The organism is Fulvivirga imtechensis AK7, from assembly GCF_000331535.1.
Lineage (GTDB): Bacteria > Bacteroidota > Bacteroidia > Cytophagales > Cyclobacteriaceae > Fulvivirga > Fulvivirga imtechensis.
In genome coordinates this window covers 1-57,671 of record NZ_AMZN01000087.1, presented here as the reverse complement: position 1 = coordinate 57,671, position 57,671 = coordinate 1, and the positions used below count along the sequence as shown (strand labels likewise).

The 57,671-nt window shown below is 41.5% G+C and carries 49 protein-coding genes (1 of these 49 running past the window's edge); 20 read left to right on the top strand and 29 right to left on the bottom strand.

What is annotated here, in order from left to right; all coding sequences use genetic code 11:
* Positions 1 to 4,766 carry the 5' portion of a putative type IX secretion system sortase PorU2 gene (gene porU2, locus C900_RS23250; protein WP_009582740.1) on the bottom strand. It extends 265 nt beyond the left edge of the window, so only the first 4,766 of its 5,031 coding nucleotides appear in the window; its start codon is at positions 4,764 to 4,766; its stop codon lies off the left edge, out of view.
* A complete protein-coding gene (locus C900_RS23245) occupies positions 4,763 to 5,839 on the bottom strand; it encodes a putative type IX sorting system protein PorV2 (protein WP_051052977.1) in 1,077 nt (358 codons plus the stop codon). The genes porU2 and C900_RS23245 overlap by 4 nt, the downstream gene beginning before the upstream one ends.
* A 356-nt stretch (positions 5,840 to 6,195) precedes the next feature.
* On the opposite strand from C900_RS23245, the gene C900_RS23240 reads away from it, so the two are divergent.
* From C900_RS23240 to C900_RS23215, 6 genes are all read left to right on the top strand, one after another.
* Positions 6,196 to 6,537 (top strand): PadR family transcriptional regulator, encoded by a 342-nt coding sequence (locus tag C900_RS23240; protein ID WP_009582738.1) that lies wholly within the window; start codon positions 6,196 to 6,198, stop codon positions 6,535 to 6,537.
* Positions 6,538 to 6,591: 54 nt separating this feature from the next.
* Positions 6,592 to 9,030 (top strand): PspC domain-containing protein, encoded by a 2,439-nt coding sequence (locus C900_RS23235; RefSeq protein WP_009582737.1) that lies wholly within the window; start codon positions 6,592 to 6,594, stop codon positions 9,028 to 9,030.
* A 411-nt stretch (positions 9,031 to 9,441) separates the two neighbouring features.
* Positions 9,442 to 9,885: a carboxypeptidase-like regulatory domain-containing protein gene (locus tag C900_RS23230; RefSeq protein WP_009582736.1), complete on the top strand. Its 444-nt coding sequence runs from the start codon at positions 9,442 to 9,444 to the stop codon at positions 9,883 to 9,885.
* 8 nt (positions 9,886 to 9,893) lie between these two features.
* Positions 9,894 to 10,331 (top strand): DUF3995 domain-containing protein, encoded by a 438-nt coding sequence (locus C900_RS23225; protein ID WP_009582735.1) that lies wholly within the window; start codon positions 9,894 to 9,896, stop codon positions 10,329 to 10,331.
* A 66-nt stretch (positions 10,332 to 10,397) separates the two neighbouring features.
* Positions 10,398 to 11,798, top strand: a complete 1,401-nt coding sequence (locus C900_RS23220) for a S41 family peptidase (RefSeq protein WP_009582734.1) — start codon at positions 10,398 to 10,400, stop codon at positions 11,796 to 11,798.
* Positions 11,799 to 11,924: 126 nt separating this feature from the next.
* A complete protein-coding gene (locus tag C900_RS23215; RefSeq protein ID WP_009582733.1) occupies positions 11,925 to 12,770 on the top strand; it encodes a sigma-70 family RNA polymerase sigma factor in 846 nt (281 codons plus the stop codon).
* Between the two features lie 183 nt (positions 12,771 to 12,953).
* On the opposite strand, the gene C900_RS30075 is transcribed toward C900_RS23215, so the two are convergent.
* A complete protein-coding gene (locus C900_RS30075; protein ID WP_157494155.1) occupies positions 12,954 to 13,097 on the bottom strand; it encodes a hypothetical protein in 144 nt (47 codons plus the stop codon).
* A gap of 85 nt (positions 13,098 to 13,182) precedes the next feature.
* On the opposite strand from C900_RS30075, the gene C900_RS23210 reads away from it, so the two are divergent.
* Positions 13,183 to 13,644, top strand: coding sequence for a carboxymuconolactone decarboxylase family protein (locus C900_RS23210; RefSeq protein ID WP_009582732.1), 462 nt, complete (start codon positions 13,183 to 13,185; stop codon positions 13,642 to 13,644).
* 261 nt (positions 13,645 to 13,905) lie between these two features.
* On the opposite strand, the gene C900_RS23205 is transcribed toward C900_RS23210, so the two are convergent.
* The 3 genes from C900_RS23205 to C900_RS23195 all read right to left on the bottom strand — a co-directional run bounded on the left by C900_RS23205 (position 13,906) and on the right by C900_RS23195 (position 16,895).
* Positions 13,906 to 14,271: a DUF7009 family protein gene (locus tag C900_RS23205; protein WP_009582731.1), complete on the bottom strand. Its 366-nt coding sequence runs from the start codon at positions 14,269 to 14,271 to the stop codon at positions 13,906 to 13,908.
* A 9-nt stretch (positions 14,272 to 14,280) separates the two neighbouring features.
* A complete protein-coding gene (gene fdhD, locus C900_RS23200; RefSeq protein ID WP_009582730.1) occupies positions 14,281 to 15,123 on the bottom strand; it encodes a formate dehydrogenase accessory sulfurtransferase FdhD in 843 nt (280 codons plus the stop codon).
* Between the two features lie 74 nt (positions 15,124 to 15,197).
* A complete protein-coding gene (locus C900_RS23195; RefSeq protein WP_009582729.1) occupies positions 15,198 to 16,895 on the bottom strand; it encodes a formate--tetrahydrofolate ligase in 1,698 nt (565 codons plus the stop codon).
* A gap of 131 nt (positions 16,896 to 17,026) precedes the next feature.
* On the opposite strand from C900_RS23195, the gene C900_RS23190 reads away from it, so the two are divergent.
* The 7 genes from C900_RS23190 to C900_RS23160 all read left to right on the top strand — a co-directional run bounded on the left by C900_RS23190 (position 17,027) and on the right by C900_RS23160 (position 23,933).
* Entirely contained in the window at positions 17,027 to 17,746 is a 720-nt protein-coding gene (locus tag C900_RS23190; RefSeq protein ID WP_009582728.1) for a tRNA1(Val) (adenine(37)-N6)-methyltransferase, read from the top strand.
* 7 nt (positions 17,747 to 17,753) lie between these two features.
* On the top strand, positions 17,754 to 18,038 hold the full coding sequence (locus C900_RS23185) for a GNAT family N-acetyltransferase (protein WP_009582727.1): 285 nt from the start codon (positions 17,754 to 17,756) through the stop codon (positions 18,036 to 18,038).
* A gap of 143 nt (positions 18,039 to 18,181) precedes the next feature.
* Entirely contained in the window at positions 18,182 to 18,436 is a 255-nt protein-coding gene (locus tag C900_RS23180; protein ID WP_009582726.1) for an RNA recognition motif domain-containing protein, read from the top strand.
* Between the two features lie 539 nt (positions 18,437 to 18,975).
* Positions 18,976 to 21,498, top strand: coding sequence for a T9SS type A sorting domain-containing protein (locus tag C900_RS23175; protein ID WP_009582725.1), 2,523 nt, complete (start codon positions 18,976 to 18,978; stop codon positions 21,496 to 21,498).
* A 323-nt stretch (positions 21,499 to 21,821) separates the two neighbouring features.
* On the top strand, positions 21,822 to 22,400 hold the full coding sequence (locus tag C900_RS23170) for a YceI family protein (RefSeq protein ID WP_009582724.1): 579 nt from the start codon (positions 21,822 to 21,824) through the stop codon (positions 22,398 to 22,400).
* A gap of 40 nt (positions 22,401 to 22,440) precedes the next feature.
* Entirely contained in the window at positions 22,441 to 22,908 is a 468-nt protein-coding gene (locus C900_RS23165) for a MarR family winged helix-turn-helix transcriptional regulator (RefSeq protein ID WP_009582723.1), read from the top strand.
* A gap of 62 nt (positions 22,909 to 22,970) precedes the next feature.
* Positions 22,971 to 23,933 carry a c-type cytochrome gene (locus tag C900_RS23160; RefSeq protein WP_040497385.1) on the top strand — a complete coding sequence of 321 codons (963 nt, stop codon included), beginning with the start codon at positions 22,971 to 22,973 and terminating at the stop codon, positions 23,931 to 23,933.
* A gap of 1 nt (position 23,934) precedes the next feature.
* Here the strand turns inward: C900_RS23160 and C900_RS28860 are convergent, their stop codons facing one another.
* The 5 genes from C900_RS28860 to C900_RS23135 form a co-directional block, all read right to left on the bottom strand.
* Positions 23,935 to 25,878, bottom strand: a complete 1,944-nt coding sequence (locus C900_RS28860; protein ID WP_009582721.1) for a sensor histidine kinase — start codon at positions 25,876 to 25,878, stop codon at positions 23,935 to 23,937.
* Positions 25,879 to 25,880: 2 nt separating this feature from the next.
* On the bottom strand, positions 25,881 to 26,225 hold the full coding sequence (locus C900_RS23150) for a hypothetical protein (protein ID WP_009582720.1): 345 nt from the start codon (positions 26,223 to 26,225) through the stop codon (positions 25,881 to 25,883).
* Between the two features lie 347 nt (positions 26,226 to 26,572).
* Positions 26,573 to 28,297, bottom strand: a complete 1,725-nt coding sequence (locus C900_RS23145; RefSeq protein WP_009582719.1) for a M3 family oligoendopeptidase — start codon at positions 28,295 to 28,297, stop codon at positions 26,573 to 26,575.
* Positions 28,298 to 28,334: 37 nt separating this feature from the next.
* Complete coding sequence (locus tag C900_RS23140) at positions 28,335 to 29,468, bottom strand: ferredoxin--NADP reductase (protein ID WP_009582718.1); 1,134 nt, start codon at positions 29,466 to 29,468, stop codon at positions 28,335 to 28,337.
* 4 nt (positions 29,469 to 29,472) lie between these two features.
* A complete protein-coding gene (locus C900_RS23135; protein WP_157494154.1) occupies positions 29,473 to 31,704 on the bottom strand; it encodes a DUF5916 domain-containing protein in 2,232 nt (743 codons plus the stop codon).
* A 121-nt stretch (positions 31,705 to 31,825) separates the two neighbouring features.
* On the opposite strand from C900_RS23135, the gene purB reads away from it, so the two are divergent.
* On the top strand, positions 31,826 to 33,169 hold the full coding sequence (gene purB, locus C900_RS23130; protein ID WP_009582716.1) for an adenylosuccinate lyase: 1,344 nt from the start codon (positions 31,826 to 31,828) through the stop codon (positions 33,167 to 33,169).
* 271 nt (positions 33,170 to 33,440) lie between these two features.
* On the opposite strand, the gene C900_RS23125 is transcribed toward purB, so the two are convergent.
* From C900_RS23125 to C900_RS23110, 4 genes are read right to left on the bottom strand one after another with little or no spacing between them, the layout of a single operon-like run.
* Positions 33,441 to 33,845 carry a hypothetical protein gene (locus C900_RS23125; RefSeq protein ID WP_157494152.1) on the bottom strand — a complete coding sequence of 135 codons (405 nt, stop codon included), beginning with the start codon at positions 33,843 to 33,845 and terminating at the stop codon, positions 33,441 to 33,443.
* Between the two features lie 33 nt (positions 33,846 to 33,878).
* Entirely contained in the window at positions 33,879 to 35,318 is a 1,440-nt protein-coding gene (locus C900_RS23120; RefSeq protein WP_245558478.1) for a TolC family protein, read from the bottom strand.
* Positions 35,319 to 35,322: 4 nt separating this feature from the next.
* A complete protein-coding gene (locus C900_RS23115) occupies positions 35,323 to 36,657 on the bottom strand; it encodes an ABC transporter permease (protein ID WP_009582713.1) in 1,335 nt (444 codons plus the stop codon).
* Positions 36,658 to 36,660: 3 nt separating this feature from the next.
* Complete coding sequence (locus C900_RS23110) at positions 36,661 to 37,935, bottom strand: efflux RND transporter periplasmic adaptor subunit (RefSeq protein WP_009582712.1); 1,275 nt, start codon at positions 37,933 to 37,935, stop codon at positions 36,661 to 36,663.
* A 191-nt stretch (positions 37,936 to 38,126) separates the two neighbouring features.
* Between C900_RS23110 and C900_RS23105 the strand changes: the two genes are divergently transcribed.
* Positions 38,127 to 38,912 (top strand): class I SAM-dependent methyltransferase, encoded by a 786-nt coding sequence (locus C900_RS23105; RefSeq protein ID WP_009582711.1) that lies wholly within the window; start codon positions 38,127 to 38,129, stop codon positions 38,910 to 38,912.
* A 35-nt stretch (positions 38,913 to 38,947) separates the two neighbouring features.
* Here the strand turns inward: C900_RS23105 and C900_RS23100 are convergent, their stop codons facing one another.
* The 6 genes from C900_RS23100 to C900_RS23075 all read right to left on the bottom strand — a co-directional run bounded on the left by C900_RS23100 (position 38,948) and on the right by C900_RS23075 (position 45,839).
* Positions 38,948 to 39,940, bottom strand: coding sequence for a glycosyltransferase (locus tag C900_RS23100; RefSeq protein WP_009582710.1), 993 nt, complete (start codon positions 39,938 to 39,940; stop codon positions 38,948 to 38,950).
* A gap of 147 nt (positions 39,941 to 40,087) precedes the next feature.
* Positions 40,088 to 41,074: a glycosyltransferase family 2 protein gene (locus C900_RS23095; protein WP_009582709.1), complete on the bottom strand. Its 987-nt coding sequence runs from the start codon at positions 41,072 to 41,074 to the stop codon at positions 40,088 to 40,090.
* 2 nt (positions 41,075 to 41,076) lie between these two features.
* On the bottom strand, positions 41,077 to 41,628 hold the full coding sequence (locus C900_RS23090; RefSeq protein WP_009582708.1) for a DUF4199 domain-containing protein: 552 nt from the start codon (positions 41,626 to 41,628) through the stop codon (positions 41,077 to 41,079).
* A gap of 143 nt (positions 41,629 to 41,771) precedes the next feature.
* Positions 41,772 to 42,326, bottom strand: a complete 555-nt coding sequence (locus tag C900_RS23085) for a DUF4199 domain-containing protein (RefSeq protein WP_040497383.1) — start codon at positions 42,324 to 42,326, stop codon at positions 41,772 to 41,774.
* Positions 42,327 to 42,513: 187 nt separating this feature from the next.
* Entirely contained in the window at positions 42,514 to 43,788 is a 1,275-nt protein-coding gene (locus tag C900_RS23080) for a dihydroorotase (RefSeq protein ID WP_009582706.1), read from the bottom strand.
* Positions 43,789 to 43,835: 47 nt separating this feature from the next.
* Positions 43,836 to 45,839, bottom strand: coding sequence for a BatA domain-containing protein (locus C900_RS23075; protein WP_009582705.1), 2,004 nt, complete (start codon positions 45,837 to 45,839; stop codon positions 43,836 to 43,838).
* Positions 45,840 to 45,929: 90 nt separating this feature from the next.
* On the opposite strand from C900_RS23075, the gene C900_RS23070 reads away from it, so the two are divergent.
* The gene (locus C900_RS23070; RefSeq protein ID WP_009582704.1) at positions 45,930 to 46,478 is read left to right on the top strand and encodes an ExbD/TolR family protein; all 549 of its coding nucleotides are present in this window, start codon (positions 45,930 to 45,932) and stop codon (positions 46,476 to 46,478) included.
* A 302-nt stretch (positions 46,479 to 46,780) separates the two neighbouring features.
* Here the strand turns inward: C900_RS23070 and C900_RS23065 are convergent, their stop codons facing one another.
* The gene (locus tag C900_RS23065) at positions 46,781 to 47,203 is read right to left on the bottom strand and encodes an endonuclease domain-containing protein (RefSeq protein ID WP_009582703.1); all 423 of its coding nucleotides are present in this window, start codon (positions 47,201 to 47,203) and stop codon (positions 46,781 to 46,783) included.
* Between the two features lie 336 nt (positions 47,204 to 47,539).
* Complete coding sequence (locus C900_RS23060; RefSeq protein ID WP_009582701.1) at positions 47,540 to 47,878, bottom strand: single-stranded DNA-binding protein; 339 nt, start codon at positions 47,876 to 47,878, stop codon at positions 47,540 to 47,542.
* 235 nt (positions 47,879 to 48,113) lie between these two features.
* On the opposite strand from C900_RS23060, the gene C900_RS23055 reads away from it, so the two are divergent.
* Entirely contained in the window at positions 48,114 to 48,425 is a 312-nt protein-coding gene (locus tag C900_RS23055) for a hypothetical protein (RefSeq protein ID WP_245558477.1), read from the top strand.
* Positions 48,426 to 48,432: 7 nt separating this feature from the next.
* On the opposite strand, the gene C900_RS23050 is transcribed toward C900_RS23055, so the two are convergent.
* Entirely contained in the window at positions 48,433 to 49,314 is an 882-nt protein-coding gene (locus tag C900_RS23050; RefSeq protein WP_040497381.1) for an AraC family transcriptional regulator, read from the bottom strand.
* Positions 49,315 to 49,379: 65 nt separating this feature from the next.
* Here C900_RS23050 and C900_RS23045 point away from each other — a divergent pair, with 65 nt between their 5' ends.
* A complete protein-coding gene (locus C900_RS23045; protein ID WP_009582692.1) occupies positions 49,380 to 50,315 on the top strand; it encodes a ketopantoate reductase family protein in 936 nt (311 codons plus the stop codon).
* Positions 50,316 to 50,325: 10 nt separating this feature from the next.
* Here the strand turns inward: C900_RS23045 and C900_RS23040 are convergent, their stop codons facing one another.
* From C900_RS23040 to C900_RS23020, 5 genes are all read right to left on the bottom strand, one after another.
* Positions 50,326 to 52,359, bottom strand: coding sequence for a leucine-rich repeat domain-containing protein (locus C900_RS23040; RefSeq protein ID WP_083867565.1), 2,034 nt, complete (start codon positions 52,357 to 52,359; stop codon positions 50,326 to 50,328).
* A 5-nt stretch (positions 52,360 to 52,364) separates the two neighbouring features.
* Positions 52,365 to 53,252, bottom strand: coding sequence for a hypothetical protein (locus C900_RS23035; protein WP_009582689.1), 888 nt, complete (start codon positions 53,250 to 53,252; stop codon positions 52,365 to 52,367).
* On the bottom strand, positions 53,249 to 53,797 hold the full coding sequence (locus C900_RS23030; protein ID WP_009582688.1) for a hypothetical protein: 549 nt from the start codon (positions 53,795 to 53,797) through the stop codon (positions 53,249 to 53,251). Before C900_RS23030 ends, C900_RS23035 begins: the two co-directional genes overlap by 4 nt.
* 70 nt (positions 53,798 to 53,867) lie before the next feature.
* Positions 53,868 to 54,320 carry a hypothetical protein gene (locus C900_RS23025; RefSeq protein WP_157494151.1) on the bottom strand — a complete coding sequence of 151 codons (453 nt, stop codon included), beginning with the start codon at positions 54,318 to 54,320 and terminating at the stop codon, positions 53,868 to 53,870.
* 458 nt (positions 54,321 to 54,778) lie between these two features.
* On the bottom strand, positions 54,779 to 56,557 hold the full coding sequence (locus C900_RS23020) for an OmpA family protein (protein ID WP_009582686.1): 1,779 nt from the start codon (positions 56,555 to 56,557) through the stop codon (positions 54,779 to 54,781).
* A 186-nt stretch (positions 56,558 to 56,743) separates the two neighbouring features.
* Between C900_RS23020 and C900_RS28855 the strand changes: the two genes are divergently transcribed.
* On the top strand, positions 56,744 to 57,496 hold the full coding sequence (locus C900_RS28855) for a carboxypeptidase-like regulatory domain-containing protein (protein ID WP_009582684.1): 753 nt from the start codon (positions 56,744 to 56,746) through the stop codon (positions 57,494 to 57,496).
* The last annotated feature ends 175 nt before the right edge of the window (positions 57,497 to 57,671 follow it).

Here is a 57,671-nt window from a genome sequence, read left to right as displayed (position 1 = left end):
GGTATCTCACTACCGGTCAGCGTAAAAATAAATCTTGTACTGGACGAGAATGGATTCGGGTATGGGTAAAAATTTGTAATGGTTGACTCATTCACCACTTCAAAATTTATTGCATATGGTTTTGCCCCGGAAGCATTTCCACTGGCATCTTTGGCATCAATCCGAAGCGTATATTTTCCATCTTCCAGCATTTCCGGTTTATACTCTATTCGAAAATCCTTTTCATTATTAGCCGGAAACCACTGCATGTGCCGGGAAGAAAAAGACACGCGTGTAAACTCGCAAGTTTCACATGGGTGCTTCAAAAAGATATTAATGTTAGTTGTATCCTGCTTGAAAATATATTGATTTTCATCCTTTAAACGTATTGAAATAAGAGGACTGGGAGACACTATATCGCCATCCATAATGTACACCCCATCAAATGCCACATCAATTAAAGGGTTGATATTATCTTCATGCACGGTAAGATAACTTTTCTCGTCAAAAACATTATTCTCAAAATATTGCTCCGGCACCTCTCCGGGATTTACGTAAACATTGTAATCGTTAACCCCACCTTTACCTACCGTTTGCAGGTTGATATTAAAATTAGTAGTATCTCCGGGAAATGGTGATTTGATCTTTATTGTCTTAGCATTTGAAGTTCGGCTGCTTTGGTTAAATAAGGTATAACGTACGGAAACCGAATCCGGGAAATTATGTTTTGATATATTTTTAAACCCAAAAGAAGTCTCTACAGATCCTCCCTCAGAAGTTTCTTTATGCTGTTTGGTATCTTCATCTACCAGCAAAACACCTTCCGGGACGCCAGAATAGATCACCTGCCATTTTTTCAACTGAGCAGGAGTAAGATTGACATTATCCTCTATATTATATTTCAATCGTAAATAAGGATACTGAGTAGCATCAATCGTGCTTATATCAACAAGTTTCGCTGTTTCATTCGTGTGCAGTTGCACTTCATCTCCACTGCTATTGATCCCAAAAATATCTATCCCAAACACATCTGTCTGGGGTGTCTCTGATATAGCTACATTACTGATCAAAAGCTGCCATTGTGATGCCGGCCCGATCAGGGTGGAACTCATACTGCCGGATGAAAAGATACCTGTAAGTGTTTCATCTAGCTCTATTTGTTGTTCGTCTGCCGGCACTGTTGTCGCCTTTATCTCAGTAGCGGTACCGGGAGCCGCTCCTTTTCTTCCCAGCAAAATATAGGGTTCACCATTTTGCAAAGCCGCCAAATCAGCCGCAGAAGCTCCAATTTCTTCTAATTTGGCTCGTACAGTAGCAGACCAGCCAACGAAATTGGGATCACCTATGCTAAACAGGACTACAGAATCGGCCGTACCGATATTATCTATCACCTGAAGAAAATCATCACCGCCTGCTTCCAACTGATTAAATTGAAAACTGTTGATCACCTGGGGAAGGCGGCCACATGTCCTTGTGTCTAAGATATCAAATTGAATAGGTGCGTATGGTGCGGTAGTAGATTTATCAAATGCGATAAGGTTAATGGTGTTATTCCTGCATGGTCGCCCGTTATTGATAATGTATGCAGAACCATTCAATTCTACGGCTACATCAAGGTTGGTAGCTCCATGGTTGGCGCCATAAGTTTTTATGTATACATCAATTTCACTCTCAAGGAATTTCAATTTTTTGCCTGCCTCATCACGATCCAACCCTAATAAGGTATTGTTATCAAACTGAGCAAACTTACTTTGCGACCAGCCCTCAGGTCCGTCTTTGATATAAATAAACGAGCCGGAAGACCACTCATCGCTCTCTCCTTCTGAAGATTGTGCGAATTTAGAGCGCCAGAAATATACCACACTGTCGTTGGCAGCAATGTCGGGCAACAGATCTACCTGCCAGCTAGCCAGCAGCCTGGCGCTAATAGTATTTTGTTTCTTAAAAGGGCTGTTAAATGTTTTGACCGTATCGATCTCAATAACAAAATTACGGGTACCTGAGAGAATATCAGTGGCCTGAACCAAAAGTTCGACCGGCTGAGAAGATACTATGGAATAATTTATCGGATAGAGGTTCTTTGTACCAAAAAGCGGTATAAACGCATTTAACAGAGCCGTATTGTTACCTTCATTTAATTCGTCAATTTCATTGCCATAATCAATCTCTACGAGGAACTGGTTATTCCCAAATCCTGTAACATTTTCATTTTTGATGATCATAGTAAGTGTATCCTGGAAATATACCGATGAGAACAGGGAATCGTAAACCATGGTACTGTTGTCGCTCATTGTTCTTGTCACCCGCATGGTCATATTTCCCGAATGTGTCCGGCCAAAATTCCTGACAATAGCCTTAATGGCAAAGGAATCCAACTGTGCCGAAACCGGCTCTTCTGTAAAAGACTCGAGGAATATATTATCTTCATGTATTTCATAATCAGGTTGCTCCGCACCAAATAACATTATTGCCGGATCTCCTAACAATACCATTTGCTGAACCTGGGAAATGTTTGCTGCTGTAGTACTTGAAGACGCCATATAACGTATAGCCACTTCCTTCTGAATATCACCTATCGGCTTACTCATGTAAACAGAATCACCATACCCGGTTCCGTAAAATATATTGGAATATTTCCTCAGGTTGGAAGCAAAACCAAACGAACTGTGAGCCACGAACCCGATAGCGCCTTTGTTCTCAGCCAGTATCCAATCTTCGCCAAAAAGAATATTGCCACTGAAGAACTGACCCGCGTTACATCCATTTACCAGGAAGGTCGGATATTTGCCGGGATTATTATATCCTAATAAGGGATCGCTCACAAAGCCTATGTCAATATCCGTTACCGAAGGAGCGGAATGCCCGAAAAATGTTACAAGGTTGAGACCGCTGTTCACTTCATCTTCCACGTTGATCAGCTCGACCGTGCTGTTAGTCTCTTTAGTAATGGTCTTTACCTTTCCCCCGAGGTATTTGTCTTCAGCAATATCACCAAAACCATTAGTATAGCTTCTAAACAGGCTCAATTCTGCTGTGGATATCCCTCCGCTAAGATGGAGTATCCTTTTTCTCCATAGGTCTTCAAATGGCTGCGCTTCCATCTCCTTCACCTTGTTGAGGTAGGCCAGCACCTGAGCTGCAGTCAAGGCCGGGATCCTACCCACAGGCACAGCAGGCTCGTAAGTGGTGCCATCGAGTCCGGCTGTAAAAATGATGTCTGAGCCGGGATTCCCTGCCGAGGGCACCAGTTCCCTGACATAATGGGTAACCCCAAAACGGGTGACAGGTATGTAATCCGGTGCTCTCCGGTGAATATTAACACTGGGGTCCAGTCCCTTTCCTATGAGAAACAGGTATTTCGGGTCTCCATTGTCAACCATAAATTTCATAAAACGGTAAATAGCCAGGGGGCCCACCTCACCATAGTTGAACTGGTTGTAGAGCATTTCAATATCAGCAACAAGCACGCTGTAACCACCTCCCGCTGCAGAGGCCCGATAGTCGGCATAAGCCTGTACAGGATCAGCGACTGAGCCTACAGACTTCATAAGCAGAGGGTGGCTTATGATAATGTAGCTATAGCTGGCGGGGTTAATGTTCTGAAAATCTACGCGGTGCAAAACGGGAGTAATATAATCAGTGCCATTTACCCAGAGCGTTCGACTGGTGGCTGTATTATTTACTATTGCACTAATGGTTGAACCTGAGGTATTATGTCCTATCCTTATAACATTGGCAGGATCGGTAACATCGTAAATTTGCGGTGTTGCCGGTGCATTCTGCACTTCAACATACGATTTATTACCTGCTTTTGTCTTCAATACGAATTTACCACTATTGGTACCGACCATATCAAAAGCTCTGGGATAAACAAGACGCACATACGAGACACTAAGTCTGTCATTACTACCACTTATACCTTGCGCACTTACCCTTACCAGCAGATCTCCCGTTCCACTAATATCAGTCCAGTTAATATCAGCCTCAAATAAATAACTTTCGTACTGATCAAATTGAACGGTTCCCAACGAACGCAGAGATCCTGAACTTGCACCCACAAATACCTCTGCCTGATGAGCAACATCATCGCGGCCGGTCAGCAGCAATTGCAAACGTGGATCACCACCAGACTGCACCGCTGAAGTAACTCCCGAAAGGGTGTAATCTATAGACTGCCCTTCCTGTATCTGCTTGCCTGTCCAACCTTCTCCGTAGTCAAACCAACTGTATTTGGTAACGTCACCCGTATTGAAGCTTCTGCCCCCGGAGTACTGGTCGGTATTGATCTGCAAAACAGACTGATCATGTGCGCCTTCCGCAGCCAATCCATTTATATTATTCTCTGAAAAGGCGGTCATCCTTTTGCCTACCGTGGGCACAAGGTTGTAAGTTAAGAAGTAAGCGGTAGTGTCGCTGTATATATTGTAATACTGGTGTGGTTGCGCATCTGCCGGTTGGTACAGATCACTATCAGAAGTACCATCATTTTTCCGCCCATAAAATTCAATGAAATCTGATGTATTGAATACTGCATCACCCTGACCCTGAACGTGGATAGCCTGCTCCTGCCCCCGGTGGAATATTTGCAGTCTTCGGGGATCAACAGAATTGACAGGAAAACCGGCGCTTACCAGATCTGCATAGGATATCCTGTAAAAGCCATCTTGTGCTACAGGTATTTTATAGTATTGCTTATTATTATCTACCCATTCATTGCCATAGTTTTGTGCATGCCCGGCAATGGCTATTAAAAGAAAAAATAAAGAATAACGTATTCTTCTCATCATTTTTTGTTAAAACCTGCTTTCAATGAAAAAACATGTGAATACAAAGACTCCGACTGGTCCCCTATATCCGTTAGAGCATAATCCACGGTAAGATTTTTAACCTGCACACCCAATCCAAAGTTAGCCTGAAATATCCGGTAGGTAGATCCATCAAAATCCTTTACCTCCTGTACATTACCAACCCCGGCTCTTAAAAACACCAGTTTCTTATAGTCAATTTCCATCCCGAAGGAAGGTTCAATAGAAGCAAAATCAGATTTAACAACAGTATTTCTCTTACCATCAAATGAAGTCAGCAGGTCTAGAGATGCCAGCACACCAAAGTTTGACTTAACAACAAAATGCTTCCCAACACCCAAGATCGCCTTTGGTAGTGTCACTTCAACAGAGTTTTCGGGGATAACATTCCCTGTTTGCGTATATACATCTATCACCAGTTCTGTGTTATGTGTCCAGGCATTAAAGGTACCCGTTACATCTCTGAGCATTAAACCTACATTCCAGCTATTGCGCCTGAGCTGAGCTCCGGCATCGAGACCAAAACCCCACGCATTGGCAAAATTTCCAGCTACACGATGCACAACTTTGAAGTTGGCGCCTACCTGAAGTCCCTTAACAAACTTCATTTTCCGGGCATAGCTAAGTAAAAAGGCATAGTCAGCAGCAGAAAAGAAGCGGATATTATCATAATTGATAGCCCCGTTGGCATCATACAAAAACCTGGTATCAGGTATATCATCTATAGCAAAGCGAATGATCGAAACCCCCAGATGACTCATTGAATCAACCGGTGTGGCAAAGGCAGCGTAATCATACTTAGCTATGCCTGCAAAATACTCCGCGTGCATCAACGCCAGTTGATATTTATCAGAGATATTCAGTAAGCCGGCAGGATTCCAGTATCCCGCAGTAACGTCAGCTACATGTGCTACCTGGCTGTTTGACATGGCTAAACCACGGGCTCCAACACCTATTGAAAGAAATTCATTACTGTATTTAGGAGTATTGGTTTGTCCTGCCACAGGAAGACAAAAAAATACAATGATGACTGAAAGGGGTAATATTCTAATCATTCAATAAAACTAGAAGTGGTTTTGGTAAATATATCTAAAACGAATCCTCTAAGAAAGAATTTTCATATACATTAAGTTCATTTTTTAATACTTTCTTTTAGGCAATCGTAACAAGGAACAGGTAAAAAAAGAGGTTATTACTGATCAAAATAAATAATAAATATGAACTTATAAAGAATATTTAATACAAGCTAATATTTTTTACTCAGTACTTGGCCATACATAGTACCTTTTCCGTATACTTGAACAAGGTCAAAAACTCAGGAGCTGCGTGAGCCTGGGCTCACGGGTGAGTTGGTGTAGCAAAATAAAAAATTTGCTGCACCAACCTAATAAGCTCCTTAAAAGGAAAATGTATGAATTTAGAAAACACACAAGTGCAAATGCGGAAAGGTATTCTCGAATACTGTATACTGCATATCATCTCCCGCGGAGAGGTATACGCCTCTGATATGCTGGAAGAACTGACAACCGCTAAAATCATGGTTGTAGAGGGTACACTTTACCCCCTTCTCACCAGGCTGAGAAAAGCCGGACTGGTGGAGTATAAATGGGTAGAGTCAAATTCAGGACCACCAAGAAAATATTATACCCTCACCGAGCTGGGTATGGATTTTCTTAACAGCCTGGACAGTACCTGGAAAGATCTGGTAAAGTCAACCAAGTTGATCACTTCTAAAAAAGCCAAAGTCAATTAATGTGATCGGCACCAGAAATTTTAAACATCCAAAAGATTTAAAAAACTCAAAAAAATGAAAAAGAACATAAGTATAAATATCAGCGGTATCATCTTTCACATTGAGGAGGACGCATTTGAAAAGCTGAGAGACTATCTCGATGGCATTAATCGATACTTCTCTAATTTCGATGGCAGCCAGGAAATCATCGCTGACATTGAGAGTCGCATTGCAGAGATATTTTTAGCCAAGCTCAACGAAGGCAAACAGGTCATTACCGCTGAAGATGTGGACAGTCTGATAACAACAATGGGTAGTATTAAAGATTTTCAAGCGGTTGAGGAAGAGGAAGCGAATCATGAAAAATCTGATAGCTATTCGGAATCAGAGTCTTCCTGGTCAGAATCAGGCAGAAAGCTATATAGAGATGAAAAAAGGAAGCTCATTGGTGGTGTATGTGCCGGAATAGCACACTATTTCAATCTGGATCCGCTTTGGATCAGACTTATCACTATCATATTATTTCTGGGTAGCTATGGTGTACTTCTGATAGCATATGCCGTTTTATGGATCGTATTGCCCTCAAGCTACGACCTGTCGGAAGATAAGAAATTAAAAAAGATGTACCGTAATCCTGAGGGAAAAGTGATTGCCGGGGTATCTTCGGGTGTAGCCACTTATTTTGGGGTAGATGTAGTAGTTATAAGATTGCTATTTGTACTATTTACACCAGTGGGTGGCTCCGGGCTGCTTGCTTACATCATTTTGTGGATCATATTACCGGAAGCCAAAACCATTACCGACAAGGTACAAATGCAAGGTGATCCTGTTACGCTTAGCAATATTGAATCCAATATAAAAAAGGGTCTTAATGTAAAAGAAGGGGAAGAAAACATACTCATAAAGATACTGTTATTCCCATTCAGGTTAATTGCAGCCATCATCAACGGCCTTGGAAAAGCGCTTGGTCCTATTATGCTTTTTATTGTAGAGTTCATTCGAATTATCGCTGGAGTAATATTCGTATTAATTGGCGCCTCCATGATACTTGCACTGGTGGTAACCCTTGGGATGTTTTTAGGCCTTTTCAGTTCAGGGTTATGGGGACCTGATACTCCCTACCTGATGTTTGGAGAAATAGGTCTGCCGCTTGACCTAATTTCCACCAGTTTTCCTGTACTTACATCGGCAGCCGGGTTCCTTCTGCTGGTAATCCCAAGTCTTTTTATTATCCTTCTGGGGGCATCTATAATAGCCAAACGCATAATATTCAATGCAACTGTAGGCTGGTCTTTATTTGCCATATTCATTATCAGCGGCATCGTAGTTTCGGTTAATGTTCCTCAGATCATACTCAACTTCAAAGAAGATGGTGAACACAAGGTAACTCAGACTTATGATCTGGGCAACAAAACCGCTGTGCTGAAACTCAAGGAAGTCGGCATGGAAGATTATGACGTAACACGACTGAAATTGCGTGGACATGAGAAGAGTGAGTTTGAACTCGTACAGATCTTTGAAGCCCAGGGACGATCAAGAAAAGAGGCCATCGAGAATGCGCAGATGGTAACTTATAATGTTGCAGTTGAAGACTCTGTATTCACCTTCGATTCCAACATACGCTTTAAAAAAGATGCCATTTTCAGAGCACAACGCCTGGATGTGACACTGTATATTCCTTATAACAAACCATTTTTAATGGAAGAAAACCTGCGATATATTTTACGAAATACTATTTACCAAAATGGCTACAGAGTATCTGATATGGAAGGCAACAGGTGGATGTTTAATGAAGAAGGCAGACTTATATGTATCACCTGCCCCGAACCCGTTAGAAACAAAAACGAAGAAGATATGGACACGTGGTCTGGCAATGTTACCGACCGGGAGTTTGACAGGGCTTACACCTTCAATCGCTTTGAAGCGGTTGAAATTGAAAGCGCTTTCACTGTACATGTAATCAGATCAAATACATATAAAGTTGGGATCAATGGGCGGTCGTCTGATTTGGAAGAACTGGAGGTATACCTGGAGGGTGATAAATTAAATATCACCTATGATTTTCCAAAAAAATTCAGCCTCGATGACCTCGCCAGAAACAATGTAGAAATATACATTTATGCTCCTGAACTGAATGATCTGGATATTACGGGAGCCTGTAAGTTATATATGAAAGACTTCAGACAGCGGCAGATGAGTATTTCACTTACCGGAGCTTCGTTTGCCAAGCTCACAGATCTGAGTGTAGACGATCTGGAAATAAAACTTACCGGAGCTTCAGAACTTGAATTGAGAGGAAAAGGCCTGACCATGAATGCAGACATTACAGGTGCTTCAAACTTAAATGCTTACGACTACGAGGTACGTAATGCACAGGTCGAGGCACATGGAGCCTCTTCTGCCAAAGTATATGTCACTGAAAAGCTTAACATAGAAGAAACTTTTGCCAGCAATGTAAAACACAGAGGTGGCGCACGTGTACGCACAGAACGTAACGGTATTACTATCAACTAATACTGTATATACTATGATACAGAGGCCGTTTTGAAGCACCCATCCTTTGAGATGGCCTCAATGTTATCAAGCTAAGAAAGGAGATTTTCTAAGAAGTACAGTCATCTCGCCTGTCCCGAACTTGCCTTAACTTGCCTTCGGAGGACCAGAAGGGAGAGGTCCATGCACCTTTGACAAATGGCTAAATTTCAATTCCTGCGATAACAAATCACAAACTCGCCTGTCATTATCCGCAAAATCAACTAAAAGTTGTTGGTTGCCTCGACATGGCATCCTTAACTCAATAGTTTTTAAGCGGCCTCTGGTGACCTCACCTGCGATTCTATGGCCTGGAATCTCAAAAAAATAGCATTTTCGTAATGAATAACATCGGCAAAAGGGTAAATTTACATTAGATCAGGTCATGTAAAGATGAAGCACCTTTTTATACCTATATTAGTATTCTTCGTTATCAGTTGCAAAAGCATGCAGGCTCAAAAAATAGAACAGGGTATAACGGGAACAGTACGGTGGTATGAAGGCAATATGATGCCGGGCCCCGATACCAAAACCAATGAAGGGCAAGCCGTAGAAAGAGAAATCCATATCTATGAGCTGGTAACGATGCAAGCTGCTCATCGTGAAGGTGAACTCTACAAAGATGTGCCTTCAAAGCTGGTGACCACCATAATGACTGACAGGAGTGGTAATTTCTCAGTTAGTCTTCCGCCAGGGCGTTATTCTTTGTTTACCAAGGAAGAAGATGGGCTTTTTGCCAACACATTTGATGGAGAGGGTAATATAAATCCGGTTACTGTAAAGGAAGGGAAGGTAACAGAGGTAAAGATAAATATCAACTATAAAGCATATTACTAACCCGCACCATGGAGACTGTTCTAGGAAGTATAAATGCCTTGTTGCTGCTCTCCATCAGCCTGTTGCATTTTTATTGGATATTTGGAGGTAAATGGGCGGCCGAAGTTGCTATTCCCAAAAAATCAACAGGTGAAAAAGTATTTACTCCAGGCACCTTCGCGACATTTATTGTAGCCACAGGGTTACTGTTGTTGTCTGCCCTTTTCGTAGCTTATACCGGTATTTTTGTCTTACCCCTTCCCCATCAATTTCTCTCATATGGGGTGTTGTCCACTGCCATTGTATTTACACTTCGCTCTATTGGTGAATTCAGATATGTGGGGTTTACTAAAAAAGTAAAAGACAGCGAGTTCGCGGTGATGGACTCAAAATATTATTCACCGTTGTGTCTTTACCTCGGCATTACCAGTCTGATTATCTACCTTTTACAAGTTCCGGGACAATAGAATTTTTTTTGCAACGTTACTGTTGCTAATTTTAGGTTTTGTATGGAATAAAACCCTAAACTCAACATGCCAATTATAAAAAGATTTTATATTACCGGTCTGCTAATCATTATAGCACTGGCTGGCTTGACCAGTTGCAACGATGATGATGCCCACAATCCTAATATAGATGCGAATAACTGGATCTATGATGTGATGAAGGAGGTATACTACTGGACTGACGAAATACCTGCAAATGTGAATCGCGGTCAGGACCCCAGTAACTTCTTTCATCAACTCCTTTCCGATGATGATAGGTTCTCAGCGATCGTTCCCGACTACCAGGAGTTAAAGAATGCCCTTAGCGGTGTATCCAAAGAGGCCGGTTATGAGTTCGCACTGGCCCGTGTAGAAAACAGCAATGATGTGGTAGCAATCATTCTATATGTAAAAAAAGACTCGCCTGCTGATGATGCCGGTCTCAAAAGAGGAGATGTAATTTCTCAGATCAATGGCACCACTATTACCATTGATAACTACCGGCAATTGATATCCGAAACATATAATAACCACAGTATTAAATACAAGAGATACAGTGAAGAGTCCGATGAATATATCGATAAAGGCACCTTGACGCTTAATGCCGTTGTGGTATCTGAAAATCCTAATTTTATGGATACGGTTTATGCAGTTGGCAGCAAGAAAATCGGCTACTATGTGTACAATTTCTTTTCTCCGGGCACCAACAAAACGACCGTTTATGATAATGAGATGGATCAGGTAATTGCAAATTTCAAGAGCCAGGGCATAGATGCACTCATTCTGGACCTCAGGTACAATAGCGGGGGCGCTGTAACCTCTGCTCAAAATCTGGCCAGCCTGGTGGGTAGCGGTGTAAATAGTAGTAAAATATTCTACAAAAATCAATACAACGATCTCTACCAAAATTATTTCAACAATCAGCCGGATGGTGATGAAGCGCTGAGGGCTCACTTTCTTGACAAGGCTGAGAATATTGGCAATGAGATCGGTGGTGAGCTATATATTCTTACCGGCTCAAGAACGGCATCAGCAAGCGAATTGATCATTAATGGACTGGACCCATACATGCATGTAACGATCATAGGTGATACCACAGTTGGTAAAAATGTCGGCTCATTTCCCATTGAAAACACTAAAGACCCTAATATCCACTATGGCCTGTTGCCGATCGTATTTAAGATATTCAATAGCCAGGACTATTCCGGCTATGACAATGGCTTTACCCCTTTGGGCGAAAACCTGGTAAATGATTTCAGGCAGCCTATGCTGCAGTTGGGCGATATCCAGGAGCCCCTGCTGGCCCGTGCCATAGAATTGATCGAAGGTACAAGCGTTGGAGGAAGAAAGCCTCGAATTGAAAGTAAAGAATTCACACCGATCATGACTTCTATTGATAAAAAGAGGAGAACCAACAGACTTATTATCGAGGGTTTGAAAAGCAATTAATGTTCACGCGTGGCCATCTGCGCCACGTGTGATTTTTATCCCTTCCAACTTTAAAATCCGGGTATGTTGTATAACCTCAGCCATCTATATTCGTAGAGATTAACTAGTGGCTTAAAGACACTAACTATGGCTATGCCGTTTGATCTTGAAAAATATCAGCAGGTGCTTTTTCCATATGCTTACAATATATTGGGAAGTGCAGAAGATGCCCGTGATGTGATACAGGAGACTATGATCAGATGGCAGAATGTAGACCATAAAAAGGTAGAAAATCAAAAAGCCTACCTGATCAGGGCCGTAATTAATAGCGCCATTAATTACAAAGAAGGACAAAAAGAAAAACTGCATGATTATACGGGAGACTGGCTCCCCGAGCCCATGGTGGTAGAAGCTGAACTTGATCGAAAACATATACTCTCCTATTCATTACTCGTGCTTTTAGAACAACTGAATGCTAAGGAAAGAGCCATATTCATCCTAAAGGAATCTTTTGACTTTTCACACGCAGAAATTGCGGAGTTATTGGAAATAACCATTGAATCGTCACGGCAAATCCTCAAAAGATCAAAGGAAAAACTCAAGCCAAATATGGCCGTGAGTAAGGGTAAGCATCAGGAGAAGTTGCAACGATTCGTAGAGCTGATCATGAGTGGTAACACACAGGCTCTGGAAGAAATGCTGGCCCACGATGTACGTGTGACCTCTGATGGTGGAAAAGCACCGGCAGCGAGAAAAGTACTTATTGGCGCTGAAACTGTAAGAAAGCTTATCATGGGTATTTTTGAAAAGTTTCTGCACGATCTAAATGTTACTACCGCTATTGTTAATCATCAACCTGCGATCATATACAGGCGTGGTGAAAAGCCCTATGCCTGCCATATCCTATCCTTCGATGACAGGGGGCGGGTAGGAGAAATGCACATGGTAGTAAATCCTGAAAAACTAAAAGGCTTAGAACTAAATTTTCCCTGATATGGCAGGCGGTGGTTTTCTGGATCATATGAGGAGAGCTCAGGCCCATTAGAATATTAGTTAGCAGTATGTTTAACCTCGAAAAGATATGAAGAAGTAAAGGCTATTGATCGTCATCCTGAAATTTTTGGAGAGCAGCGGAAAAAATATTCAGGATCCCCAATTCGGGACAGAAGCTGAAGTTCAAACACCGCCAGTTGCGGGGAGATCCCGGATCTCCACTCTGTTACGTCCGGGATGACGAGACCTGGGGATTGTACTCGACTGGAACAGGAAATCATCGCCCCCTACGCCATCTGGTAATGTACCAGGTTTAAAAAATCTCATAAAAAATTTCCTAAAATCTGTCACGCCTCTTTCAGGTTTCCTGTCATATATATGAAATTATTCTAAAACTAAAATTCACAACAAAATGGAAAGAATTTCATATGAGAGTATCTCTGAAGAAGTGCTTGGTGGTATGATGAAAAACGAAGAATACCTGCGAAACTGTGGCTTAAATGTTAAGGAGCTTGACTTAATGCGTTTCAGGGTGTCTCAGATCAATAATTGTGCTTACTGCCTGGACATGCACTCGAAGGAAGCCATTCATGCTGGCGAAACTCCGTTAAGGCTATATTCGGTATCCGCCTGGAGAGAGGCTCCTTATTATTCTGAAAGAGAAAAAGCTATCTTAGAGTTCGCTGAAGCGCTAACTTATCTGCCTGAAAGAGGGGTTGATGATAACCTATACAGCAATATGCAGAAGCATTTTTCCAATGAGGAAATTGCCAATCTTACACTTGCTGTTGTGCAGATCAACTCCTGGAACAGGATAGTTAGTTGTTTTAGACCTACTCCCGGTAAATATCGCGTGAAGCAACTACAATCCTGATAGAGGTAGGGTTTGAAAGAAAACTCTAAGTGGCTTTAAGAAAACGTTCCCGTCAAAGGGCGGGGCGAAATCCCAAAAAGCGGAGTCCCGTACAATTGTTACAGTTGTCGGGATGAACCTTTTTGGGACGAGCGTAACGCGGACATTGGCGTTTTTTTTAGAGACACTAATTAAAAACTAGGGAAGTAAGGCTTACCCCGGAGAAAAGTATTCCCGCTGATCTCAATTCACTTTCCAACTTCCTCTGTGGTTAAACTTACTTTAACAACCTTGCGGATTCTCAAACAAATCGCTCTCGTCTTCCCGTTCTCTGGGCTTCAAACATTTAAAGTCCTTTTCCACGAGTACATACAATTCTTTCCCACCCTGCAGGGCCAAATCAGCCTCAAAGCCTACCTGATCCGTGCTTACCCATGGATTAGCAATAGCCGGGGGTACATTTACACTAACGAAGTCGCCTTCATAGCTGGCCGTGATTTCAGCCTGGTCAACTACCTGTAGCATATAGATCAACTTGCGAGGACCGAAGTCGATGCTATCACTCACTCTTCCTTCCGTTCCTACTTCGTTGACTTCCGACTGAGATAATCTTAACCTTAAAGTATTTCCGCTGATCCTGATCTTCATGTTAAATATTTAGTTTGTTATTCTTTCCCGGCCACAATAAATATTAAAACTATCCTTTCTGACAAAGCCGCACAGGGTCATGCCAAAATCCGCTGCCAACTTCAACGCCAGGCTTGATGGGGCGCCTATGGCCGTTAATATAGGTACTCCTGCCATCAGTGCCTTTTGCACTAACTCAAAACTAGCCCGGCCGCTTACCATCACAAAGTAATCGGCTAACGGTATTTTATTTTCGGCCAGACAAGCGCCCAGCACCTTATCAAGAGCATTGTGCCGACCCACATCTTCCCTCATCAACACCAGATTACCATTTCTATCAAATAAACCTGCAGCATGGAGTCCCCCAGTATATTCAAATACCTGTTGCTGTTCACGAAGTTGACCAGGAGACTGGCGAACAATATCTCCCGTAATTATCAGATCTGAGACAGGGATGCTGCAGCCTGTTTTAATGGCCTCAATGGAGGTTTTACTACACACTCCACAACTGGAAGACGTATAAAAATGCCTTTCGATCTTATCGAAATCAATCTTAACATCGGGACGTAACTCAACCCTCACCACATTTTCCCTTTCCTCCTGCTTACCCACATTAGCACAATATTGAATACTCACTACCTGATCATAGCCGGCAATGATATTCTCTGTAAACAAAAACCCCAACGCCAGTTCGAAATCATTACCAGGGGTGCGCATGGTTACCGATATAGCTTTTTGTTCCCGTTGGTGCGTGGCGCCATATCCGATACGGATCTCCAAAGGTTCTTCCACTGCAACGAGGTCCGGCGACTCTGATATATCGATCCCCGTCATTTTAACAACTTCAGCCTTATGTACTCGTGGTAAACTCATGTGCTTAAAATTACTCAAACTATGAGATAATTTTAAATACATTTATTATCGTGAAGAATTAATAAGCTGTAATATCAACTCAACCCTGTGATGCGCCCTGCGTTGTCTATATCCATTCCTTCGGCTGCCGGTAGTGCAGGTAAGCCGGGCATCCTGAGCATGTTTCCGGTTACCGGGATCGAAAAGCCGGCTCCGGAGGCAATTTCGATCTCTCTAACTGTCAGTGTAAAATTCTCAGGCTTACCCAACCACTTGGGATCATCGCTAAATGAATTTTGTGTTTTCGCTATACAAATAGGCTTGTCATTCAATCCTATTCTTTCAATTTTTCGAAGATTTTGCTTTGCCTTAGGCAAAAACTCTACATCGCGGGCACCATAGATCTTTCTGGCCACAGCCTCTATCTTCTCTTTTACACTCCAATTCCAATCATAAACAGGCTTATACTTTCCATCAAAACCTTCCACCGCCTCAACGACCTGCGATGCTAACTTCGTGGTACCTTCTCCACCAAATTCCCAGCCTTCGCAGATTGCTACGCTTACACCCAGTTCCTTACAGCGCTTTTCAATAATTGCTACCTCCTCGTTTGTATCGGAAACAAATTTGTTTATGGAAACCACTGCCGGAAGACCGTATATCCTGATGTTTTCAATATGTTTTTCAAGGTTAGCAAGCCCCTTGGCCAAGCTGACCGTGTCTGGTATGGTTAGCTCCTGCAGCGGCTGTCCCCCATGATATTTCAGCGCACGTATGGTCGCCACAAGCACTACAGCCTTAGGCGACAATCCGGAATAGCCACACTTAATGTTTAAAAACTTTTCAGCGCCCAAATCTGCTCCAAAACCGGCCTCTGTCACCACATATTCGGTTAATGACATCCCCATTTTAGTGGCGATCACAGAGTTGGTACCCTGAGCAATATTAGCAAACGGACCACCATGAATAATTGCAGGATTACCCTCGAGGGTCTGCACAAGGTTTGGTTTAATAGCATCTTTCAGCAATACGGCCATGGCGCCCTGAGCATTCAGATCACGGGCAAACACTGCTTTACCATCATAGGTATCACCTACATAGATGTTGCCAATTTTCTCCTTAAGGTCTTCAATGTCTTTTGCTAAGCATAGAATGGCCATTATTTCGGAAGCAGCAGTGATATTAAAGCCCGTTTCACGCATCATACCACCGGGCTTGCCTCCCAGTCCGGTTACAATATTGCGAAGCGCCCGGTCGTTCATATCCATCACCCGCTTCCACTCTACAGTACGGGGGTCAATACCCAGGTTATTTTTTGGATTTTGAATATTGTTATCTATAAGCGCTGCCAGTAAATTATTAGCCTTTTCTATAGCTGCAAAGTCACCGGTGAAGTGCAGGTTAATATCTTCCATCGGCACCACCTGAGAGTACCCGCCTCCTGCTGCACCTCCTTTCATTCCAAACACAGGCCCTAGTGATGGTTCCCTAAGTACTACTGTTGTTTGCTTTCCTATTTTGTTTAAACCCTCCGTAAGTCCAATGGAGGTAGTGGTTTTTCCTTCTCCGGCAGGAGTGGGCGTCATCGCAGTTACCAAAACCAGGTGGCTTTTTGCCACTTTCGCCTCGTCAATTAGGTGCAAGGGCAGTTTGGCCTTGTAGTTCCCATACATCTCCAGTTGGTCCTCCGAAATGCCCACTGACCCGGCCACCTCACGAATATGACGAAGCTTCGCCGATTGAGCTATTTCCAGGTCCGTTTTGTGCTTTTTATTGAATGTAGCAGTGCTCATACACTTATTTTTAATCCGGTTCTATCGTTAAATCGATTGCAATCTCCCAAATTTACAGGTGGAATTAAAAAAAGATAGCATTTTTTCCATTTATTGCTCCATAACCAAAAATCTAACAGCCACTGTAATACATGTCCAGAAGAAAAGACCGGTTTGATTTTAAACAATTTAGTATTACTCAAAAACATACGGCAATGAAAGTGGGTACCGATGGGGTTGTCTTGGGGGCGTGGGTAGATCTTACAGCAGCCCGAACCATCCTGGATATCGGTACCGGCACGGGTCTGGTTGCTCTTATGACCGCCCAGAGAGCGGCAAAAGCTCAAATTGATGCTATCGAAATAGATCCAATAGCAGCAGAAGAAGCTAAATGTAATGCAAGCCAAAGTCCATGGAACGATCGAATAAAGATTATGCATGGAAAGGCGCAGGATTATGCACGTGCGAGCGCCAAAAAATATGACGTAATTGTTTCGAATCCACCTTACTTTTCTGCGGGCACCCTCTCGCCTCATGCCAGAAGACACCAGGCGCGTCATGATGCGGAACTAACATTAGACGAACTTTTGAAGGTAACGAATCAGCTACTAGCCCCAGAGGGTGCGCTTTCAGTTGTCATTCCCGCACAAAAAAGGGATGAACTACTGGCCCTGGCCCGTGAGGAACAGCTATTTGCAAGTCGTGAAACGGCCTTTTTTCCAAAAAAAGCCAAGCCTGTTGAAAGGTGGCTACTTGAACTCAAAAGAACACCGGTTTCTGTTGTAAAAGATGAATTAATACAATATCATGACAATGGCCAGTGGAGTAAAGATTATATATCTTTAACACAAGACTTTTATTTGAAACTTTAGCCGGAAAATGACTATACAACACAAAGAAATTAAAAATAAAGGCAAATTCTACATTGAACACAACGATGTGGAGATAGCATTAATAGCCTATACCCTTTCTGCACAAAATCAACTTACTATCAACCATACTGAGGTGAATCCCGACTACAGTGGGCAGGGCATTGCCTCCAGGCTCATTAGCAGTACGGTGAATTATGTCAGGGAAAAAGGCTATAAGATAACACCGGAGTGCTCCTATGCCGCTGCAGTATTTGCAAAAAAACAAGAGTTTTCAGATGTCCTCCGCCAATAAAAAAATGCGTTAAAATTGAAAAACCGATGAATTCTACTATCTTTATATCGATATTTGGACTCAAAGATAATAGCCTGGGGTAATTCCTTTGCTACTCCGCGAATTTCAAACATCGTGTTTTTAATTATTTTATTTTATTTACAATGAACATTTTCGTAGCAAAGTTAAATTACCGCACGACCAGCGAAGAACTTCAAAGACAATTTGAGGCTTTTGGTGAAGTTAGTTCTGCCAAAGTTATTTTCGACAGAGAAACACAACGTTCAAAAGGTTTTGGATTCGTTGAAATGCCTGACGATGATGCCGCAAGAGAGGCTATTAAGGCGCTTAACGAAACCGAATTCGATGGAAGAACGATAGTGGTTAAAGAAGCAAGACCCAAAACTGAAACTTATTAAAAACTTAATAATAGATCAGTACTCCAAGCGGGCTAAAAGCCCGCTTTTTTTTTGCCACGCTCTTTTTGAATCAAGTAATACTGCTGGGCAGGTGATGTAAACATACTTCCTTTAAAATATGATGCTAAGAAGCGATCATCAGGTATAGTAGATTCTCAGTATTTTTATATGCTTGCAACACCTCCCCCATCAAAATCCTGTGGTTTCACTACTGGCTTTGTATCTCTTCTCGCCTTCGCGAAGCTTTCATCGGAGCAAGGGAGGAGAGGGCGATGCTGCTGCGCTAGCATTTCAGCCTGTCAAGAGGTGAGGTGTAAAGCAGGCCAAACTTTTGAATTTTCAGAGGCCCAACTGTTCCGACTGATCCAGTTCTACTACCGCCTTACTTGTCGAGTTCTATCAAAAAGAACCCATGAGTTTATGCTGCTGCACCAACTCGTTTGATAATTAAGTACCAGCATAGGACAAAACCTGTCAAAACTATTCGAGCATATCCTCCTAATTTTAATCCAGTATTAACCATAAACCTATAAACCAACATGAAGAAACTGTTTTACTACAGCCTGATAATGGCATGCCTTTATACTGGCAACGTCTATGCTCAACAACAGGATCCTGATGAGACTCCCAAGTTTGTAAAATTAATGAAAAGCAAAGCCAACATCAAAGAGGTCAAAAACGCTTTTGATGAATATGCTAAAAAAGAAAAAGCTGAAGGAAAGCTCAATAAAAAAAATGGTCAGCCCTACGGTTGGAAACAATTTAAGCGCTGGGAATACTGGTGGGAACCAAGAACATATCCTTCGGGAGACTTTCCCATACAAGGCATTGAATGGACGGAAAGCAAGGAATTTAATGAGGCATATACGAGTAGCCTGACGAGCAATTGGACTGAACTAGGCCCCACCACCTGGACTGATGTATCCGGACACTGGAATCCCGGTATAGGTCGCATCAATGTAATTGTTGCCGATCCCAATGATCCCAATATTATTTATTTAGGTGCACCTGCAGGAGGGTTGTGGAAAACCCCGGATGCCGGTTCTACCTGGATACCTCTGACAGATAACATACCCTCTATGGGAGTATCGGCTATAGCTATTCACCCAGGCACCAACCACATATTAATAGGCACGGGTGATCGTGACGCTAACGATACTTACGGAGTAGGTGTATTGAAAAGCACAGATGGCGGAGCTACCTGGAACCAGACGTCCCTTACCTGGGAAGTTAGTGCAGGACATACGAGTGCGCGTATGGTAGTAAATCCTCAAAATCCGAATATCGTTTTTGCCGGTACAACTGACGGGCTTTACCGATCATTTGATTTTGGTGACACCTGGACAAAAGTACTCAATGGAGATATTGACGACCTTGAACTCAAACCCGGCAACCCCAACTTTGTATATGCACTGGTGGGCAAGGCTTTTTATCGTTCATCCGATAGTGGGACTACTTTCCAATCCACCTCTCAAAGCTCAACTAGCAGATCTCAAATTGCAGTAACCGCTGCAGCCCCCAATAATGTTTACTTCTATTCCAAAAGAGGATTATACGTATCAACCGATAATGGCGCCTCATTTAAAAGAAAAGGTTCTGCTCCGACAGAAGGCCGGCAAGATTGGTATGATCTTGCTATAGCTGTCTCCCCTGTAGATGCCAATATTATTCATGTAGGCGAAATCGAAACGTATATGACTACAAATGGTGGTAGAAGATGGCAACAGATTTCCAATTGGTATTATCCCAATGCTTCTGCTTCTCAATATGTACATTCCGATTGTCACGAACTGGTATACATTGGCAATACACTTTTTTCCGGTAGTGATGGTCTGATTACTAAATCCAATGATGGGGTCAACTTTACCGATCTAACCAGTGGCCTTGGCATCCGGCAATTCTACAATATCGGTATCAGCCAAACAAATCCTGGTAAATTCGGGGGTGGATCACAAGATAATGGCACGTATGTGTATACACCTAATCGCGGATGGCATGGTTGGCTGGGAGCAGATGGCTTTGAGTTCATATTGGCCCCGGACAATTTAATTGCCTATGGCACAAGTCAGTATGGTACATTTTATAAAACCACTTCAGGAGGCACCAATAGAGTTTCTATTAGCCAACCAGGAAGTGGAGCATGGAACACTCCGTTCGTAATGCACCCCACCAACCCCAATATTCTGTATGTCGGAAATTCAACTGGGGTACGAAAAACAACGGATGGAATGAACAGTTGGACAACCATTGGTAATTTCAACCCCTCGGCTATTACCGATCTTGCTATTGCTGAATCTGCACCCCAATATCTTTATGCTTCTGTAAGGGAAAGGATATGGGTGACTACCAACGAGGGAGGCAGTTGGATGGAGATCACCGGCGGACTTCCAGGCAAGTACATCACTAACATTGCGGTTGATCCTGTGAACCCAGAAATAGTTGCTGTCACCTGTTCAGGATACACAGAAGGTGAAAAAGTATACCTCTCCACAAATGCAGGTAATTCCTGGCAAAATATCAGTTACAATCTCCCCAATCTACCGGCCAATGCTTCCATATTTCAAAAGAATGCCGGGCTCTATGTAGGTATGGATGTGGGTATATACTATCTGGCAGAAGGAACCACTGTATGGGAAGGCTTTATGACTTCCTTACCCAATGTACCTGTGACTGAATTGGAAATCCAATATGCCTCAGAAAAAATAAGAGCGGGAACATATGGCAGAGGTGTATGGGAGTCAGGACTGGCAGAATCCTCTTCCAACAGCTCTACAAACAACACAATATCAGCCATTACTACCGAAGTTAACATTGAGGCATTTCCAAATCCTACGGCAGATATCCTGAACCTAAATATAACAGGAGCAGATCGAGACAACATTGCTATAAGGGTAATAGATGAAAAGTCAGGTAAAATAGTACTGCTAAATGAGATCAATACACAGGAAGGTTACAATACACACCGCCTGGATGTAGGCAATCTACCGAACGGCACTTATCTCATTAAGATGAAAGGAAGAACAATGGATAAGGCAATGCGATTTGCCGTAAAAAAACAATAGCAGGTAACGAACAGTAATTAGTGTCTGTAAGCAAACGTCAATGTTTGCGTTACGCTTGTTCCAAAAATGCTCTTCCTCAAGGGACGCGCTTTTTGGGACTTCGTCCCGCACTTTGGCGAGAACGTTTTCTTACAGACACTAATTAGAGAGTGTTGTCCTAAAAGGTTCAATAAAAAATTAAATGTGCCTTTTTTTTTTTTGGACACACCTTCTTTCTCCCCCTGGGGTTGATAAATAGAAAAAAATATTCAATGTTTAAACATTATTGTTTAAACAACGTATATTTGTGAACATAACTTTAAAAGCGAAAAAACATGAGAATTATGAAAAAGTTAAGTTTACTTTCGGCACTTTTATTTGTAGCCGGTATTTCCCACTCGCAGACAACCTGGATAGTGGACAAAGCCCACTCCAATATTGGTTTTTCCGTCAGCCACATGGTTATCTCTGAAACAGAAGGCAACTTCAAAGATTTTGACGCTCTGGTATCAAGTAAGGCCGAGGATTTCGATGGAGCGGATGTAGAATTTACCGCCCAGGTAGCTTCCATTGACACCGACAATGCAAAACGTGATGAGCACCTGAAAGGTGATGATTTTTTTAATGCAGCGAAGTATCCTCAGATCAAATTTAAGGGAAAAATCAAAAAAACAGGCACAAAATATCAGCTTGTTGGTGATTTTACTATGAGAGATGTGACTAAAAAAGTAACTTTCGATGTTAAATACAATGGAACCATTAAAGATCCCTGGGGAAACATCAAATCAGGCTTCAAGATCAACGGCACTGTAAATCGCCAGGATTATGGCCTGAAGTGGGGAGCCTTGACCGAAGCCGGTGGAGCAGTAGTTGGTGATGAAGTAGACATTGTTTGTAACGTTGAGTTACAGAAAAAAGCTTAATACCTTGGAGGGTGGGAACACACCCTCCAAATTTCAACATATGAGGATAGAAGACGAATTACAACAAAAATCTTTTAAGAGCGAAAAACAGAAAGCTACGCTCAACCTGCTATTTACTTCCGGATGGTTAGTGAATCAGCACAAAGAATTTTTCAAACCTTTTGGCATCACTACCCAACAATACAACGTATTGAGAATCCTGCGAGGGCAACATCCAAAATCGATATCTACCTGTGTTATTAAAGAGCGAATGCTTGACAGAAACTCAGACGTTTCCAGGATTGTGGATCGCCTTACCCTCAAAGGATGGGTAAAAAAAACCACCTGCCCCAATGACAGACGCCTGGTCGATGTGGTTATTAGTGAAGATGGATTAAACCTTCTGAAGAGAATGGATAAAGCGGTAGACCAGCTTGACGACAACCTGGGTGGATTATCTGAAAAAGATGCTGTTCAGCTCAATGAACTATTGGACAAGATCAGGTCAGAAAACAAAGAAAAAAAATAAACTCATAATATTCCGGGTTAAAATTTTTATTAAATTGACAACATTACCCCACATATGTTGTCATGAAAAAAGTTGTCAAGTTCCTCCTAATTGGATTAGGTTTAGTGGCTTTACCAGGTATAGCCGGCTTTATTTACATTGAATCGAAAGGCATCCCCAAGTACGATGTAGCAGCTCCCGACATAGAAATAGAAGTTACTCCCGAAAAGCTACAAAGAGGCGAAAAGCTGGCCTCAATGCTTTGCGCAAGCTGCCATATGAACAGAGAAACCCGCTCCCTGTCGGGAAGATGGATGACTGATGCGCCAAAGGAATTTGGAAAAATATATGTTCCAAACATCACCCAGGATGAAACTTACGGTATTGGCAACTGGACAGATGGCGAGATCCTGTATTTACTCAGAACAGGCATAAAGAAAGATGGCTCTTATGCCCCTCCCTATATGGCCAAGCTACCCCATATGGCAGATGAAGATATCGAATCCATCATTGCCTTTTTGCGATCAGATCATCCGATGGTAACCCCTGCTGCTGTTGAGGATTATCCCACAGAGCCGAGTTTTTTAACAAAGTTCCTGTGCAATGTGGAATTCAAACCTTTTGATATGCCCAAAGGAAAGATATCAATGCCCGATACTACTGATCAGGTAGAGCTTGGACGGTACCTCGTGTATAACCTGGAGTGCTATACCTGCCACTCTGCAGATTTTACAAAACTCGACATGATGACACCGGAAAACTCGAAGGGCTTCATGGGAGGTGGTAATAAGCCGCTGGATAACGATGGCAACCCGATGGTTACATCTAACATCACCCCTGACAAGGAAACAGGCATTGGCAACTGGAGCAAAGAACAATTTGTGAAGGCTGTGAGATTTGGATTAATGGAGAATGAGCCTGCACTGAGGGTGCCAATGATACCGTACACACAGCTTACTGACTATGAGGCAGAGGCCATTTTTGCCTACATCCAAACTATTGATCCCATCAAAAATGATTTGAAGCGATCAATGATTGAGGAGTAGATCATGTCTGGGCAGAAGGTACGGGTTCGCCACGATATACAGGTACCACAAGTGTGAATGACGTGCCCTTACCTTCTTCACTTTCTACTCTTACCTCTCCGCCATTCATTTTAGAAAATTCATAAACAAGCTGAAGCCCAAGCCCAAGCCCCTTTTCTCCCTCTGTACCCCACGATCTTTTGTGCCCGGCCAGTTTAAACAGGGTCTCCAGTTTGTCCCTGGCAATACCTATTCCTGTGTCTTCTACTTTCACCTCGCCCCTCTCACCTGCTCTTGCTGCCGATAACTTGATCCATCCACCTTCAGGAGTAAATTTTAGCGCATTATTAAGAAGATTTCTTAGAATGGTTCGTATACTATTCAGGTCGGCCCATAGCATTAGGTCATCAGGCACTTCAGCGATCAATTCTATCTTTTTAGCCCGGGCCATGTTATTAAACAAGCCAATAAGCTCATCAGCCACCGCATTGAGTTTTACCTTTTCAGGATTATACGGTACATTTCCCTGCTGAGCCACCGCCCATTCCAGGAGATCATCCAGAAGAGTAGAGAGCTGATCTACTGAGTTATCAAAATGTTCATTGATCTCGGCCAGCTCATGAATGCTGTTTTGATCGATATACATTTTTATCAACCGTGACATGCCCTTAAAAGCATGAACAGGACCGCGCAGGTCATGAGAAATGATGGAAAAGAATTTGTCTTTTGACTTATTGAGCTCATCCAACTGATCCCGCTGTGCTTCTATTTCTTCTTTTTGCTCACTCAAGATCAAATTCACCCGCTGTTTTTCCTTATTATTTCTATAAAATGTAAACGCCAGCGCTCCAGCCAGCAAAAGTACAGCCGTGAGCCCTGCCCCAATGAGCTGCTGGTTGCGTTTCTGCTCGTTCAACAAATCTACCTCTGCTTGCTTCTGCGACACTTCGTATTCCGTACGCAGGTCAGCCATTTTGCGGATGGTTTCTTCGTTGTTGATGCTATCTCGGTAGGCAATGTACTGGCTTTGGTAGCTGAAGGCTTTTTCGAAATCCCCTAAGTCAGCATGGAGTTCTGAAAGTTTAAGACTGGCATCACGAATCCTTTTTTTGAGTCCATCTTTCAGAGCCAACTCCATAGCGCTCTCAGCATATTTCAGCGCTTCTCTAAGTTCACTTTTCTGCTGATATATACTTGCCATTTCAATTTCAAATTCTGTTATGGCGTATGAATCTTCAAAACTTTCAAGAATAGAAATAGCTTCCCTAATTTGTGATTCTGCAAGCTTGTTATCTCCTTGCTTGGCATACACAAGGCCACTATTCCCAAGATTATAAGCTTTCCCGATCACAAAATCTTTGTTTTCAAATATTCTACCTGATTCCTTATAAAATGCCAAAGCCGAATCATATCCATCAATTAAATAGTATTCATATCCGGTATTCAAAAGAGCCGTTGCAAGTGTTACGCTGTCTTCTGTTGTCCGGAGTATTTCTATAGCACGATTTCTATATTTGATACCATTTTCGTGGTCGTTATTATTGGCATAAGTATCTCCAACAGAGAGATAGGCGCCTCCAATCCCCGGAGTATAATCAGCTCTTTGCGCAGCTTTAAGGCTTTTGAAAAATGATTCAACGGCCAAAGATAGGTTTCCTTTTAGTTTATAGGCATTACCCTGTTGCAAGTAACCCCGATATAACCAAACGAACTCCTCCTCCTTTTCAGATAGAGAAATTAGCTTGTTGGCATACTGAAGTCCAATATCGGGATTAATATGGTTTGCGGCTATTCCGCGTAACACCTCAAATTTTTGATTCAGTTCTAGCTGTTGCGTTTGAAACACTGCTATGAGGCTATCTGCAACTTTTTGATTTTGTGAAAATAAACACGGGCTGATAAAGTAAAAGCCTATCAGGAAATAGGCTTTTACAGAGACATTTACACTATCATTATCTTTAATCATTTTTAATTGTTCACTTTCAACTCAGGATCATCAGTATACTCCGTACCCCCAATCTTATAATCAATACTATAGCTCTCGCTACCTGTAGCTGAAGAGCTTACAGTACCTTTCCATGATCCATCACTTTGCTTCACAGGATCGCTGCTAAAAATATCCTGGCTGGTTGACTTCGCGTAAATATTGGTGATCTCATCAATCCCACCACCATCCTTCAGTTTCCACACCACAGTATCTCCGGGATCAACAGTGGTGGTTATTGTATTATCACCTGCATGTCCTTCGTTATCCTCCAGGTAAAGCCCTGTACCAGTGGATTGCTTACTGATCTTAATAGTTTCTGTTGCCATAAGTAAGTGTTTTAGGTTTAACAATTAGACGTCAATTTTATAAAAAAAAAGGTGAAATAAAACGGTTTTGTGATTGTTGTTAAACCGGAAGGGTAAAGAAAAGACGTGAAGGGCTTTGCGAATGACCGAGAGTATTAAAAAAAGCAAGCTTTCCCAGTTCTTGAAGGCTTAGGAAACATCGAGGCGGGTATAGCTTCGGTGTAACTTTATATGCCAGTATTCATCGGATGAGATCTGCTACACGAAGACACTCATCCGATGAAATACAATAATAGGACTACGCCTGGTTTTGGAATTTATGGCTTATCCCTCATATTGCCTATTGCTCTTGCCTACTGCCTACCGGATCATAGTCTCCCCAGCTCACCCTTGACAAAGTCCATCAACTCTCTGATGTAGGCTTTACTGAAGTCAAATTTAATATTTGCGGCCTCATATACCTCAGGAATAGAACGAGTGTACCCCAGTCGCAAGGCATTCATATAACCCTCCAGACCTTTGCGTGCATCCTCTTTATAGTTTTTCCACACTGCCACCGCTCCCAACTGAGCCATACCATATTCGATATAATAAAACGGCACTTCGTACAGGTGAAGTTGTTTTTGCCATAGGTAATTCCTGTTCTCTTCAAGGGACGACCAGTCTGTTACATCGTCAGAAAAATCACCGTAGATTTCGTTCCAGGCGCTTATTCTTTCTTCTTCCGTGTGGTTGGGGTTTTCATACACCCAATGTTGAAATTTATCAATAGTGGCCACCCATGGCAAGGTCTCAATAATCTGCTCCAGATGCTCTTTTTTGGCTCGGTTCAGCTCTTCTTCATTATCAAAAAACAATTCCCAATGGTCCATAGAGATCAATTCCATGCTCATAGAGGCCAGCTCTGCTACTTCTGAAGGTGTATGCTTGAAATCTGTGAGCTCCAGGTCTCTGGTAAGAAAGGAGTGTACAGCATGACCACCCTCATGCAAAATGGTGATCATATCTCTTAATGTAGAAGTCGCATTCATGAAAATAAATGGTACTCCCACCTCGGCAAGGGGATAGTTATATCCTCCGGGTGCTTTTCCTTTTCTGGACTCCAGATCAAGATGCCCCATTTCTTCCATTATTTCGAGGCATTGCCCCAGGAATGGATCCAGTCGCTTAAAACACTCTATTGTTTTGGCGGTAAGATCTTTGCTACCGGTAAAAGGCTTCAGCGCTTCTCTTCCTTCCGGGTCTACCGCTTTATCCCATGGGCGTAATGGATCTATATTTAGCTTTCCCTTTCTTTCTTTGGCAAGTTCGGTAAGCATCGGCACCACTTCCTGCCTGACAGAAGCATGAAAATCAAAGCAATCCTGAGGCGTATAGTCAAAGCGTCCCATGGCTTTGAACATATAATCTCTATAGTTGTCGAAACCGGCATTTTTAGCCACCTGATCTCGCAGGGAGATTAATTTTGTATATAATTCGCTCAGCTTATCTTTTTCCTGAAGCCTGCGTTGAGCAATTTTGTGATACACTTCTTCACGCTTTGATCTATCAGTGGATTGCAAGATAACAGCAGCCTGCTGAAGCGTTAGTTCCTTACCATCTACTTCCACCGTCATGGCTCCGTTGATCTGACCAAACTTCTGCGTCTCGGTCTGCATTTCGGTGAAAATGGGGATGTTTTCCTCCCTGAATATTTCTATATCTTTTCTGAGCTCGCGGATCATGATGTTAAAACCTTCTTCCTTTTCCAGTTCCTGGATGAACTCTGAGTTCAATGCCTTCTTATTGAGTTTATCAGAAATGGGGGCAATTTTAGGCTGTATCTGCTGTACAAAGTGGTGATAGGCTTGTGTATACTCCTCATTATCAGTAAAGCGGGTCATATAAATATATCGCCATCCGGCATCTTCGGATATCACAGCCTCTAATTCACTCCTGTCGCGGAGCCACCCGCGTAAATCATCCCTGGTGTTGATATCCCGCTCCAGTAGATCTTTGTAGTAAGGCTCAAGACCTTCCCAGTTTTCTACTTTAAAATCTTCGGGAAGGAATTTTCTCGGTTTACGTTCGGGTAATAATATTTCCTTTTTCATGTTTTAAGCTCTTTACAGTTGTTGCTTAACCAAAAAATCAACCTATCTCAATAATCACATCATCCGTCAACGGGTGTCCTACACAGGTTAATACATATCCTTCTTCCAGCTCAGCATCGCTAAGACCTTCCTCCTCATCGAGTTTTACTTTCCCCGATATACATTTTCCTCTACAGGCCGTACACAATCCACTCTGACAGGAATAAGGCAGATCAATACCCAGATCCAGTGCCGTTTCAAGGATTGTAGCATCTGGCTCCACAGTAAACTTGTGTTCCTCCCCATCGTAGATCACCGTTACTTCACGAGTAACAATCTCGCTATCGGATGGTTCTGCCCCTTCCTTCTTAAGTTCTTTATCTATGGTACCTGCCACAAAACTTTCTTTGAATATGTGATCTTTGTTGATCTTTTGTTCTTCCAGCAAGTTCTCGACATTCTTCATCATTCCTTCAGGGCCACACATCAAATAGGTGGTGTTATCCGGTCCCCAGTTGGGGATACGTTCGAATATTTTCACCAACATATCATGGTTGAGCAGCCCTGAGTGACCCTGCCAGTTCATGGGAGCATCATCCAGGATATGGATCACATGAAAACGGCCTTCATAGTCAGTTTGAAGCGCTTCAAGCTGCTCTTTGAAAATAATGCTGTCTATATCTCTGTTGCAATAGATGAGGGAAATGATACTCTCAGGCTCCTGAGTGAGGGTAGATTTTGTTATGGACATCATCGGTGTAATACCACTACCTCCTGCAAACATCACGATATGGCGCTTGTTGTCAGCTTTGTATTCCGTGGTAAACACACCCATCGGCTCCATTACCTTCACTGTATCCCCTACTTTCAGGTGGTCAGGCAGCCAGTTCGACATGAGTCCTCCTTCAACTCTTTTCACAGTTACCGCAGGGTCATTATCTACAAAAGGAGAAGAACATAAGGAATAGGCTCTTCTTATTTCTTTGTCATCAACCGGAACAATAAGAGTGAGGAACTGTCCTGATTTATAAGTAAGTTTCTGTTCAGGCTTGTCGAAGACTATGGTAATTGCATCTTTGGTCTCCTGTATGATCTCTTTTACCTTTAGGTTAAAATACCTGTTATGCACCTCATTGCCCTGATCTTTCTGTTCTTTTTCTTCCTTGTTTTTCTTAAAAAAGCTGAATGCCATTGATTTAAATATTTAGCCAATATGTAATTTTAAAAACCAGCGCCCGGCTCTTCACTTCAAAGTGGCCGGGGAAATAGTTATCCGTATAAACCACAAATATATCTGATACCGGTTTATACCGCCATTGGAAACGGGCATTAAGATTTACGTTATCCTGCTGCTCGTTATACTGCACAAAGGTAGTAAGGAATAACTTATCTGTGAAAGTTAAATCAATTCTCGGGCCGATAAGCCAAAACTGTGCATCATTAAAGGGAGCAGGGAGGTCGATATCATTGTAGTCTATCAGCAAGGCTATACTGCCAAAGGGTTGATACCTATAGTTAAACTGGGCAAATACATTTATCCTGTCGCCATTGTAGAACCCGCCAAAGGAAGCTTCACCTTCCACAGAAAATAGCCTTCGGGTGTCGGTGTTAAATGTGGCTCCATAGGTTCGCCATGAAAAACCAGACCCTTCCGGCAGCTCCTCACCTCCGGTGCGTGTAGGGTCAAATGTCGCCCGCAATTTTTCATAACGGTATTCACTTCCAAAGGAAAGAGCAGCCGTATTTTCAAACCTGATACCATAAGAAATGTTATAGCTGAGATCAGTTTTATTGAAGCCCTGGTCTGTAATATAACCAAAGTCAATACCCGGTCCGTGATTATTGACACTTGCACCCGCAGGGGTATAAAATCTATAGCTGTCGAATGTTCTTAACTCAATGATGTCTTTTCGTGGCACGAAACCAAGCTCTGCATTAAAATCTTCACCTATTGAGCTTCCTATAAAGGCCACAGTCAAATTGGTGTTATTGTACATAAGAAAAGCTCCGTTAGAAAAGGCTTTATTGTTATTACCTTCGTCTATGGACCGATGATAGAAGAAGTCTCCCTCCCATTTACCATCGGCAGAAAACAAATTATAATCTACACCTACTACGCGATTATACTGTGTGGTGGTGCTGATATCTTCATTACTTTCATAATCCAGGGCTTGTCTGTTCACCATAAAAGCACCAATGTTAGAACGGGAAAAGACTTTTCGCTGTACCACGGCAACTGAATAGTTCTGCGCTGGTAACCAGTAGGTGCCCTCGCGATTTGCAGCGCCTGTTAGCTGCACGCCATCCTCCGCTTTAGTATTCATGCTGAGCATCCCTATCCGCCAGTTTTTGCCTATCTTTCCACTTAACCTTGCTCCAAATTGAATAGGGATCTGCACATTGTTGCCGGCAGTATCTCTGGCTATTCCTACCCTTCTGCTAAAGAATGGCCTCGATTCTCTGAAACCTCCCTCGCCAAACATATCTTGGTTTTCCAAAAAGAACTGTCGCCTTTCCGGGAAATATATCTCAAACCTGCTAAGGTTAGTCACCTGACGATCCACCTCTACCTGAGAAAAGTCCGGGTTCACGGTCAAATCCAGGTTAAGAGAAGCACTGACCCCTACTTTAGCATCAAAACCTGCATCAAAGTCAGATAATGTTTCACCGTTTTCATAATGATTTTTATTCGCTGCTGCTGAAAGGTAGGGGATCAGCGAAATGTTTAACCCGGGCTTCGGCAAAGGGTGATCAAACACCAGTTTACCTGAGAACGCGAAAGAGGTAGTTTCATACCCCTGCGGCACAGGAGCCCAGGTGGACCTTTCGTTATTGGTAAGGTCATTGCGCAGGAGTATGATGTTCCAGGTTTCACTATCTGCATTATACCTGAGGGTTTTAAAAGGAATGGCTATTTCAAACTCCCACCGGTCATCATACATCACTACCTCCGAATACCATTTGTTATCCCAGTCAGTGGACACACTCTGCCCATTGGTTACTAATCCTTCGTACTGTACCCCTAAAGAAGAAAGACCAAAGGCAAATCCATTGGTATGATCATCATAAGGGTCAAAGAGTATCCTGACACTTTCATTAAGTGACGCATTAAAATCCCTTCTCAGCGACTGAATTACCGGCTTTTTCACGGTGGGTATGCGGCAAACTCCACCGATATAAAGATGTTCATCGTCAAACAGAAACATGACCTCCGTCTGACTTGTAGCCGGCACTGAATCCACCGGAAAGTTTTGAATGAAGTTTCCGGCTATTGAAGTCTTTGTCCAAACCTCATCATTCACACTCCCATCGAGCTTAACCGCTGTGGTAATTTTACTGGCGCCTAGTTGGTAGTTTTTGTTTATCTGAGCTTTCGAATGAAGCGCCAGCAATACCAGGATTGTGATACAAAATAAGTTGTGCACCATTTTCATGTTGGGCAGCAAAACTAACGAAATTGGTTTAATGCCAGTTATAAAAAGATAATTATTAACCGCTTAAATCACTTATTTTCTTAATTTTGTGCCCTTCAAAATAAACACGCTTTTCATGGATTTAAACGAGTTAACTGCACTCTCTCCTATTGACGGTCGATACAGAAGACACACAACTACATTGGCTCCCTACTTATCCGAATTTGGCCTGATCCGTTACAGGGTATTGGTGGAAATAGAATATTTCATTGCGCTTTGCGAAGCCGGTGTTCCGCAGTTAAAATCCTTTGATGAGTTGTTGTTTCCTCAGCTTCGGGGCATATACACAAACTTTTCCGAACAAGATGCACTGAACATAAAAAACATTGAAAAAACTACCAATCACGATGTCAAAGCGGTTGAATATTTCATCAAAGAGAATTTTGACCGGCTGGGCATTAGTGTATTCAAGGAGTTCATTCACTTTGGCCTTACATCGCAGGACATCAACAATACCGCTATCCCTCTTTCTCTCAAAAACGCTATTGAAGAGCAACTGCTGCCATTATTGGAAAGCATACATACCAAAATAAAAGCTGATGCGGAAACCTGGAAGGATATCCCCATGCTGGCAAAGACCCATGGACAGCCAGCCTCTCCTACTCGCCTGGGTAAGGAGTTTATGGTTTTTTATGAACGCATCTCCAAACAACTTGAACTGCTAAAAACCGTACCATACAGCGCCAAGTTTGGTGGTGCCACCGGCAATTTCAATGCACACCACATCGCCTATCCCAATACCGACTGGATAGCCTTTGGAAACAATTTCGTAAAGCAGTACCTGGGGCTGGAAAGAAGCCACCCGACTACTCAAATAGAGCATTATGATAACCTGGCGGCACTTTTTGATAACTTAAAGAGGATCAACACCATATTGATCGATCTTAGCCGCGATATCTGGCAGTATATTGCCTCTAACTACTTCAAGCAGAAAATTAAAGCCGGGGAAATTGGTTCATCAGCGATGCCGCACAAGGTAAATCCTATAGACTTTGAAAATGCAGAAGGAAATCTGGGACTGGCCAATGCTGTTTTTGAACATTTATCCGCCAAACTTCCTATTTCAAGACTTCAACGCGATCTCACTGATTCCACGGTACTCCGTAATGTCAGTGTACCCCTGGCTCATACTATTATAGCTTTAAAATCTCTTGAAAAAGGGCTTGGCAAGCTGGAGCTTAATAAAGAGGCCATAGATGCAGACCTATCGGAGAACTGGGCCGTGGTGGCTGAAGCTATACAGACCATATTAAGGAGAGAGGGCTACCCTAAGCCCTATGAAGCACTAAAAGAGCTGACACGAAAGCATGAGAAGGTGACTGAACAAAGTATCAAAAGTTTTATAGAAACGCTGAATGTCAGCGAAACTATTAAAGAAGAACTGAGAATCATTTCTCCATTCAATTACACGGGTATTTAGCAATTTACAGTTCACCGTTCACTGTTCACAGTTTTTTCAAGCCATCACACATACCGGCTATTCAGTTAGTGAAATACCGGACCGTTTTAGGGTAAGAACCGACACACACTGTAAACCGACAAACTGAAAACTGAGAACTGAGAACTGAGAACTGGGAACTGAGAACTGGGAACTGAAAACTGAGAACTAAAAACTGGGAACTGAGAACTGAAAACTGAGAACTGAAAACTGAGAACTGAGAACTGAGAACTGAAAACTATTAAACTGTTTGTTAGCCCACATAATCACCTGTTCTGGTTCTGCACTCCTTACGTTTCTTTTTGAGTTTAAACTTCCAGAAAGGTCCGTTACTAAAAGTAATCCCTATTTTTGCAAAGAAATTATGGATCAACCTGCCGAATTCGCTTCTGTTTCCCGGTTGCCCCTTAGGCTGTACAACATACTCAAAATGCATACTTCTTGTCACTTCCTCCATACATTTGTTCCCTAAAAGCAAACCTTTGGTATCATTTTTTACCCACTGGATCAAACGTGCTTTTTTGAAATCTTTCTTCCTGGATTTGTAAGTAGGGGCTTTTTTATTGGTTGTACCTGTATCGCCAAATTTCAGATCATCCTGCGCATAAGACACATGAAGCGAAATAATCAAACAAAAGCAGCATAAACAGGCTTTCATTCCATAAATTTAAACATAATCCCTATCTTTCTTCTATTCCTCAGGCTTATACAGCAGCGTATTGTTAACAAAATCATACAAGGTAAGCCTTCTTAGGTCAAAATAAGCTGTCCAGAAAGCGCGAAGAGCATTAACATAGCTCCGTTTGGCATTATCCTTTTCGGTTAATGCAATATTTAGGTTAGTAATATCGATCTTGCCGATGAGGTAGCGGTTTTGAGCCACTGTATACCTCTCCTGAGCCACTTCATCAGATTTTTTGGTAATTTCCAATTGCGTTCGCAGCATTTCAAATCGCCTCACCTGTGTGATGATCTCCTGCTCAAAATTCTGCTCGTCCTGAGCTATGACATAATCTGTTAGCCGCTGATTCGCCAAAGCGGTCTGCATTCTGGCCTTATTGCGCCCCCAGTCGAGAATGGGAATGCTAAAAGTGATATTTACCCTTTCCTGAGCATTAGGGTCGTTATATGCCTCTTGCAACTGACTTGTCAGATTGTTATACCCCAGCGAGGCAGATAAATTCGACTCAAATCGCTCCCCTCTTGCTTGTGCCACTGCCCTTTCTGCTTCCAGTTTTCGCCTCTCAAAGGCAATAAAATCAGCTCTGTTATCCCGTGCATACTTCAAAGCCTCATCAAAGTCAACATCAAAGGCCGGTATCGCTTCAGGCAATGCCAGTTCGATACTTTCATCAATACTAATTCCGATGAAAGATCTTAATGCCAGTTTAGAAGTTTCCATGTCCAAATTAGCCTGAGCCACATCCTGTCTGGACCTCAGCAATTGAAGCTCCACTTGTAGCAGTTTGTCCTTTGACGTAGTTCCTATATTATACCTACCTTGCTCTATTTTATAAATGGTATCATTATTGGCCAGGTTAAACTGGGCAATTTGCAGATTGATCTGCGCATCAAGATAAGAAAAGAAGCGATCAACAGCCTCTCTTGATATCGCTTCCATTTCCTCCACAAAATCACGCTTGGATTCTTCATACCGCAATGGCTCCGTCTTTTTATCCCATTTCAATGGGTTAAATGCAAACAACGGCTGATCAAGTCTGATATTAACTACCGTTGAGTTATATTGTGTAAAGTCTGTTGATGCGTTGTTGAAGTAGTCAAGGCTCGAGTTTACAGAAAGATTACCCCCTGTAATAGCTATTGGCTGATTAAGCCCCAGATTAATAAAGGAAGTATACTGCTCCCGGGGTTGAAATTCACCAATTGTGTTTCTGGCAAAATCGCGGTTATACCCAGGCAAATTTCCATTTAGCCTCAATTGCGGGTTATAATTTGATTTATAAAAGCGATACTGCCAATAGCGGTTCTCCTTCCTGGTTTCAGCTTGCTTGGCTGACGGTGACTGTGCTCTCGCTCTCTCTATAATATCCTCGAGTGTAAGTTGTTGCACTTGCTGACCGTACGCTGTGCCAATGATCAGTATCAAAACAATTGTGTAAATAAATCTCATGTGCTTACTCATATCTTAATGAAGAAATAGGATCTTGTTGTGCAGCTTTACGAGCGGGAGCTATCCCAAAGATAAGCCCAACGGTGGCTGCAACGCCAAATGACAAAACTATGGAAGTAAACGAAACAATTGTCGGTATTTCCGCTACTTCTGAAACTACATAGGCAAGCGTAACCCCAAGCACAATACCTATTATTCCTCCGGTTATGCTGATCATTACAGCCTCAAAAAGAAACTGGTTGACGATATCACTTTTCTTTGCGCCCAAAGAAAGCCGTAATCCAATCTCCTTTATTCTTTCCAGTACGGAAGCCAGCATAATGTTCATAATACCGATACCACCTACCAGAAGCGAAATGCCTGCTATCGCCCCCAATACATAGTTAAATATATCATTGGTACGTTGCTGTTGCTTCAGCAGCAGTTCAGGTATCGTGATCTCATAATCCACTGTACCATAGTGCCTTCTTTTCAAAAGCCTTGATATGATCTCCGACACACTGGAAAGCTTATCCGTTTCGGTTACCTGAATCACCAAACGGTCGAGCTGGTGATAATTTGCAACGGTAGTAGTTTTTTCCTCGTTATTCTGGCTTTCTGAATTAAAGCGCTCCAAAAGAGCTTCTGTGATCAAAGACCTGTTCTTATACCTGATCAGGGCAGTTTGAAGAGGTGTATAAACGTCCATATTATAATCCCTGATACCCAGACTGGAGATACTCTTTTTGCTGATGTACCTCTCTTCTAATATGCCCACGACCTTCAGCCAATGTGATCCCACTTTTATCATCTTTCCAATGGGATCTTCCTGGCTGAAGAACTTTGATTTGATACCCTGGCCTATAATACATACCGACTGCCCGGTTGATTGCTGTACTTCATTAAAAAGATTTCCGTCATCCAACCGGAAGTTCGATATCTCGAAATAGCTGTTGTCCACACCTACCAGCTTGGCGGATTTTCTAATGCCGTTCTTGATAATATAGGTCTCCAGAAGTATCTCGGGACTTATTTTACTTATGGCGGGCACTACATCCTGAATACTTTCAACATCAAGCAATGTTAAACCACTTGAAAAATTTTTTTCATCCTTATTCCCCGGACCGTCTTCTACCTCCTTTTCAACCTGCTCTATTATTGGGGTAATAACTATATTGTTGACCCCGACCAGCTTCATTTGCTCAAGTATTTCCTGCTGCGCACCATTCCCAATAGCCAGCATAGCGATAACTGCTGCTACTCCAAAGATAATACCCAGGGCAGTTAAAACAGATCTTACACGGTTGGCTATAACAGCATCGAGGGCTATGTAAAAATTAGGTAATAGATTTTTGTACATGATTTAATTGGCGGCTATGCCTTCTTTCCCTTCCAAAAGTGTTACCTCCGATTCTTCAAGGCCTGCCGGTATCGACAAAAACAGCTCCTCACCTTTAGCAACACCCATTTCTATCACCGCTTCATTCATATTTGTCTTGCCTATCTTTACCTGTTGTTTTTTATATCCTCCCATACCGGCTTTCTTGATCACATAGGTGAGTGAATCTCCCTGGTTGTGCAGGCACTCCAGCGGCACATATACCACGTTAGGTATGACCTCAGCAATGATATTGTTACTGGTAGTCATAGCTGGTCGTAAAGTGGTATCAGATTCATTGATGAGAATATTTACCTGAAACACCTTGGCATCGGAATTCGGCTTTTGTTCGCCTATATTGGCCACCTGTATTACTTTTCCGGTAAGCCGTTTTTCAGGAAAGGCATCAAGCCCAATATTTACCTTCTGCCCTTCTTTGATCACTCGTATATCCACCTCATTCACATAGGTTTTTGAGATCATCGAACTCAAGTCGGGCAGCGTAGCTACTACAGGGTCCCACGGCTGAATAGTGGACCCAATTCCCTGCTTAGTGCCATTCCAACTTCGCTTGTAGATAACCATTCCCGGCTCAGGAGCCATAATATTGAAATCAGCCAGGATCTTATTGAGCAGATCAAACCGCCCCTGGTCTTCGGCCAGTTTTGCAGCAGCTTCCTGCATCTGAGCAACAGCCTTTCTCGACTGAAGCTTATAGTTTTCCCTGGCCTGTTCATAGGCTCTTTTTGCCTTCTCCAGGTTGATCTCGGCCTGTTTGATGCTCGCAGGAGGTTCAAATTGTGATTGAGAAAGGATAATCTCCTTTTCCTCAACCCCAAAATTCAGGTTGATCAACTCATCTCTGGCCTTTCTAAGCTCAAGTGCAGTGTCCAGTTTTGTTTGGGTATATTTTGACAGACTCTGTTGTAGGTCGTTGTTGGCATTTTGTATCTTATCCATTAGCTCAGACTTGTCCAGCCTGGCTATATAATCACCTTTTTTAACCACAGTACCCTCATCTACAATGTGGTCTATCTTGACCTGCCAGATCTGTGCCGTACGCAAGCCGCTGGGCCCCATGATCTTAACTGAATTTTTTGCTTCCAGTTCACCAGTTGTTGTTATATCAACTTTGAAGTCGCCCTGTTTGGCTTTCACAAACACTTCGGTACTGGAACCAGTCGCGCTGTCTCTCATCAGAAAAAATATGACAAGAATGCAGATGCCAACCCCTCCCGCAATTAGGATCTTCTTTTTCATGTTAATTTTAAGTTTTGTTGACCTTGAAGGTTAAACAGTAGGATAACCTTGTAACTACAAATATATTGTAATATTTATAATATATTTCACCATAGACACAAAGAAGCAGCCATCGACATAAAATTTCGGTTCAATAACTCTTGCTATTAAAGCCTTGGAAACTTTGTGTTTGCCTATATTTGCCGATCAATATGAAAAAATTGATCAGCTATATCATCCGATATGTTCCACGCAAATACCTGCAACGGATCAGCGCTCCTGCCCTAAAAATTGTCGGGCTATTTTTACGTGGAAATAACGTTACCTGCCCTATCATTAACAAAAGCTACAGGAAATTCCTTCCGTATGGGCGTATCAATCCACGGGTAAATGCACTTTGCCCTGACTCGCTTTCGTTAGAAAGGCATCGACTCATCTGGCTCTATTTACAGCAAAAGACCAACTTCTTCCAACAAAGGTTGCATTTCCTACATATTGCTCCGGAGCAATGTTTTATAAAAAAATTTGAGGAGCAGCATGGCGAAGGATATATTACCGGCGATCTGGAGTCGCCACTGGCAAAGGTCAAAATGGATGTTCATCAGATCCCGTTCGGGGATAATACTTTTGATGCCGCCATGTGCAACCATGTGATGGAGCATGTTGATAACGACCTTCAGGCTATGAGTGAGATCTTTCGGGTGCTGAGACCAGGTGGCTGGGCCATCATACAAGTACCTTTTTTCAGTCCGGTACCGGATGTAACTTTTGAGGATCCTGCCATTACCAATCCACGGGAGAGAGAAAAGTGGTATGGGCAAGACGATCACGTAAGGCTTTATGGTAAAGATTACCCTGACAGGCTCAGAAAAGCCGGTTTTGAGGTAACAGAAGATGACTTTATCCACCACCTTGGAGAAGGTGCGGTTAAAAGATATGCACTTCCAGAGAACGAGATGATCTTTTTTTGTAGAAAAGTAGCAAAAACGACTTCGTAGTCATCCTCGAAACTTGACTCCAAGCAACGTTTATTTCACTTATAAAAGTTATCTCTAAAAGCGTAGTTTATTTCTTTTTTCAGAACATAATGCTGACACCAGGCCTTCAAAAAGCCTACTCCATAGCCCGTTAGTTGTACGTATGAACTGATGATAGCAAGAACACCGGTAATCGGATTTTTCGTCTTAAAAGATGAATCCAGGAAAATTATGACCGGAAACAGCAGCAATATATATGCTAACACAGGCTTAATAATAACCATGAAGCATAAAATGACATGAAATAAAACAAATGCAGATGGCAGCAAGTGTACTATCCTGAGAGATTTCGGGTGTAATTTATTCAATATAATCCGGGCAACGCCTGAATTAAATACCTGTTTGAAAAAAGTTTTAAAACTCACTCTCCTTTTGTGATATACAAATGCTCCCGCAACCAAAACTGATTTTGCACCTGCCTTCTCCAATTTCAGGCTCATATCTATGTCTTCGCCAAAGCGTAAGGGAGAAAAGCCACCAACCTGATCAAACAAACTCCTTTTCATTCCCATATTGAAGCTTCGGGGCTTAAACTTTTCGAAACTTTGCTGTCCACCTCTTATTCCTCCGGTAGTTAGAAATGATGTCATTGAGTAATCAATGGCTTTTTGGATTTTACTGAAGTCTTTGTGCGCCTTGTCCGGTCCTCCGTAGGCGTCAAATTGAATCTTTTTGAGGGCCTCATCAAGTTCAACAAAATAATTCGGGGGTATGATACAATCCGAGTCAAAAAAGATCAACCATTCTCCCCCGGCTTCATGGGCTCCGGCATTTCTAGCCGGTCCGGGACCGGAGTTTGGCTGCCACAGATATTTTATTGGCAATTCAACGCTAAAATCTTCTACAATAGTTCTACAGTCTTTTGCAGACCCATCTTCAACTATGATCACCTCAAATTTCCTGTTATTTTGACAAACCAGGCTCCGGAGAAGATCACGGACCTCATCGGGACGATTGTAAACCGGAATAATTACAGAATACAAATGCATTATTTAGTGTTTGTAAGAAAACCTCCAGGTGGCTTTAAGAAAACGTTAAGGTCAAGGCTTGTGAAGTGCCAAAAAGCGGAGCGTACTGGGGTACGTGAGCATTTTTGGGACGAGCATAACGCAGACATTGGCATTTTCTTAGAGACACTATTTGGCAATGACCTTTTCCTTTACCCCTGTTTTTTCCACTATAAGATACTCATTCGAAGATTGTGATTTCATAGCCATCATTTCGGCAATAAAACCAGTCAGAAATAATTGTACACCTATGATCAGGGCTACCAACGCCAGGAAGAAAAGTGGTTGCTCCACTACATCTCTTACCGGCAAGCTGTAGTGAATACTATATAGCTTGTTACCTATTACATATATGGTAATGATCAACCCGGTGAAAAATGAAAGAGTGCCAAAAGTACCAAAAAAGTGCATAGGCTTACGCTTGAACTTAGAGACGAAGGTAATGGACAAAAGGTCCAAGAAACCGTTGATGAACCTCTCAAATCCGAACTTAGTGGTGCCATATTTTCGGGCTCTGTGCTCTACTACTTTCTCTCCTATTTTTGAATAGCCATTCCATTTTGCTATCACTGGTATGTACCGATGCATCTCACCATATACGTCAACATGTTTTACTACCTGGCTCCTGTAAGCCTTTAGGCCGCAGTTAAAATCATGCAGCTTGATACCTGATATTTTCCTGGTGATAAAGTTAAAAAATCTTGAGGGGATGGTCTTTGTAATCGGATCATGGCGTTTTCTTTTCCATCCGGAAACCAGATCATAATTCTCTTCCCTGATCATCCTGTACAATTCGGGAATTTCATCAGGACTATCCTGCAGATCAGCATCCATGGAGACCACCACTTCTCCCCGGGACTCTTTGAAACCGGTATTCAGCGCTGCCGATTTTCCATAGTTCCTGTTAAATTTCAGCCCCTTTATAGCAGGATTATCTTCGGATATCTGGCGAATAACTTCCCATGATGAATCTGTACTGCCATCATCGATTAATATAACTTCATAAGTAAAGCCGTGCTTTATCATCACACGGCTTATCCAATTACACAATTCCGGTAGTGATTCTTCTTCGTTGTATAAAGGAATGACTACAGAAATATCAAATTCATTAGGCATAATTACATATCAAGCTCCGGATTACTATTCTTGGTAAACGCACTGATGATCAAAGATAAGATAAATCCAAAAAACACGGTACCTAATATTGCAAATACTGACATCAATTCAGGACTCATAAACGTTTCCGTAATTGACATAGCCTGTTCTATCTGTTCATCACTCATCCCATTCTTTTCCATCTCTGCTATCTGTTGATCTTTTATAATATCAACAAATCCGCTATCGACAAATTTCACATAGATGTAGAAAAATGCTGTTGAAATAAGTGAACCAATGAGCGCTACCAGAGTGCCTATTCCTAATCCCTGACCATAAGACATGAAACCGTCACCTGAATTCTTGTATTCTTTATGAGCTAATACGATAATGATGATAATTGGTATATATCCTACCCATTGCATGCCCTTGTTTCCCACCAGATCCGCAAAAACAGTGATAAGAAATAAAACGATAGATATAATACCCAGTATCAATCCCCATTTAGTGGCCACTTGCTTTACAGATACTTTATCTGCTCCACGCTCATCTAATGTTGTGTAGTTATCTTCCATTAGTTTTAAGGTTTTTTGGTTGTTTTGTGTAAGTTAATTCAAATAACAATGGGTTAAAAGTAATTTTAGCATCATACATATCAAAAACTAATCTACTGCATGGTCTGAAACCCTGACGATCGGAAATAGAAGGCTTTAAAGTATCAAAACCGCTTTTCGGTCCTTCTCAAGATCACAGAAAGAATGATAGCCACGAAAAAACCAATGAAACAACTCTTGATAATGTAGTCGAGGGCCAGTAGCGAGGGAGTCGATTGTCGTAGCAATGTTACCTGGCGATCAAATTCTTCCCCGGTGATATTTATTTTACCTTCTGTAACGAGCCTGTCCTTCTCCAACTCCAGTCCTTTGATGGTGCCTGCGATATACTCCTGGAGAAAATCCGGCACAAAATTGGCAAAAACAATAATAAAAATAGCCACCAGGATCGCTATGGTGATGTAGATAATAAAACTAATGATCATTCCCTGCCAAAAATTGAGGACACTGTCGTTATAATAATCCCTAAACTCTTTCAGTCCAAAAAAGATAAATAACCCAAAAAGTACTATTCTAAAATCAAACATTGGGGGGATCAATAGGGGATGCTTACCCGTATAATAGAGCAGCACGAGAACCAACATACCTAATAAGGCTCCGAAAAAACCGTATTTAAGAGGAATTTTGAAAAGTGGACGTATTTTATTGAATTGAGTCATAGAATGTTTTATTAGAGGTATTACCTCTACTTATTTAGTATTTGTAAAAAAAACTCTAAGTGGTTTTAACGAAACGTTCCCGCCAAAAAGCGGGATGAAGTCCCCAAAAGTGGAGTTTACAGAGGTACAAGAGCATTTTTGGGACGAGCGTAACGAAGATATTATCATTTTTTATCAGAGACACTAATTATGATAAAGACTGTTCTATTAGATGCTTTCCGTTGTTGAAAGTGGCTAAGGTCCTGCCTTTTAATTTCTGCCCCCAATAAGGAGAGTTTTTTGATTTGGATCGATTGCTTTTGTTATCCAACACCCAATGATGATTCGGATCAAAAAGGGTCAGGTTCGCCTCCGCGCCTTCTTCTATTTTGGGAATGTTTAAATGAAGCAACTTCCTGGGGTTCACCGTTATTGCTTTTATAAGAGTAGTCATCTCAACAGACTCTGAAAGTGTTGTCAAATTAGCAGCAACCGTCTGAAGACCTATAACACCAAAGGCTGCCAGATCGAATTCCAGTTTCTTATTTTCCTCATCCTGAGGGATATGACTTGAAACGATAACTTCTATAGTGCCATCCTGTATACCTTTTATCAACGCCTTATTATCTTTCTTTTCTCTGAAAGGTGGATTCACTTTAAAATTAGTGTCAAAGCCTGCCAACGCAGCATCATCAAATAGCATCTGGCAGGAAGCCACATCACAACTCACATTGAGTCCTCTTTTTCTCGCAGCCCTGATCATAGCCAATGATCTTTCGGAAGAAATATTTGTAAAATGCAACCTTCCTCCCGCATAGGCCAGCAGTTCCAGGTCTCGCTGAATGATCAATTCTTCTGCCAGCTTTGGCATTCCTTTCATTCCGAGCATAGTGCTATTTATACCCTCATTCATAGTACCATACAGGTTCAGTCGTATATCTTCGGGCTTATTGATGAGCAAACCATCGAATTTCTGAAGATACTGTAATGATTTCAAAAGTATATCAGTATGCCAAATAGGCTCAATGCCATCGGAAAAGGCCACAGCACCGGCATGATGCAGATCTATCATCTCTGTAAGTTCTTCCCCCCTGGCATCAATAGAAACAGCGGCTATTGGAAAAATTTCCGTTATAGAATGCTGGTTTCTTGATTTAAGGTAACTGACCTCATTTTTGGTTTGTGTTACCGGTTTGTTGTTGGGCACCAATGCTACACCTGTAAAGCCTCCTGCCGCGGCAGTAGCGATACCCGATTCCAGATCTTCCCTGTGTTCATAGCCAGGATCTCCGAAAGAAGCGCGCATGTCAAACCATCCTATGGAAAGAAACATCCCTTTTGCTTCGATTACTTTATCTGCCTTTGCCTGCACCTTCCCCAGTTTGGCAATTCGCCCATTTTCAATCAGCACATCCGCCTGATTTCCATGCATGGCATTTCCTTCATCGATTATTGCAGCAGATTTTATAAGTATACTTTCCATTTCAGAAGCTTTACCGGTTTTTATAGATATTGAATTTAAAGTTCAAATTATGGCAAAAATCTTATTAACAAAACCTCTACCAGTAGAAATATAAGCGCGAGAATAATGGCATACTTCCACAATGGCTGACCGATGTATTTTTTTTCCACAGCCCTCTCAAATTGATCCTTATCTCCCACCTCAAAAATATCGACCTTCCCTTTAAAGATGCGCCTGATCTCTTCCGGTGAATACTGTCTTAAGTCTGATTCTTCCGGCGTGTAGTTAAAGGCCAGTGTTGTGATCTTTCCTTCTTTAAACATCAGGTCATAAAACCCTGCTCCGATCACAAACTTTGGCACCTCCATAACTACATCATTCCCTATAATTCTTTGTGTGGGTATTATTTCCTGTTCATCATTGCGAAGTTTAAAGACATTATCGGCTATGATTGTGTCTGCCCGAAAGGTAATTGTGGCATCATCCGTATAATAATACAACTTTGAATCACGCGAAGCGCTTTCCACTGCAATACGATACATCACCGGAACAAAGATAGCATGAGAATAAAAATTTGTATAGGCGCTGTTCAGAGGGGCACCCATCAAAAATATATTTCCATTGGAGGTTATTTTCGATAAAAAGGGCATTCCGCTTTTATATTTCAGCAATGCAGTACGATCCCTCCCCCATTCGATAACACCAGCCGCTTCCGGCATAGAAAAGTTTTGTCCGGTTTCCTCAAAAACATTTTCAAAAAAAGGATCATCAAAATCAGGTGTAGCCAGGTCAGATTTCAGGGATGAGTCTGAGACCATTAGGCCACCCAAACCGGACAACTGTCTGTAGCTGGCAATATCCGGTTTCGTTGCAGGTATAAAAATAATATCACCGTAATTCTGCAGGTATTTATTAAGCACAACGGCAAGCGATGGATCAAGGGTTTCCAACCCATTGATCACTACTAAGTCTGAAGCTGGAATAAGATTGTAGTCAAGGTTCGAAAAAACTACGCTTTGTAAGTCAAAAAGCCCTTCGTTGCCAAAAACATTCTGAACTGGTGTGTTAACAGATTTACCTTTGATCTCCAAAATGCTGATGCGTTGACTCCCATTGATGGTGAAGTGAAAATCATTGTCAAAGGTAACAGGGAATTCTTCAAAGCTAATCCTGCATTTATTATTCCCCTCCAGGTTAAACGCCAGGTCAAAGGTGGCTGTTGCCGCTTGGTTAGCCCTAAGATCCATGCTGGCGGTAGCAGATTGCACCTCATCCACAAAAACTTTAATGATCAGATCATCTACAGGTTGGTTTCCCACATTTCTTATCACCACATTTAATTTCAGCTTTTTATCACCTATCAGGAATGGATTATCCAGATACAGGGAATCGACAAATACATTGTTAACGGAGGTGAAGTTAATAGGAATTAAATTTACGTTCCATGCGCTATCCAGCGCCACTTCACCTTCTCTGACTCCTGATGTGGAAGCTTGAAAATCACTTATCCAGTACAGATCATACTGCTCTCCCTCTTCCCTGTTAAATTCAAGCCTGTTAATAATCTCGTCATAAGTTCTGGTAATTCCTGTCAAGCGCATCTCGGTAGTCAGATCAACAAGATCATTCCTGTTTTTAAAGACATTAGAGAAAGAGTTAAAGTCATTGGTGAGTATTTTATATTCAGATGATGACGGGTAAAGGGTGGTAAGGGCATTGATATATCCCAGAGCGGCATCGAAGGCAGTTATATCCTCGTCTGTTTCATTGCTCATGCTAAGAGAGTTGTCGAGATAGATCAAAGTTTTGCTACTCGCAGTTGTATTTTCCTTTGTAGGTAGAAATGGTTGGGCGAAGGCCATTACAAGGAAAAAGATCATGAGTAGCCTGGAGGTAAGGATCAAATAGTGCTTCAGCTTCCGTTTAGAACTACTGGCTTCCTTCACCTTTTTAAGAAAGCGTGTATTTGAAAAATATACCCGCTTTGTCTTCCTGAAATTAAACAAATGAATAATAATGGGTATGGAAAGCGCGAAAAGACCGTAAAGGAATTGTGGGTATAAAAAACTCATTGGCTGCAAAAGTAGAAAAAATCAATTAATCATATGCAGATAAATTATGGTGACTTTGTAGCATGACACAGATTATTTAAATAAAAGCTTATGAAAAATGCACAAAGAAACAATCAAATGCAGATCAATACCGCTTCTATGGCGGACATCGCCTTCCTGCTACTAATCTTTTTCATGATCACTACAACCATTGTAAACGACAAGGGTCTCAGTTTGTTGCTGCCACCAGAGCAATCAAACATTGTACCTGTAGAAATTCATGAAAAAAATCTTTTCAAGATCCAGGTCAACTCTGATGACAAAATTATGGTGGAAGGTGAAACCCGTGAAAATCTACACGGCATAAGGCATGAAATAAGTGAATTCATATTAAACTACGGTCGTAATAAAGCGCTAAGTGAAAGCCCTGAGAAGGCAATAGTATCTATAAAGACAAATAGAGGCACATCCCAGGAAATGTTTATCAAAGTACTTGATGAAGTTAAAGCAGCTTACTATCAGATCTATGCAGACCGAACCGGTCTGACCCCTGCCGAATATAGAAACCTCTACTTAAGTATTCCTGAAAAGAAAAGGCTTTTCGAAAAAGGGCGAAAGGGTATTCCTATGAATATTTCAATTGCAGAGCCTTCGAATTGATAGATCATTAGTTTATGACTTGGGTTTCGGGTGTTTTACCCACCCCTGCCCCTCCGAGGAGGGGATTTGGGATAACATTTCATAGGAGATTTGATTAGCTAGAATCTGGTGATGAGCTATGCTGGAAGTTGTGTCGACCATAAACTTTCTGGAACTTCAGCATTTTGTTTTTTTGCTGCAGGTACATAGGTTGACAAAGGACGGGTGTACATAGCTCTGAATTCAACCTATTACCGGCTACAGTAGAATACTTCACAAAAGTCCTACGCAACCGGCTCATAACAACACCTCAACCTTCCCCATTAGCACCGGCCGAAAATCCTCTCTTGGGAGCTCTTGGGAGGGGCAGGGGTGGGTCCGTTCTCCAAAATCCATTCGGAAATTGTATTCAGAACATAACCCATTCTTTGCTTCACATCCAGATCATCGAATCTTAAAAACCGCACACCTAAATTCTCCAACTTCTTTTGTCTTGCCTGATCTCTTTCCGAGGCGTTGTCGTGGTAATGACTTTCTCCATCTACCTCGATCGCCAACATTAGATCTTTACAATAAAAATCCACAATATAATTATCAATCGGCCGCTGCCGATCAAAATCGTAGCCCATCATTTGTCTGCCATTCAATTCCTGCCATAGTAGTACTTCCGACAACGTCATATTTTTTCGTAGTTTCAGAGCCAGCGGTTTAAGCTTTGGGTTATAATAAAGTATTTTTCTTTTCATTATTAGTGTTTTACCCACCCCTGCCCCTCCGAGGAGGGGATTTTGGACTGCATTTCATAGGAGATTTGATTAGCTAGAATCTGGTGATGAGCTATGCTGGAAGTTGTGTCGACCATAAACTTTCTGGAACTTCAGCATTTTGTTTTTTTGCTGCAGGTACATAGGTTGACAAAGGACGGGTGTACATAGCTCTGAATTCAACCTATTACCGGCTACAGTAGAATACTTCACAAAAGTCCTACGCAACCGGCTCATAACAACACCTCAACCTTCCCCATTAGCACCGGCCGAAAACCCTCTCTTGGGAGCTCTTGGGAGGGGCAGGGGTGGGTTCCCCTACTTCTTCCCTCCTAACATCAATATCTCATTTACATTGATTTCAGTGATATATTTCTTTTCTCCATTGGAATTTTCATAAGAGCGATGTATCAACTTACCTTCAACAGCTATCTCGGCACCTTTCTTCAGGTATTCCGAAGCTATTTCCGCCTTCTTTCCCCAAACAACAATATTGTGCCATTGTGTGTCTTCTACTTTCTCTCCATCCGCATTCCTGTAGCTATCCGAGGTGGCTAGTGAAAAGGTAGCCATCATCTTTCCACTGGTCAAATTCTTTACTTCGGGATCTTTACCTAATCTTCCTATAAGCTGAACACTGTTTCTTAAATTTTTCATGATAATAATAATTAATAGTTAAACTTTATTTTTAATTAAATGATGAAATATTGTTCATCTAATTCATTTACACAAAGTAAAGACAAGAAAAAAGCGATAATCGTATGATAAATGTTTGTATTCGTTTAAATTACATTTGTAAACGTTTGCAAACGGGTAAAATATTGATAAACAGAATATTGATAAAATGGAAGAAAAATCATGTTTGGAATGCGGGACTAAAATTTTCGGCAGAATGGATAAAAAGTTCTGTTCGGACCAGTGCAGAAACTCCTATAACAACAAGTTAAATAGTGACAGCAACAACTATGTTCGCAACGTCAACAACATACTCAGGAAGAACAGAAGGATACTGATGGAGTTGAACCCAAACGGCAAATCAAAAACACATCGTGATAAGCTTGGAGAAAAGGGTTTTGATTTTAATTATTTTACGAATACCTATACCACTAAAGCCGGCACCGTTTATTACTTCTGCTACGAATACGGCTATCTGCCCATTGACAATAATTTTTACGCATTGGTGAAAAGGCAGGAGTATGTGTAATGATATTCTATTCGAGTTTCTTACGATAATTTGTTGGCGATTGTCCTGTACATCTTTTAACAAATTTGCATAGATGACTTTCATCAACAAAACCTAACTCAACCGCTATCTGACTGATAGACAAATTGTTGTTGAGCATTTTTCTTTCTATGTGACTTAGCTTGCATTTTACTATATAATCGCGCAAACTCATACCACAGTGTTTCTTGAAATATTCACCAATATAGTGAGGTGAAATATTAAAAAAGGATGCCATGACTTTTTTCGTCAATTTAGCGTTGTCGGTGATATTGAACCGTACATAATTGAGCATGTTATCTATGGTTAGGTTAGTGGATAGGCCATATCCTCCATCATGCCTGCCCCTGCCAACACTCCTCAGTAAAAACTGAAGAATGAGGCCTATACTACTCTTTATAATCAGCTCATGCTGCTGTGATCTCAAGCTACTCTCTTTCAAAACCTGCTCTATTAAGGCAATTACAAGCGGCCTTTCATCCAAGCTTTCCAAAGGCATCCCTGATAGTCGGTTGTGATATGAGATTGATTCCTTCAATTGATAAAAGATGCTCCTGGTATCATTATTTTCCTGCGTAAATAATTCGGGTAAAAAACGAATACAATGGAACTTTGTATACCTCATGGTTGAAAATGAATGAGAATCACCTGGAGTCAGCATGAAAATATCACCAGCCTGGTAAATATGTTGCTGACCATTAACAATATGAATCCCGGTACCCACTTCGATGTACAGGATCTCAAAAAACTGGTGTCTGTGCTTTCCTTTTTGCCATGAATCGGATGCTACAGAGTAAATTTCAAACAAATCGTAAATAAAAAATGTCCGCAAGCCTATTATAACCTTTACTTGTACAAGATAAACATTCAAATATACAGCAACTTAATCAGCAGTACCTCATTGCTTTGCATACCAAAAACTAAAAGATAAACATTATGAACAAAAAGAAAATACGTATCGGGGTTGTGGGTTTAGGTGGTATTGGCGGATTTGTAGGCGGCTTGTTGGCCAACCACTATCATAGAGGAAGTTCTGTGGAAGTTATCTTTATCTGCAGGGGGGCAACTTTAGAAAAAATCCTTCAAAATGGGTTAGACCTCGAAACAAAAGGTCAAATTCTGAACGTGCATCCTGCCATAGCAGCGGAAAAACCAGAAGATATTGGGCTTCTTGATTTACTAATAATTGCAGTAAAAACGTATTCTCTACGGCAAGTACTTCAAAGATATATCACTTGTTTGGGAGAGCATTCTATAGTCATCTCACTTCAAAATTCGGTGAACGCCAAAAATGAAATAAGCCAAATCATCACACACAGTCATATTCTGGACGGGTGTATTTATGTGGCTTCCAATGTTGCTGCTCCCGGTGTTGTAAAACATTTGGGTGGGCCGGGAAAAATTTATTTCGGAACCAGCATAAATGCAGATGCATATAAATGGCTGGAAAAAACATTTAGAGTAGCCGGAATTAATGCCTCATTTACCGCAAATATTCAGGAGGTATTGTGGCAGAAGTTCTTGTTTGTTTCACCAGTTGCAGCCATAACATCGGCCTACGGAAAGACTTTTGGTGAATTGACCAAAGAGCCATACACCGGCCAGTTGAGAAGGATGATGCAGGAAATATATGAATTGGCTAGTGCAAAAGGTATTTGCCTGAGCGAATCCGCCAAAGACGATGCTTTAAAAATGATGGAGAAGTTTCCTTACGAAACTAAATCGTCCATGCAATTGGATTACGAACACGGGAGGCCTACTGAAATAGAAGCACTCGTTGAATTTGTGGTAAAAAGCAGTTCGCGCTATAATCTACCGGCACAAGAATACAAAAAAATATACCACAACATTCAACAACAATACGGCTATTAGATTGCCAATACTAGTAGTACACTACTTCACACGCTGGTTTCGCACTTTTAAATTTATCGACATCTTTCTGACTCACTTTAGCATTGAAACAGGATACTTTAGAAAGATTGACTAAAGTATATAATGGTGATAAGTTACTAACCGATGTATTTTGAAGGTATATCTCCACCAACTTATCAAGACTCCTCACAGTATTGATATTAGATATTTTGGTACCTGAGACACTCAGCACCCTTATGCTGGTGACAGTTGCCAGCGGGTCAAGGTCTGACACACGGGTATATTCAATATTCAATTCACGAAGGTTTTTAAGGTTACTCAGCGGAGTAAGATCAGCCACTGGATTATATGAGCAATCCAGCTTTTCCAGTTTGGCCAACCCGGATAGTGGGGCCAGGTTTGAAATTTTCATTACCCTCGACATTTTAATTTCCCGCAACTCTTTAAGGTTGGTAAGAGGTGTTATATCTTCAATACTGCTACCCTCCGGAATCACCAACTCTTCCAATTCCAGAATATCGTACAGATATTTCAGCGGAAGTTTATCTATGGGGCCGGTATATCCCACCTGTTTGGCCAAAATATTCCTCCATTCTTCTGACAGCTTAATCCACCAGATAGTGTAGTCCATAGTTTTGAATATCACTGTAGCGGAGGGATGTGTATTTTTATAGGCTGTAAGCTCCTGGTGACTAACATTGGAATAATCTGCTACCAGTAATTTAAGCTCCATTTTTTTTACAGGTCCTAAAGAATCAATATGGGTATCAGACAAATCGAGCCGTTCCAGGTTTGTGAATCCTTTCAATGGCTCAAGAGACCGAACTCCAGATTTTTTCAAAACCAGTACTTTGACATTTTTAAAGTCAGCAATAGGCGCTAATGAAAGAATGCCTGTTTTTCCCTCCAGGTTGATCGTTTCACTGGACTTGATCCTGGCCAGGTCTTCCCCGGTTGGGGTGCTGGCGATGCTAAACTGTTCTTTAAAGCTTTCTTTCCATGCCAGTGGCAAATTCTTCCACCAGTTGACCAGGTCAGTCGTTTCATAGACCACTTCACAAGATGGGTGTGTTTCCTCAAATTTCTTTATCTCTCCAAGATCAATAGGTGTATTGATAACCACTACCTTTTTGAGTGACTTCATAGCCTCTAGTGATGCCAGGCTTTCAATAGAAGTATTTTCAAAAAACACTATCTTCAGATTCTTCAGTTCCTTTAGAGGTTCCAGGGTAAGCACATTAGTATTTGACATATAAAGCTCTCTAAGATTTGCAAGGCCCGAAAGCGTGGATATATCGCTCACATTTGTACTGGAAATATTCAATACCTCCAGCCCCGCGATCTGGCTTAACGGGTGAAGGTTAGTGATATACTTATTATATGAAATATCAATTTCTTTGATACCCAGCACCTTATGTGGCTCGTTCAGATTTACATTAGTACCTATGGCCCTCTGAAACACTACTTTCCATTCAAAATCCAGGGCCTCCCACCAACTTTGAAAGGCCTTTAAGTCACGTATGCCTGAAGAATAAATACTGGCCACTTTATATATCTGCTGTGCAGCATCATAGTTCACTTCTGCATATCGTACCGTGCTATTGTCATATGCTTTATCATCAGATGTAATGCCGGTAATTGTACTATTATAGGTCACTTTAAAATATTCCTGCTGACCTGAACTGGTGAGCTTCTCGATATTATTGATATCAAATTTAAATTTTATATCCTTGAAAAGAATATCTACATCCTTCAGATACGCCTGAATGCCTTTGTTAATACTTACCTGCCGCTTAGTCAGGTCATCTTCCACCTGCACGTTGGCGCTGGTATATATCTTCAGGTAACTCTGGTCGATAATAGTATTTTTATCGTTCACAGCAACCTCAGGATTACCGAGGGTATTCAGTGTAAACTCCATAAACTTCATCAATTCGGTAACCTTCTGCTTTTCTTCATCCGTCTGAGCAACGGCCGCAAAAAAACTAAAAAGGCTGACAACAAGTATTGATATTCTAACTGCTCCGGGTCTCATCTTCATCATTACTTTTATGGTGAATAGGGTAAATGGTTATTTTCATGAAAGAAAATATATTTGCGTAATATCTCTTTGTCCTTTTCTGCTACTCGCATAAGCTCGGTAATCAACCAGCCGGAGTTTGTACTCTTTCTGTTAACTTTGGAAACTTCGAAATACCAGTTATCTATCTGAAAGAAATGAAATTTCAGGTTTTTCACTTCCAGAAATTCAGCATTCCCCCTTTTTAGCTCATAAATAAAAAGTGTTAAAAAATCGGGATTGTATTCATTGGCCGCATATTTTTCGATTTCGTCAAGCCTTGTAAATGCTTTTTTCAGATTGATAAAGTTTATTTCATGACTTTTTGGGTGTAGATATGGAGAGGACTCGTCAACACTTGCCTGAGCAGCTCCTCCAAAGAAATCAACCCCTTTAAATAGTGTAATAAACGGCTTGAAGTAAACGTTGGCAAGCACCCATTTAGTGCCCATATTTTCTCGTTCCATTTTTAAGAACAACGTACACGGGCGCTCTTTTTTTTCATATTTGATAATTACATCCAGTTGAGCATACCAATCATTTCTTCTGTGATTTAAGAATTTAGGGTCCTTTTCTCTCGTCACTGTATAGATGAAGCTCCCCTTTAGGCTATCTACCATACCCGCATCAAGATTATCAAAAAGATTAGATATGTACATCCTCCTCATGTCTGCCTGCTGGTAGCGGGGATCGTTTGTGGAAAATCTTTTCCCTTCATAGTCTTCCTCCCCATTAAATCTTCGAAAAAATTGATTTACCTGCTTGGTTTCAGCCAGAATAAATTCATTTCCTTCATCATAAGTCACTCCCTGAGCCGCCACTCCAGAAGTTGAAAATAAAGCCAGAACTACTACTAAAAATTTACTATTGGTTTTCATAACATCGTTTCGCTTACGACAATATCTCCTAATAATACGTCCCAAAAATCAATATCCATTCCCTCAACCTGCATCATTTTTCGTTCAACGTAAATAGTTATATCCTTTTTGGTCACATCTTTATATACAAGGGCATCATTTTGTGAGCCCTCAAATTTTTGATAAATAGTCACTACTCCAACATATTTCCCATCGGGAGTCTGCTCCAGGTCACTAATGTATTGGATATCAAACCATTCAATTTTCACCTTGTCATAGCTCAGGGCCATCAATCGTTCAAAATAGGTTTTGATCTCATACTGTTTCACTTCCTTCTTATCTAAAGTGGAAACACCTATTACACTACCATCGGCAAATAGCTCCAGGGCACGCGCAACTACACGGTTGGCTTCCGAAAAGGGGGTACTTTTATTGCCAATAATGCCTATATATTTACTCAGGTCACGGATCTTTTCCATAGCCATAGAGTCGACCTTGATTTTTTGATCAGGATCCATGGTTTCCTCTTCAAAATATTCTCCCGCTCCCTGTGCAATGCCAGGCATTCCGTCAACTATAATTAAACCACATATAAATAGACAAAAAAGTATTCTATACGCCATCATAGTCTACATTTTATTGCTTTACAGCCAATTCAACTCTCATTATTTTCGTTTGTGTTTCATCCAGCTTCAAAGTTCGAATAGTGTGGGGTGCTTGCCGGGTGTCGTTCAGGTAATAGATATAATCGGTAATGGTCATTGGTTTGTCATAGTACCTTTTACCCTCTCTGTTATAAAGAACAAGGAACACAGGAGTGTCAGGGGAGTTAAAATATTCAAAAACTTCAGCCATTTTCGCATCCCTTGTAGCAGTATCCTCCTGATCCATTTCCGAAAACATATCAAAATATGATTCAAGCATATCTTTTAGACGCTTATCTACCATGATTACGTCTGCACTGCTGATCACCTGACCATCGGGGTCATCTACCTGGTCAGTTTTTGATGCCTGATTTGAAGCTTTGCAGGAAAATAAAGCCATTAATGCCAATATATAGACACTGAGGTATCGTTTAGGTTGATGCATGCCAATTAGAATAAGATGTTAAAATAGAACAAATTATTGTAGAAACTCAATTTTTATGGCGAAAATTTAAAAAAAGTCCAAGAGAATTTACATGAGTGACGCTCAAAATTTTTAATATATGGTTTCTACCTCACAAATTATCAGTCTGTTAACCCCTGAATAACCGCCATTGCTTACAGGTGCAAGTTTTAAAAGGAAAGTGAACTGTTTTCATAGATGGAGAAGTAAGAATGAGCAAATAATAACGACCCTATCTAAACTTCAAGCAGAAAGTCAGTTATTATGAACTCAAACATTCAAAGAATATCTATTCAAGCTGCCAGATCTATTGGAGTTAATCCTATGAAATGGTCCGGGTTTCCATACCCCGTTGCCCGGTATTTCCTAAGGTTTGGAATCTACAACATGGAAGGGCTTGTCAGGGTTCCCTGAACAAAAGGCCTGACAAGCCCCAAAGATCATTTTTTAAGCACGGTAAACTCAACTCTTCGGTTGACGGCACGTCCTTCATCGGTTTCGTTGGTTTCCAGTGGTACTGTTTCTCCATATCCTCTTGCTATCAACCTGTAGTCATCAATACCCTGACTGATGAGATAGTCCACTACCGCCTGCGCCCTGCCTTGCGACAAGTTTAGGTTATAATCATCCGAACCCTTGCTATCGGTATGGCCGGCTATTTCTATTTCAACAGTGGAATTGTTTTGCAAAAACTCAACTACCTTATCCAGCTCCACATATGATTCGGGCTTTAAAGTAGTTTTATCAAAGTCAAAGAAGATGTTATTTAGCCGCACAGTAGTACCTACTTCTATTGGGGTAAGATAGATATCTTTTGTAAGCAGTGTCACTTCATCACTGCCATGCTCTACACTATCAGTAGCATTTAGAAAACCCTCTGACGAAGCTGTAATAAAATACCATCCCTTCTTTTCCAGCTCTGTTTCGTAATAGCCGTTCTTAGTGTTCTTCTTAATCTGCCCTTTTCTATCTCTCTTCAGGTTTATTTCTAATTTGGTCTCAATTGGTTCTTCCGTCTTGGAGTTATAAGTAGTACCCGTAAGCAGCACGTTGCGTTTTACCGGCCTCAAAAAGAAGTCTTGTATTACAGTAGTATCTCTAAAAACATCCTTAATTACTAATTGCGCTTCATCGGGGTAGTGATCTGCGGCGGTCACTCTTATATGGTAGTTACCCTCTCCGACCAGCTTGATCTGGTAAGCGCCTTCTCCGGAGGTTTTGACAAGTGTATCGGCTTCACCGTTTCCGATAGCTAGTGAAGCAGTGAGCCCTGAATTACTTTTTTGATCAACAACAATACCTCTCAATCGAATAGTAATATCTTTCAATCTCAATCTGAAGATATCCAGGTTACCACCATCCCTGGGATCGCCCGCTTGCGAAGTAAAAACATTATTATTTTGATCAATAGACATATAGGAATCAAATGCCCTGGTATTTAAGGGCCTTCCAACATTTACTGGATCAGACCATTTTAGCCACGTATCGTCAAGCCTTACCGTTTTATAGATATCCGCATCACCTATCCCCATGTCTTTTCTATTACTGGAAAAATACATGGTTTTGTTGTCAGGCGCCAGATAAGGAGCAAACTCGTCACGCTCTGTATTAATATTAGGTCCGATCTTTACCGGTCTGGACCATTTGCCATCACCGATGGCTTTACTCATATATAGGTCGCTGAAAGTACTATTGATCTTTTCACTCAGGTACAAGATCATATACAACCCATCAGAAGACATGGTTGCTCCGTAAAACTTACCCTTATTAAGATCCTGAAAGCCTTCTACTTTTATTTCATCAGGCTTTCCCCATTCTCCTTTGCCGTCTCTCCGGGTAAAAGCAAAACCTTTAGAGTTTCGGGACGAACCGCCACGAATAAACAGGGTATTACCATCAGGCATTACTGTAAATACCTGGTTTGAATGATGCTGATTCAGGGGTTTACCCATGTGCTTAGCCTCTCCCCATTCTCCATCTTCACCTAACTCGGAATACCAAATATCCTGGCTACCTTCCTTACCATAGGTGTTTGCAGGATGATTATGCACAAAAAAATACAGTGTTTTGCCATCAGCAGAAATAACAGGGGCCCCCTCATGGTAACCTGTGTTGACCTTTCTACCCAGGTTTACCAGTTCGTACCGTTCATTGTATTCCTGACTAAAACCAACCAAACCATAGACAAGAAATAAAATTAATAGTTGCGTTTTTTTCATCTGGACACATTTTACGCAGTAAATATAAAAATTTACAAATTCATATCGCTATTTGGAATGACAAACCCGGCATTTATGTAATAGCAATGGTAAAATAATAAGTTTAATGTATATTCGTTTGCCTTTTTAAGCAGAAATAAATTTACCAATTCAAATCCTTTATGGTTAGTTTACGTACTTTCTTTTATGAATAAACTCCTTTTAATTTTATTCTTTCTATCCGCAGTTGTACTGAATGGCAATGCTCAGGAAAATTCTCAAATTGAAATAACGGGGGCCATAATTGATGCAAATACCAAAGAACCTGTGCCCTATGTCCATGTGGTCAACAAAAATTCGCATAAAGGGACGGTTAGTAATACCGAAGGAAGGTTTTGGATGGTAATGGACAAAACAGATACTGTCCTTTTTTCATCAGTTGGTTTTGAGTCATATGCCTTCACAATAAAAGAGCAGGTAAAATCCAATAAATTGATTGTAACTATTGAATTGAATACCTCGACAATGGAGTTGCAACCTGTAAAAATATTTGCTTTTAAAGATGAGCATACGTTAAAAAAGGCGATGTTGGCGATGGAGGTACCTATAGAAGAAGATCATTCCCGAATTGAGCTCCCCGGCTTTTATTACGGACCAAAAAAGGAAGTAAAGCCAAACATACTCAGCCCATTTTCTTTAATACATGGTAAGTTTAGTCGCGAAGTCAAGGAAAGGTCGAAGCTGGCTGAATATCAACAGCAAGAGCATTATCATAACCTGATAAAAGCAAAATATAATGAAGCTGTGGTTCTTGAGCTTACCGGGTTGCCCGAAGACCAGGTAGAAGACTTTATGGAATTCTGCAAGCTGGAGGAAAACTTTCTGGCGCAATCAAGTGAATATGAAATTGCCGTAGCTGTAAATAAATGTCTTATGGATTTTAACAAGTTGGACGAATAGTTTTCAGTTCGCAGTTCTTAGTTCACAGTTCTTAGTTCACAGTTTGAAGCCTGAGGCTTGAGGGCCTGTTTGCCTGCTGCTGATTGATATGTGTTAATCGTTAATCGTTAATCGTTAATCGTTAATCGTTAATTGTTAATTGTTAATTGTTAATTGTTAATTGTTAATTGTTATT

Excerpts from the sequence above, each read along its gene's own strand:
- C900_RS23245 (WP_051052977.1), bottom strand. The coding sequence starts at position 5,839 with ATGATTAGAATATTACCCCTTTCAGTCATCATTGTATTTTTTTGTCTT.
- C900_RS23240 (WP_009582738.1), top strand. The coding sequence starts at position 6,196 with ATGAATTTAGAAAACACACAAGTGCAAATGCGGAAAGGTATTCTCGAA.
- C900_RS23235 (WP_009582737.1), top strand. The coding sequence starts at position 6,592 with ATGAAAAAGAACATAAGTATAAATATCAGCGGTATCATCTTTCACATT.
- C900_RS23230 (WP_009582736.1), top strand. The coding sequence starts at position 9,442 with ATGAAGCACCTTTTTATACCTATATTAGTATTCTTCGTTATCAGTTGC.
- C900_RS23225 (WP_009582735.1), top strand. The coding sequence starts at position 9,894 with ATGGAGACTGTTCTAGGAAGTATAAATGCCTTGTTGCTGCTCTCCATC.
- C900_RS23220 (WP_009582734.1), top strand. The coding sequence starts at position 10,398 with ATGCCAATTATAAAAAGATTTTATATTACCGGTCTGCTAATCATTATA.
- C900_RS23215 (WP_009582733.1), top strand. The coding sequence starts at position 11,925 with ATGGCTATGCCGTTTGATCTTGAAAAATATCAGCAGGTGCTTTTTCCA.
- C900_RS30075 (WP_157494155.1), bottom strand. The coding sequence starts at position 13,097 with ATGAGATTTTTTAAACCTGGTACATTACCAGATGGCGTAGGGGGCGAT.
- C900_RS23210 (WP_009582732.1), top strand. The coding sequence starts at position 13,183 with ATGGAAAGAATTTCATATGAGAGTATCTCTGAAGAAGTGCTTGGTGGT.
- C900_RS23205 (WP_009582731.1), bottom strand. The coding sequence starts at position 14,271 with ATGAAGATCAGGATCAGCGGAAATACTTTAAGGTTAAGATTATCTCAG.
- fdhD (WP_009582730.1), bottom strand. The coding sequence starts at position 15,123 with ATGAGTTTACCACGAGTACATAAGGCTGAAGTTGTTAAAATGACGGGG.
- C900_RS23195 (WP_009582729.1), bottom strand. The coding sequence starts at position 16,895 with ATGAGCACTGCTACATTCAATAAAAAGCACAAAACGGACCTGGAAATA.
- C900_RS23190 (WP_009582728.1), top strand. The coding sequence starts at position 17,027 with ATGTCCAGAAGAAAAGACCGGTTTGATTTTAAACAATTTAGTATTACT.
- C900_RS23185 (WP_009582727.1), top strand. The coding sequence starts at position 17,754 with ATGACTATACAACACAAAGAAATTAAAAATAAAGGCAAATTCTACATT.
- C900_RS23180 (WP_009582726.1), top strand. The coding sequence starts at position 18,182 with ATGAACATTTTCGTAGCAAAGTTAAATTACCGCACGACCAGCGAAGAA.
- C900_RS23175 (WP_009582725.1), top strand. The coding sequence starts at position 18,976 with ATGAAGAAACTGTTTTACTACAGCCTGATAATGGCATGCCTTTATACT.
- C900_RS23170 (WP_009582724.1), top strand. The coding sequence starts at position 21,822 with ATGAAAAAGTTAAGTTTACTTTCGGCACTTTTATTTGTAGCCGGTATT.
- C900_RS23165 (WP_009582723.1), top strand. The coding sequence starts at position 22,441 with ATGAGGATAGAAGACGAATTACAACAAAAATCTTTTAAGAGCGAAAAA.
- C900_RS23160 (WP_040497385.1), top strand. The coding sequence starts at position 22,971 with ATGAAAAAAGTTGTCAAGTTCCTCCTAATTGGATTAGGTTTAGTGGCT.
- C900_RS28860 (WP_009582721.1), bottom strand. The coding sequence starts at position 25,878 with ATGATTAAAGATAATGATAGTGTAAATGTCTCTGTAAAAGCCTATTTC.
- C900_RS23150 (WP_009582720.1), bottom strand. The coding sequence starts at position 26,225 with ATGGCAACAGAAACTATTAAGATCAGTAAGCAATCCACTGGTACAGGG.
- C900_RS23145 (WP_009582719.1), bottom strand. The coding sequence starts at position 28,297 with ATGAAAAAGGAAATATTATTACCCGAACGTAAACCGAGAAAATTCCTT.
- C900_RS23140 (WP_009582718.1), bottom strand. The coding sequence starts at position 29,468 with ATGGCATTCAGCTTTTTTAAGAAAAACAAGGAAGAAAAAGAACAGAAA.
- C900_RS23135 (WP_157494154.1), bottom strand. The coding sequence starts at position 31,704 with ATGGTGCACAACTTATTTTGTATCACAATCCTGGTATTGCTGGCGCTT.
- purB (WP_009582716.1), top strand. The coding sequence starts at position 31,826 with ATGGATTTAAACGAGTTAACTGCACTCTCTCCTATTGACGGTCGATAC.
- C900_RS23125 (WP_157494152.1), bottom strand. The coding sequence starts at position 33,845 with ATGAAAGCCTGTTTATGCTGCTTTTGTTTGATTATTTCGCTTCATGTG.
- C900_RS23120 (WP_245558478.1), bottom strand. The coding sequence starts at position 35,318 with ATGAGATTTATTTACACAATTGTTTTGATACTGATCATTGGCACAGCG.
- C900_RS23115 (WP_009582713.1), bottom strand. The coding sequence starts at position 36,657 with ATGTACAAAAATCTATTACCTAATTTTTACATAGCCCTCGATGCTGTT.
- C900_RS23110 (WP_009582712.1), bottom strand. The coding sequence starts at position 37,935 with ATGAAAAAGAAGATCCTAATTGCGGGAGGGGTTGGCATCTGCATTCTT.
- C900_RS23105 (WP_009582711.1), top strand. The coding sequence starts at position 38,127 with ATGAAAAAATTGATCAGCTATATCATCCGATATGTTCCACGCAAATAC.
- C900_RS23100 (WP_009582710.1), bottom strand. The coding sequence starts at position 39,940 with ATGCATTTGTATTCTGTAATTATTCCGGTTTACAATCGTCCCGATGAG.
- C900_RS23095 (WP_009582709.1), bottom strand. The coding sequence starts at position 41,074 with ATGCCTAATGAATTTGATATTTCTGTAGTCATTCCTTTATACAACGAA.
- C900_RS23090 (WP_009582708.1), bottom strand. The coding sequence starts at position 41,628 with ATGGAAGATAACTACACAACATTAGATGAGCGTGGAGCAGATAAAGTA.
- C900_RS23085 (WP_040497383.1), bottom strand. The coding sequence starts at position 42,326 with ATGACTCAATTCAATAAAATACGTCCACTTTTCAAAATTCCTCTTAAA.
- C900_RS23080 (WP_009582706.1), bottom strand. The coding sequence starts at position 43,788 with ATGGAAAGTATACTTATAAAATCTGCTGCAATAATCGATGAAGGAAAT.
- C900_RS23075 (WP_009582705.1), bottom strand. The coding sequence starts at position 45,839 with ATGAGTTTTTTATACCCACAATTCCTTTACGGTCTTTTCGCGCTTTCC.
- C900_RS23070 (WP_009582704.1), top strand. The coding sequence starts at position 45,930 with ATGAAAAATGCACAAAGAAACAATCAAATGCAGATCAATACCGCTTCT.
- C900_RS23065 (WP_009582703.1), bottom strand. The coding sequence starts at position 47,203 with ATGAAAAGAAAAATACTTTATTATAACCCAAAGCTTAAACCGCTGGCT.
- C900_RS23060 (WP_009582701.1), bottom strand. The coding sequence starts at position 47,878 with ATGAAAAATTTAAGAAACAGTGTTCAGCTTATAGGAAGATTAGGTAAA.
- C900_RS23055 (WP_245558477.1), top strand. The coding sequence starts at position 48,114 with ATGGATAAAAAGTTCTGTTCGGACCAGTGCAGAAACTCCTATAACAAC.
- C900_RS23045 (WP_009582692.1), top strand. The coding sequence starts at position 49,380 with ATGAACAAAAAGAAAATACGTATCGGGGTTGTGGGTTTAGGTGGTATT.
- C900_RS23040 (WP_083867565.1), bottom strand. The coding sequence starts at position 52,359 with ATGATGAAGATGAGACCCGGAGCAGTTAGAATATCAATACTTGTTGTC.
- C900_RS23035 (WP_009582689.1), bottom strand. The coding sequence starts at position 53,252 with ATGAAAACCAATAGTAAATTTTTAGTAGTAGTTCTGGCTTTATTTTCA.
- C900_RS23030 (WP_009582688.1), bottom strand. The coding sequence starts at position 53,797 with ATGCCTGGCATTGCACAGGGAGCGGGAGAATATTTTGAAGAGGAAACC.
- C900_RS23025 (WP_157494151.1), bottom strand. The coding sequence starts at position 54,320 with ATGCATCAACCTAAACGATACCTCAGTGTCTATATATTGGCATTAATG.
- C900_RS23020 (WP_009582686.1), bottom strand. The coding sequence starts at position 56,557 with ATGAAAAAAACGCAACTATTAATTTTATTTCTTGTCTATGGTTTGGTT.
- C900_RS28855 (WP_009582684.1), top strand. The coding sequence starts at position 56,744 with ATGAATAAACTCCTTTTAATTTTATTCTTTCTATCCGCAGTTGTACTG.